This window comes from Proteus sp. G2609 (genome assembly GCF_963896135.1).
Classification (GTDB): domain Bacteria; phylum Pseudomonadota; class Gammaproteobacteria; order Enterobacterales; family Enterobacteriaceae; genus Proteus; species Proteus mirabilis.
On sequence record NZ_CAWQNB010000002.1, the window covers coordinates 1 to 57,671 of the forward strand.

The following is a 57,671-nucleotide window of genomic DNA, read 5'->3' on the forward strand; positions in this document are numbered from 1 at the left end:
ATTCAGACATCAGTCTGAACGCAGTAGGGATCCACGTCCTTTAGGGCGTGGAGGATGTCAATTTCCACCTTATTTAGATTTCAAAAAATATCTACTTATTCAACTAATTCTAAACCAGCCAGTTTACGCCAATAACCATTACAATCATGATGATGGATGGTGTTAATAGGGTGTGCGCCTTGTTCATTTTGGCGAAATTGTTTTAAGATAGTAAAAACTTCATCAGACTGCGGTGAAAGACGGACGATATCGACTAAACCTGCCATTGAAGTTAAATCATTACCTAAATTGTAACAGTAGCCACTTTGCGTTTGAATACCATTTAAAACAAACACCTGTTGGTTTTCTTGTGATAATACCTGACGGCCTTGTGGGTATTTTTGACAGCAGGTTTCACAATCATCTTTAGCACGATTTTCCGAGCGAGCAGTAAAACAACGCGCTGAATAAGCCAAAGGAAGATGACCATAAGCGAATACTTCTACTTCAAATTTATCTCTAATCGCTAATTCTTCACATTGAATTAAAAGATTATTTAACCACTCACGAGACAGTTCAACCGGCATACACCAACGTATCATGCCTTGTTTCTGTAATAAACGTAGTGCATAAGCGTTATAGCAGTTTAATCCATGGCCTGCTACAAAAGGTAAATGACGCTCATAAAGCATATTGATCACACCAAAATCATGAGCCTCAACTAAAAATTCACCGTTATCCACCAGCTTTGCTATCTCTTTTAGCTCAGAAGGCGCTTGTAGTAGTGCTAAGGTAGAAAGGATCACTTGTTTACCACTTTTAGCCACTTCTTTGGCCAGATTAATCCAATCTTGTGGTTTAGTCTCACGGCGCTTACTACAGACGGTTTCGCCTAAGTAGATAATATCAGCATCGCTCTGTTTTGCTTGCTGATAAAATGTCTCAAGTGTTTCTTTTTGCCAATAATAAAGTACAGAGCCTAATGCGTATTTCATATTATTATCCCTTATTATTGCCATTTCCGGTGGTAAGCACCTAATGTTGTTTGTGTTCCTTCAGATATTTTTCCTAATGCACTCATCCAACGCGGTTGGGTTTTAAAACCTTGAGGATCTTTTTTACATTGGTCAATAGCTGCACGCCATACTCTTGCAACTTCAGTAACATACGCGGGGCTACGTTGGCGACCTTCAATTTTGACAGAGGCAATATTCATAGCCATAAGTTCAGGTAGTAGCGCTAGCGTATTTAAGCTGGTTGGCTCTTCTAAGGCGTGATAGCAGTGTTTATCAACAAAATAACGTCCTTTACATAAAGTAGGATACCCTGCATTTTCATCAGGAGCATAACGGTCTATTAAGACATCATTGAGGCGAGATTCCATACCTTGTGGTGTTTGCTGCCAACGGACAAAACGAGCTGGGGAACAGGCTCCGACAGTGTTAGGCGATTCACCAGTTAGATAAGAGGAAAGATAACAGCGTCCTTCAGCCATGATGCACAAACTACCAAAGGCAAAGACTTCTAAAGGAACAGGACTACTTTGAGCCAATTGTTTGACTTGATGAATAGAAAGAACGCGTGGTAGTACAATACGTGCAACATCAAAATTGCGTTGATAAAATGCGATTGCCTGAGTATTAGTGGCCGACGCCTGTACCGATACATGACGCTCTATCTGTGGATAGCGTTCAGCTGCGTATTCTAGCATAGCAATATCGGCCAAAATTAATGCATCGGCACCTAAATGAGCCGCCATATCAATGGCTTTTTGCCAACGTTCAAATCCATCAGGATGAGCAAAAGTATTAATGGCAATATGCAGTTTTCGCTGGTGGCGATGTACGTAATTGACGGCTTCTTGCAATTTCTTTTCTGTGAAGTTTAAGCCAGCAAAATGGCGAGCATTGGTGTCATCTTTTAAGCCGATATAAACGGCATCTGCACCATTATCAACAGCGGCTTTTAATGCGGGTAAGTTACCTGCTGGGCACAACAATTCCATCTTCACTTCCCTTTAGAGATTAAAAATGATCAGAAATTGTAATAAGCAGGATAAAAAAAGGTTTTGATTTAGGGCAGAGAATATTGAGTTTTACTTAAGTAAAATTAAATAACTCAAAATATGAACAACCGATTAACGGAATATTGATGTAGGATCGCAGAATCGCTATCTATATCTGGCACAATAGCCGCAATTAAATGTTAAGGAGTCCGAAAGTGTTTAATAAAATTCGCACCCGCCTAGTTAAAGATGGCCCTCGTTTCTTGCGTTACCCTTTGCAAATCACACCATTTGCTTTGCAACGTGATATTTTAGAACAGTTTTTAAGTTGGCAATTCCGCGAAGCATTAGCTGAGGGGGATTTACACTTCTTAGAAGATAAATGGCTAAAGGTAGAAATTAAAGATTTACATTTGCAGTGGTTTATCAGTGTTTGTGATGATAAATTAATCGTAAGCCGTTCTGAAAAAGAAGATGTAAGTTTTAGTGGTAATGCTAACGATCTTATTTTAATTGCCGCGCGTAAAGAAGATCCGGACACCTTGTTTTTCCAACGACGCTTACAAATTGAGGGCGATACAGAACTTGGGTTATATGTTAAGAACCTAATGGATGCAATTGAGTTAGACTCTATGCCATCTGTATTGCGTTTTGGTTTACTACAATTGGCTGATTTTGTGAAAAGTGGCCTTCAAGATGAAGTTGAAGACACCGCACACAGCCATGAACTGAGCTCAACTTCATGCTAATACGTGTTGAAATTCCTGTTGATATTCCTGCTATTGATGATCTTTTACGCCAATCATTTCCAACAGGCGCAGAAGCCGATTTAGTTGGTCACTTACGTGAAGAGGGATTATTAACCTTAGGTATGGTGGCAATCAATGACGAAGGCCGGATTATTGGTTATATCGGTTTTACGCCTGTAGATATTGAGGGAAAAGATTGCCAATGGGTAGGACTTGCGCCATTAGCTGTGGCGCCACAATACCGTGGTCAGGGCATCGGTCGTCAATTGATTAATGAAGGGCTTGATAGCCTTAATGAGTTTGGTTATGGCGCTGTTGTGGTATTAGGTGAGCCAACTTATTATCAAAAATCAGGTTTTATACCGGCAAAATCACAAGGCTTGCATTGCAAATGGCCGAATACAGAAGAAGCATTTCAATTTTATGCTTTAGATAATGGCAATGTTGATGATATTCACGGCTTAGTGAACTTTTCGCCGTTATTTGATGAGGTTTGATAATCGCATCTTTTCATTATGCTAAATACTGTGCAACGTCTGAAGGCTGATCAATGATCAGCTTTTCTTTTTGTATTTTTTTTAACTGTTTTAAACGATATTCAAGTTGAGACGCTTGTTGCCTATCGCCAACTTGGCAATAAAACTCCAATGATAATGGGCCTTTCCCTCTTAGTGCTTTCGCGCCAGTTCCATTTTGATGCTGATTAAATCGTCGCTCAACATCCGTTGTTATTCCGGTATAAAGAGAGCCAAGACGATTTCTGACAATATAGATTGACCATTGAGTATCAGCCATCTTTTTTCCTTTTTGTGCTACTTATGATTTTAATAAACAAAATTTCTTAATTTCTAACGGTAGTTATTAACAAACAACTAAGTTTCAAATCTTGTAATTATATCAACACGTTGTGAAAAATTTATGACGTAAAAAACGTTTTTCTAAAAAAATACATTCAATTATTTTGAAAAAGAACAGCAATAATTGCTAATTTTAAAGTTAAATTAAAATGCATAATATGATCCACATCACAGAGACACACTCCGCGATAGATAACAAATTTAGAATTTAATTGGAGTTCATCATGAAAAAATCTACATTAATCGCTGCAACATTAGCTTTAAGTGCTATTTCATTCGGTTCAATCGCTGCTGACAGCGTAGCAACTAGCCATACCTCTACTGGTGAGTATATCACAATTACAGGTAACGATACTTTAGATGGCTTAACAACTAAAATTGCACAAATCGCAAAAGATGAAGGCGCAACTGGTTATAAAGTTATCGGTGCTACAGGTGACGATTATCTGACTGTAAATGCGGAAATTTATCGTTAATTTATAATTATTCTCGATAAGTTACCTGCACAAAGAGACACGCGGTAAGACGCTTGTTTTGGTGATATAATTATCACCTAAACAGCGTCTCTTTTAGTTTCTATGCAGGTAAATTATGTCTACGCCAGACTCGATCAAAATAATTAAACAATATATAGCCAGTCACCATGTGTTTACCTTATGTACAACTCGTGCATTAGGGGATATTTGGTGCGCGAATTGTTTCTATTGGTTCGATGAAAGCAACATGCGACTTGTTTTTCTCTCAGAAAAACATACACGACACGCACAAATGATGCAGGAAAATTTATTTGTTGCGGGCAGTATTAGTACTCAAGAGGTTTCTGTCGCCAATCTGCAAGGCGTTCAATTCACCGGTACAGTGTCTTTATTAACCGCTAATGACGACATCAGAGCAAGAAAACAGTATTGCTTACGTTTCCCTGTGGCGCTAGCCGCCATCCATGTGCCTTTATGGCAATTACAATTGCAAGAAATTAAAATGGTGAATAATCAGCTAGGCTTTGGTACTAAGCTCTTTTGGCAACGTCACTAAGTTACTGCTTATTGCCAAAAGTAGTAATTTTTTTGCTCCCAACCTTTTAAAGACATACATGAGGTATAGAATGTTTTTCTATCTTCTTGATTAATATCTGCTACATAGCTTTCTGTCATCGGAACACGTTCTGTATAGGTCTTTTTATCCCCACAACGCTCTTTGTCGTCTTTACGGCAGGTTTTTTCTACATCACGATAAACGGTGTGTTGTAGTACCTCTTTACGAATAGGGTAACGTGTATTCGCATCCAAATCACAAATTAACTTTGCTTCTTGTAATGTGTAATCGGGTACCCCTTTAGGCTCCCATTTACTACTACACCCAGTTATTAAAACGATTGAAATTAAAGGTAAAAAAACAAATTTCATATTAAATATTGTCATAAAAAGAAAAATTAAGAATACTAATCATAAAACAAAACTAATCACTTTGACTATTGTTTTTGAAAATGATTCGCATTTGATAACGGGGGTGACTAAATAGGAGCGCTTTATAATAGTGAAGTGATCCCCAGTAGTGAAGTGATTTATCACTGGGGATCATGGGATATTACTCAAATAATGAAAGATTTTTTTCTATCTCTGCATCTATTTCAGTATGTTGGAGATGTTTAACACCAAGTTTCTTTTTCAATTCACTGCCTAGCTTCACGAGTTGATCTCGATTGGCTTTCGATTGCTTTTTACCCCATTTTTTTAAATGGTAGTTCAGTTCATGATCTTCAGAAAAGCTTACATATTTATTATCACTTAAAGGCATATATCCTCCAGTTAATTCAATGTGTATTACTTCAATTTATGGATCACCTGATTACTACTACCGCGCCACAGTAATGCGGGATCATAAAGTTCTTGTACGAACTTGCCGTCAATCAGTACGTTAATATAGCTAACGACTTCTTGTTGCTCTGGGGTTAAGTCAGCCAATAAATAGCCTGTCCAAACCCAAATATCTTTCTCAGGGCATTGCGTTTTAACACGTTTTACCAATTTTAATATAGCAGAAAGATTTTGGGGGTGCAGGGGATCACCACCGGAAAGTGATAGTCCTTGTCGTTTAATACGAGTGTCTTGTAAATCAGCAATGATCTGATCTTCCACTTCTTGGGTAAACGGCTTGCCAGATGTTAGTGACCAAGTTGATTTATTATAGCAACCACGACATTGGTGTACGCACCCTGCAACAAACAGGGTGCAACGTGTTCCTGGGCCATTGACAACATCAACAGGGTAATATTGATGGTAATTCACAGTATTAACCTAACTGACCATTAGCCAGATGTTTAACTCGACGTTTAACTTCTTCTTGTTTACCGGCATTAAATGGACGCGAATCAGGACTGCCTAAATAGCCACATACACGGCGTATCACCGACACTCTTGCAGGGTTGTGATTACCGCATCGAGGGCAGGTAAAACCTTTACTGGTACAAGAAAATTCGCCGGTATAACCACAGTCATAACATTCATCAATAGGGGTGTTTGTGCCGTAGTAAGGGACACGGGTGTAGCTATAATCCCAAACGTCTTCTAATGCTTTTAGGTTATGTTGTAAGTTTGGATATTCGCCATAGCATATGAAACCACCATTGGCTAATGGCGGGTAAGGGGCTTCAAAATCCAACTTATCATATGGATTGACTTTTTTCTCTACATCTAAGTGGAAACTGTTGGTGTAATAACCTTTATCAGTCACCCCCGGTATAATACCGAATTCCGCTGCATCTAAACGGCAAAAACGGTCACATAAGTTTTCACTAGGTGTACTGTAAAGACTAAAACCATAGCCTGTTTCTGCTTTCCATTGATCTGTCGCTTCACGTAAACGCTGAATAATTGCTATTGCTTTAGCTCTCAATGTTTCATCATCAAAGACGTGTTTTTGCGTACCAAATAAGGCATTAATCGTTTCATGAACACCGATATAACCTAATGAAATGGAGGCCCGGCCATGTTTAAAAATTTCAGCAACACTGTCATCCGCTTTTAAACGTACGCCACAAGCACCTTCCATATAAAGAATAGGGGCAACACGTGCTTTGACGTTTTCTAAACGAGCAATTCGGGTCATTAAGGCTTTTTTAGCCAATTCAAGACGTTTATCAAGCAGCGACCAGAATGCGGCTTCATCACCTTTGGCCTCAATGGCAATACGTGGTAAGTTTAAACTGATCACCCCTAGATTATTGCGCCCTTCGTGGAGCATCTCGCCATTTTCTTCATAGACGCCTAAGAAGCTACGACAACCCATTGGGGTTTTAAACGAGCCGGTTACTTTTACCACTTGATCGTAATTTAAAATATCAGGGTACATCCGCTTGCTTGCACATTCTAAAGCAAGTTGTTTAATGTCGTAGTTAGGATCACCAAATTTATGGTTTAAGCCATCTTTAATAGCAAAAACCAGTTTGGGGAAAACCGCCGTTTTGCGGTTTTTACCTAAACCCGCCATGCGATTTTCAAGGATTGAGCGTTGAATTAAACGTGCTTCTTTTGATGTGCCTAGGCCAAAGCCAAAGGTCACAAAAGGCGTTTGACCATTAGCCGTATGTAGAGTGTTAACTTCATATTCTAAAGATTGAAAAGCGTCATAACACTCTTTTTCTGTACGTGCGTTGGCGTAAGCTTCTTTATCCGCTATTTGCCATTCTTGCGCCACTTTATAGTGTTTGTCGTAACTGGCTTTGACAAAAGGTGCAAGGACTTCATCAATACGGTTGATTGTCGTGCCACCATAAATATGACTAGCGACTTGAGCAATGATCTGTGCAGTCACCGCAGTGGCTGTTGAAATGGATTTTGGCTGTTCTATTTCTGCATTACCCATCTTGAAACCGTTGGTTAACATACCATTGAGATCAATCAGCATGCAGTTAAACATAGGGAAAAAGGGTGAGTAATCGAGATCATGATAATGAATTTCACCGCGCTCATGAGCGAGTACCACATCTCTTGGCAGGATATGTAATTTTGCGTAATGTTTAGCCACAATTCCCGCAAGTAAATCGCGTTGGGTTGGGATAACTTTACTGTCTTTATTCGCATTCTCGTGCAAGATAGAGACATCACTCTGTTCGATAAGACCGCGGATTTCCTGAGTTAATCGTCCTCGTTGCTCACGAGCAACATCTCGGTCATGACGGTATTCAATATAAGCTCTGGCAATATCTTTGTGCTCGCCAGCCATCAGCTGATTTTCAACGGCGTCTTGGATCTCACGGATATCGACATTCGAACGTCCTGCGAGAGATTGTGAAACAGATTGAGCGACAAACTCACAATAATCATCATCAGTGATCTGACAAGCTTCGGCTGCTCTTTTGATAGCATCGCTGATGCGGGTTTGGTCAAAAGAGACTTTACATCCGTCTCGTTTTATCACTATGGTTTTCACAATCTGGCTCCTTAACTATTTATCCACAGGCTCTAATCCCATAAAAACAGGTGATGGCGTAGCATTGAGACTAATTGTGGATAAGGTGTGTATAATTACTATATGTTGTATCTGTGTGTTTATTAAAGCACAATATATAGTAATTGGAAGCGAAATAATCTTGAGTAAAACTGATCTAAATCAAGGTATTTTTGCTACATCAGGCTTGGAGAGGGCTTGGCTGAATTGTAAATCTGAGATAAAAATGGCAGTAATAAATGATTGCTCATTTATTGAGAATATAAAAAAAGCAAAGTGCTCATAAAGAGTACTTTGCTTCTTTGATATGACAGGTAGAAAAATAAATTAGCGGATCGCGATAACTTCGATTTCTACTTTGGCATCTTTCGGTAAACGAGCAACTTCAACACAAGAGCGTGCTGGGAATGCTGCATTATGCTCTTTAAAGAAAGCTTCATAAGCTGCATTAATAGTACCGAAATCATTTAAATCTTTTACGAAAACAGTCGTTTTAATGATATTAGCAACGGTTAGACCTGCTTTTTCAATAATTGCTTTGACGTTTTCTAAAGATTGACGTGCTTGCTCTGCCGCATTGTCAGACACAAACTCACCCGTAGCAGGATCAACAGGTAATTGGCCTGATGTGATCACTAAATTACCTAAATCAACACCTTGTACATAAGGGCCGATTGCTGCAGGGGCTTTTTCGGTATTAATTTCGTAAGACATGTAGAACTCCTGTTTTTATAAGATTCATGCTAACGCTTGATTAGCTCAGCGCTATTATAGCCAGCGCAGAAGACGAGCAATATGATAGATATCAGGCTTTATCATAAAGTCTATAGGTATAAAAAGAAAATAATCCTAACGCTTTCTCGCCTTTTTATACGATATTTAGCCCATCTAAATCCCCCATTTATAGCAATTTTTTTTCTAAGATAGTGCTTATTAGCTATTTCTATTTTTTCATAAAAAGGGATCAACGCGATTGAGAGGGGATTATTCTATTTTTAGGGTAGGTGTTTACTATCTGCCCTATCAAGCAGGGCAGATAGCCAATAAGAAATCAACGAATAACGGCGTGGCGCTCAAATTCTTTTTCGCAATATTTGCAGGTTAATACCACGTCAGACGCGAATTTTTTTACGCGAAAGCTACTTTGTACCGGCTCATTATGGCTAATACAGTTGCTATTAGGGCAGGGTACAACATCTTCGAGTAATTCAGGTAAACTTAGTGCCATTTTATTGACGACTTGGTAGTCATCAATAATATTAACCGTCGCTTGAGGGGCATACATTGCTAAGCGATTTGCCTGCTCTGCGGTTAAAAAGACATTTTCAATTTTGATTAAATCTTTTTTACCTAGGTTTTCAGAAGGAAGATTAAAACCTACCGTTATTCTTTCGTCTGTTTCGGTTAAACGAAATAGAGATAGGATCTTAAAGCCCACCTGCGCCGGAATATGATCAATAACAGTCCCACGTTTGATAGCTTCAACTTTTAGTTTGTGATCATGAGTCATGGTGTGCTCCTTATTAAAGAACTAAGTTTTTATTCAGAACTAAGGCAAGTAGTGCCTGACGCGCGTAAATACCATTACCTGCTTGTTGGAAATAGTAAGCATAAGGGGTGTTATCAACATCGGTGGTAATTTCATCGATACGTGGCAGGGGGTGTAATATCTTAAGATTATCTTTTACATTCACCAGATCAGCACTGGTTAAGATAAATTGGGCTTTGACATTGGCATATTCAGAAGGATCAAGGCGCTCTTTTTGTACCCGAGTCATATACAGGATATCCAGCTCTGACATCACTTCATCTACAGTTTCATGCTGACTATATTCAACACCATGCTCTTCGAGTAAATGCAAGATATGCTCTGGCATGGCCAGCACTTTTGGGGCAATAAAATAGAGGTGATTTCCTGTAAATTTGGCTAATGCTTGGGCTAGTGAGTGTACTGTGCGACCATATTTTAAATCACCTACCATCGCTATATTGAGGTTATCTAATCGGCCTTGTGTTTCTTTAATGGTAAACAAGTCTAGTAACGTTTGGCTTGGGTGTTGGTTGGCACCGTCCCCAGCATTAATAACGGGGATATCCCCAGCAAATTCAGAGGCCAAACGTGCCGCACCTTCTTGAGGATGACGAATAACAATGGCATCAGCATAAGTACGTAGTACGGAAATAGTATCAGCTAAGGTTTCCCCTTTTTTACCTAAAGAGGTGTTACTACCATCTGCAAAGCCAACCACAGACGCCCCTAAACGATGGATTGCTGTTTCAAAAGATAAGCGAGTGCGGGTGGAGGCTTCAAAAAAACAACTGGCAATCACTTTGTCTTTTAATAATTGGCTATTGGGGTGCTGTTTTAATTTGTCAGCAACATGGAGAACAGACTCCAGATCGTCTCGGTTCAGATCATTGATGGAGATAATATGCTTATGATAGAGCGGATTAGTCATTAGAGTTCTCCTTTGATGATACGATAAATGGTGCGATATGTGTTTTTCTACAGACCAAAAAAAACCCCTCAATGAGAGGGGTTTTAAAAAATAGCTTTTTGGAAAAAAGAGAGCGCTTACGACCGGTTAGGGTACGTAATGTGACAACAAATTGGCATTGGCGCTGTTTCATCTTTCCTCCTGACAAATTGTGGCGCATTATACGCATCTTAATCTTACACGCAAGCGTTTGCTTTTAATTTTTTGCAAAAAAATTTTTTTAATTTAAAAATCAATTAGCTTAAAGAAAAGGCAAAAAAGCACCCTTTGTTTAATCATTAAAAAACGGTGCTTTTGCATGAATATGTATTTTTAAAAAGGATTTGCTAAGGTCGCCACCATAACCGCTTTAATCGTGTGTAGACGATTTTCTGCTTCATCAAATACAATACTGTGTTTTGATTCAAAAACCTCGTTAGTGACTTCAAAACCACCATATAAGCCAAATTCTTCCGCTAATGCTTGCCCCATTGTTGTCTCTTCATCATGAAAAGCCGGTAAACAATGCAGGAATTTAACGTCTGGATTACCCGTTAGTTTGATTACATCCATATTAACCTGATAAGGTTTGAGTAACGTAATACGCTCTTTCCAAACTTCTTTTGGCTCTCCCATAGATACCCACACATCCGTGTAGAGAAAATCGGCGTTTTTAACGCCTTCTGCGACATTTTCAGTTAAGGTAATTTTCCCCCCATTTTGCTGAGCGATATTTTGGCATTCAGCAACTAATTCTGCTTGTGGCCAACACGCTTTTGGTGCAACTAGGCGTAAATCCATTCCTGTTAAGGCAGCCGCTTCGAGTAGGGTATTGCCCATATTGTTACGAGCATCACCAAGATAAGCAAAAATGGTTTCTGATAATGGTTTTGTTTGGTGTTCAGTAATAGTGAGCAAATCCGCTAATAATTGTGTGGGGTGAAACTCATCGGTTAATCCATTCCAAACCGGTACATCAGCATATTTTGCCAGCATTTCTACTGTTTTTTGGCCATAACCACGATATTGAATACCATCATACATACGTCCTAACACGCGAGCGGTATCTTTTATCGATTCTTTATGACCGATTTGGCTTCCTCCGCCGAGATAGGTCACATTCGCACCTTGATCAAAGGCGGCCACTTCAAAGGCACAACGGGTACGGGTGGAATCTTTTTCAAAAATCAGCGCAATATTTTTTCCTGTGAGATACTGCTGTTCATGGCCTGATTTTTTTGCTTGTTTAAGTTCTAATGATAAAGCCAGTAATTGTTGTATTTCTGCTGATGAGAAGTCGAGTAAACGTAAAAATGATCTTTGGTAGAAAGGGTTCATAGATAAGCATCCTATAATTGAATTTATATTCAATTTAATACAATAAATATTCATCATCAACCCTTAAACGTCACTTTTGAATGAAAAACTCTGCGATATGAGCCTTATTTAACTATGGAGTGTTTATTCCCCCTGTGGGAGAATAACCAAGATATCTTTCAGACTATTGCGGAGCGGAATTATGGCGGACAGCAAAGAGCTAGCAGAACAACGTGAAGAAACACGTCTTATTATTGAAGAATTACTCGAAGATGGCAGTGATCCCGATGCACTGTACGCAATTGAACACCACATTTCATGTGAAAATTTTGAAACGTTAGAAAAAGCGGCTGTTGAAGTTTTTAAATTAGGTTATGAAGTCACCGAGCCTGAAGAAATTGAAATTGAATCAGGTGAGATCTTAGTCTGCTTTGATGCGGTTAGTGAAAGTGGTCTAAATGCTGAACTGATTGATGCGCAAGTAGAACAGTTAATGAATTTAGCGGAAAAAATGGGTGTCTATTACGACGGCTGGGGAACTTATTTTGAAGATCCCGACGCTGAGTACGATGACGAAGATGGCGAAAATGAAGATGACGAAAGCGAGTCTGATAAGTCATCACGCCTGCACTAATTGTTGGCGCTATATGTTGTCCCAATGTACCAGTCTTTAGGTGCAAAAAAGAACACCCGCCACAAATTCTTTTTGTGACGGGTATTTTTTAAATGGCTAATCCATCATACCAAACTTACCATTGTCATAGTCATCAAAAGCTTGTAATAACTCTTGTTGTGTATTCATGACAAAAGGCCCTTGTCCTACTACTGGCTCATTAATGGGCTCACCCGTTAATATTAATACGATAGCGTCTCCCATGGATCCTAATGTTAGGGTATCACCGTGGGTATCTAATATTGCGATTTCATGTTGACGTACAATATCACTGTTATTGAGATGTATCGCACCTTTAACGACAAATACCATCGCATTATGTCCCTCAGGGATAGCATAGTGTGAAGTACCCGCATGATTTAAGCGCACATCCCACAGGTTTAAAGGGGAATAGGTCATAGCAATACCAGATGTATTTGCATAGTCACCGGCAATGACTCGGACATAGCCCTGTGCATTAGGTAATTGCACATGAGGAATATCTTGCGCTTTTAGTGCTTGATAACGGGGTTGTGCCATTTTATACGCGCTTGGCAAATTAACCCACAGTTGTACGACTTCAAGCATACCTCCCTCTTTCGTCATTTTTTCAGAGTGATATTCTTTATGTAAAATACCTGAAGCGGCTGTCATCCACTGCACATCACCTTCAGCAATTGTACCGGCATGACCGGTAGAATCATGGTGAGATACTTCGCCTTGATAAGCTATAGTGACCGTTTCGAATCCACGGTGGGGATGAGTCCCAACACCACGCGCATTAGTAACAGGCTTAAATAATGTAGGCTCAGCATAATCCATTAATAAGAATGGGCTATATTGCTCTGCATTCTCTTTATAAGAGAATACTGTGCTCATAGAAAAGCCATTACCAACCCAATGTGGATTAGGTGCTGAATAAATTTGTTTTACCTGTCTCATTGTCATGATGTTTCTCCTGATTAAGGAAAGAAACCGCAATAACCCAGACACAGAAGGAGGTAATACAGGTTATCGCGATTTCTTAATGAGTACGATCATAAATTGTTCGCTCTATAAACAAAATAGGGGGAATTTGTTGATGGTATTCAAAAAAAATGAATGATCTTTTTAAGGTAAAAAAGTCAGGGATGATAAGTAGAAAAGCCTAACAGTAAAAATGATTTTAAAATTATTATTAATTATTTTCCAAAATAAAAACCACATTCTGCTTTATAAAAATAACTCAGAATGTAGTTTATTCATAAAACTATATATTATTTATTAGTATCGCCGCAACCGCCGATAATTTTAGAGATAGATACTGCTGGGTGTAATAAATAGTCGTAGTTACAATCTTTTTCTTTGTTGTAAACACTACCAGTACAACCAGTCATTACGGTAACAAAAGAAGCAATAAGTGCAATTTTGACAAAGTTTTTCATAAGAAATTCCTTTTTAATTTTAGAATGTTAAAAGCCACAGCATGACTTTCTGTGCATAAAGATATTAAATTATCTATAAATAGCAATATAAAAAAATAGGAATTTTAAAATAGAACAGAAACTAAAAAATATTTTATTTAAGATGTGAAATATGATTATCTAGAGTAAAATGAGAAATAAATTAAACTTGTGTTTTTTTATTAAATTTAAGATAAATATTTAATGTGAAATAGATTGCTAATAATTTAAATATAGATTAATCATTAAAAATAGCTGTAAAATATCGCTCTTTTATACCATTAAGATAAATTCATTTTATATTGATAAGTGCTATTGTGAGATAACAAAAAACCCGCATTAAATATGCGGGCGTTTATATCTATACAGCATGTAGATACATGGTTATAAGAAATATCAAAGTGATTTCAGCATACGAATTTCACAGTCGCTGTGGCCTGTATTACCTAATGCTTTATCAATAAACTCAAAGCCTAATTTTTCATATAGACCAATTGCTGCTTTTAAAATATCAGTAGTTTCTAAGTAGCAGCGACTAAAGCCTTGTTGCTTACCAAATTCAAGAGATTGCTGAACAATTTTTTTCGCAATTCCTTTTCCTCGTAACTTAGAAGAGAGATACATTTTCTGTAATTCACAAGTCTCCCCATCGCCACCTGCAAGAGGTGCGACACCACCACCACCAACAATTTCGCCATCCATTTCTACCACCCAGTAAGCGCTGCGAGGTTGATGATAAACTTCGAATAAGGTATCTAAAATCGGATCAGCTACTGCAAATCCTTTATCCGCTGTTAAGCCATGCTCGGCGGAAACTTCTCGAATAACGCGTGCAATGCCGGCGTTATCTCTTTTTTCAATGGCTCTGATAATAATATTTTGTGTTGCATTAGGGTTTGCAGTCATAGTTGCACTCATCGTTTTACTTATTAGTAGAATATTTTTTGATAATGTATTGAGAGAGCACCGGAAAGGAACTTCTTCATTGAAAGTAGCACTGAGGGCCACTGAAAACATCTTAATTGATTAAATAGGATTGTAAACTGTTATGCCTGTTTATTTATATGATTAGGGTATTTGTTGGTAGAGATATATTTCAAATATCTATTTCATTAGAGTGAGAATAATAGAGAAAAGGCATTATATAGCGCTATTTCACTGCAAAACGAGTCACAATATAGTGAAAAAATGTTTTATTTTTAGGTTTAGTGATAAACCTATTATCTTAAGTAGTAACGATATTAGATGTTAAAAATAAACTAAAACCCGCAATCAATACGGGTTTTAGTATTAATGGTGCAATAACTTATAACGCAGCAATAGAGACTTTTTGGGCAATCAGCTTCTCTTTAGCATTTAAACAAGATGCTAAACGCTCACGCTCTTTGGCGACAACAGCCTCAGGTGCGCGATTAACAAAGCCTTCGTTTGATAATTTGCTGTCTAATGTAGTGATATCTTTCTCTACTTTTTCAAGCTCTTTATCTAAACGGGCAAGCTCTGCATCTTTATCAATAAAGCCGGCCATTGGGATCAACAGCTCTGCACCGCTCACCAGTTTAGTTACCGATAATGGTGCTTCTTCACCTTCCGCTAATGGGCGAATATCCGCTAAGCGACCCATTGCTTTTAAGAAACCAATGTTATCACTGACGCGACGTTTAGCCGTTTCATCCGCACCACGTAAAATAACATCCAGTGGTTTACCTGGCGCAATATTCATTTCTGCACGGATATTACGAACTGCGACGATAACCTCTTTGATCCATTCCAGATCGTTAAGTGCTTGCTCGTCGACTAATGACGCATCAAATTCAGGGAAAGCTTGGAGCATGATGGTTTCGCCTTCAATGCCTTTCACCTCTTTAACGCGTTGCCAGATAGTTTCTGTAATAAATGGAATAATTGGATGAGCAAGACGTAACAGACCCTCTAATACTTCAATCAAGGTATGACGAGCAGCACGTTTTTGAGCATCATTACCTTTATGAACCGCCGGTTTTGATAACTCAAGATACCAGTCACAGAATTGGTTCCAAGTGAATTCGTATAAAATACCGGCAGCAATATCAAAGCGATAATTATCTAACGCTTCACGATAGGCTTTTATGGTGTTATTGAATTCAGCTAAGATCCAGCGATCAGCCAATGAGAATGTCATCTCACCACCGTGATAGCCACAGTCTTGATCTTCTGTATTCATCAGTACAAAACGACTGGCATTCCATAATTTGTTACAGAAATTACGGTAACCTGACAGACGTTTCATATCCCAGTTAATATCACGCCCTGTAGAAGCTAACGCCGCTAAAGTAAAGCGCAGAGCATCAGTACCATGTGCTTCAATACCTTCTGGGAACTCTTTTTTGGTGCGTTTAGCAATACGCTCAGCCATTTGTGGCTGCATCATATTACCAGTGCGTTTTTCTAACAGTTTATCTAATGTGATACCGTCAATCATATCTAAAGGATCAAGTACGTTACCTTTAGATTTTGACATTTTCTGACCTTCTTCATCACGGATAAGGCCTGTCATATAAACGGTTTTAAATGGAACCTGTGGTTTACCTTCATCATCTTTAATAAAGTGCATGGTCATCATGATCATGCGGGCAATCCAGAAGAAGATAATATCGAAACCGCTCACTAATACATTCGTTGGATGGAATGTTTTCAGTGCTTCGGTGTTTTCTGGCCAGCCTAAGGTTGAGAATGTCCACAGTGCAGAAGAGAACCACGTATCGAGTACGTCTTCATCTTGGCGTAATGCTACATCGGCAGCAATGTTATTTTCACGACGCACTTCTTCTTCGTCACGACCGACATAAACATTACCTTCGTTATCATACCAAGCCGGGATACGATGACCCCACCACAGTTGACGAGAAATACACCAATCTTGAATATCATTCATCCAAGAGAAGTACATGTTTTCGTACTGTTTAGGTACAAATTGAATATCACCATTTTTAACCGCTTCTACCGCAGGTTTCGCTAAAGGTGCTGCACGGACATACCATTGGTCAGTTAATAAAGGTTCAATAACCACACCACCACGATCACCGTAAGGTACCGTTAAATCGTGAGGTTTGATCTCTTCTAATAATCCTAAACGTTCAAATTCAGCAACAATAGCTTTACGTGCTGCAAAACGTTCCATACCTTGGTAGGCTTCTGGGATCTCTGTGCTATATACATCAGATTCAACACCGTTAGTGTCTAATACTTCTGCGCTAACACGAATGTTGCCATCAAAATCCATGATATTAATCATTGGTAGTTGATGGCGACGACCTACTTCATAGTCATTAAAGTCATGGGCAGGGGTGATTTTTACACAACCGGTGCCTTTTTCCATATCCGCGTGTTCATCCGCTAAAATAGGAATACGACGGTTCATTAAAGGTAGAATAACCTCTTTACCAATCAGATCTTTATAACGTGGATCTTCTGGGTTAACCGCAACGCCAGTATCACCTAACAGTGTTTCAGGACGAGTCGTGGCAACAATCAGATAATCTTTACCCTCTGCCGTTTTAACGCCATCAGCTAATGGATAACGCAGATGCCACATTGAGCCTTTTACTTCGCGGTTTTCAACTTCGAGATCGGAAATGGCTGTGTGTAATTTAGGATCCCAGTTAACAAGACGTTTGCCACGATAGATAAGATCTTCTTTGTGTAAACGAACGAAGGCTTCTTTTACTGCTTTAGATAAACCTTCATCCATGGTAAAGCGTTCGCGATCCCAATCTACGGAGTTGCCTAAACGGCGCATTTGGTTGGAGATATTACCGCCGGATTCTGCTTTCCACTCCCAAATTTTATCGATGAAAGCATCACGGCCATAATCATGGCGGTTTTTACCTTCTTCAGCAGCAATCTTACGCTCAACAACCATCTGTGTTGCGATACCTGCATGGTCAGTACCCGCTTGCCACAAGGTATTTTTACCCTGCATACGTTGATAGCGGATCATGGTGTCCATGATGGTTTGTTGGAAAGCATGACCCATGTGCAGGCTACCTGTCACATTAGGTGGTGGGATCACAATACAAAAGCTTTCTTTGGATGTATCACCATTGGCTTTAAAGTAGCCATTTTTTTCCCAATGTTGATACAGAGGTTGTTCAATCTCTGTCGGATTATAAGTTGTATCGAGCGATGGCTCTTTCGGTGCGGATTTATTTTCCATATTCTTTACGTATTCAATAGGTTGGCGGCGTAGCCATTGTCAAAGTAAAGCCGACGCTACGATAAATTTTATATCGTTCTCGCGCCAACTGTTTTAATTGTTCATCGATAGGTACGAAGTCTATCACTTCATGGAAAGCTGTGGCAAAGTCTGCAAATTGTGACTGCAAATTAATTAGGAGATCACGCGGGGCATTACCCCGTTTGCCCGGCCAACATAATTCAACAGGCGCACCATAACGAGGCCCTTCACCTGCTAGGTTATGAGGCACAAATTGATGTGGCTCTCTTGCCCATAGAGCTTCATCCAACAATTCAGCTTGTGGCTGTGAATCACAGACGAGCAAAACCCGTTTGCCTAAACGCCAATGTTCTGCGGCAAGTTGACAAGCAAGCCACTCATGGGCCTGTAAATCTTGATGTATTGATGGATGTTCCATTAAATAAAACGTGGCGTTTTTCATGATATCCCGATAATAGAAGGGTATTGCATTGCAATACCCTTCTATGAGTCTGCTCTATTTACCTTAATAATTATGCGGTATTACTCGTCGCTATTCAAACCTGCGCGGTTTAATAAGAACTGCGACAGTAAAGATACTGGGCGACCCGTAGCACCTTTCGCTTTACCAGAGCGCCATGCCGTACCTGCGATATCTAAATGTGCCCAGTTATATTTGCTTGCAAAGCGCGCTAAGAAACAACCTGCAGTAATGGCTCCCCCTAAACGTCCACCCGTATTGGCAAGATCGGCAAAATTAGATTCAATTTGCTCATAGAACTCTTCGCCTAAAGGTAAGCGCCATGCGCGATCGCCCGCTTGCTCTGAAGCATTCATTAATTCATGGGCTAATGGGTTATGGTTAGACATTAATCCACTATAATGATGACCTAATGCCACCATACAAGCCCCTGTTAATGTGGCGATATCAATAACTAACTCAGGCTCAAAGCGCTCAACGTAGGTTAATGTATCACACAGCACTAAGCGACCTTCAGCATCCGTATTTAATACCTCAACAGTCTGGCCTGACATAGTAGTAAGAATATCACCAGGACGATAGGCTTTACCACCCGGCATATTTTCACAGCCAGCCAATACACCGATGACATTAATAGGTAGTTGTAACTCAGCAACGACGCGCATCACACCATATACTGTTGCTGCACCACACATGTCGTATTTCATTTCATCCATGCCATCAGCAGGTTTAATTGAAATACCACCAGAATCAAAGGTGAGCCCTTTACCAACCAGTACGATTGGACGGGATTCAGGATCTTGATTACCTTTATATTCAATAATCGACATTAAAGATTCATTTTGTGAACCTTGACCGACCGCTAAATAGGCATTCATATTTAGCTCTTTCATCTGCTCTTCACCAATGACTCGGGTAGAGACATTCGCGGATGAGTCAGCGAGTTGGCGAGCTTGAGAGGCTAAGTATGCCGCATTACAGATATTAGGTGGCATATTAGCTAAATCTTTACAGGCTTTGATCCCTGATGCAATAGCTAAGCCGTGGGCAATAGCACGTTCACCACTTGGTAATTCACGTCGAGTAGGGACATTAAAGACCATTTTACGTAATGGACGACGTAATTCGGTTTTATTACTTTTCAGTTGATCAAAGGTATAGAGGCAGTCTTTTGCAGTCTCAACCGCTTGACGTACTTTCCAGTAATTATTACGGCCTTTAACATGTAGCTCAGTCAGAAAACAAACTGCTTCCATTGACCCTGTTTCATTGAGCGTGTTAATTGTTTTCTGAATAATTTGTTTGTACTGACGTTCATCCAATTCACGCTCTTTACCACAACCAATCAGCAAAACGCGCTCAGAGAGAACATTTGGCACATGGTGCAGCAGCAATGACTGGCCGACTTTACCTTCCAGTTCACCACGGCGTAATAAGGCGCTGATGTAACCATCGCTGATTTTATCAAGTTGCTCCGCTATCGGAGATAAACGACGAGGCTCAAACACCCCCACGATAATACAAGCGCTGCGTTGTTTCTCTGGGCTGCCGCTTTTTACATTAAACTCCATGCGTTCTCCTGAATATTAAAGACAAAAACGGAAAGTATCGTTTAGAATAGTGATCCGCATTAATCTACCCCATAGAAAGTTTACTTTTTATGTTAAGCTAAATGCATTAATTGAACACAACTAATTTAGCTAACTTATAAGCTTGTTCTGATTGGGAACCTGTTTATAGCATGTTTTGATATCATTTGGGCTGCAAGAATGTCTAACTGAGATGCACAAATGATAGATATACAACGAAGTTAGCGATTTTCCTGCAAAAAGACAAGTTTTCACAGGCATAACTAGCGTGATTATAATTCGATATTTAGCTCGGGAAACCCTTAAAAGTCAGATAGCCATCTTATTTATCTTGATGCTTATCTTCTTTAGCCAAAAGCTGGTTGAAATTTTAGGGGCTGCTGTAGAAGGTAATATTCCTACAAACCTTGTGGTTTCTCTGCTGTGGCTGGGGATCCCCGAGATGGCACAGCTTATTCTACCATTAAGCCTTTTTCTTGGTCTTCTGATGACTTACAGCAAACTTTATGTTGAAAGTGAGATAACCGTCATGAATGCCTGTGGAATAGGTAAAAAAGCATTAGTGCAAGCAGCACTATTGTTGTCATTACTTACTAGCGTCTTGGCGGCAGGGAATGTGGTGTGGTTGATACCATGGTCGTCTGTACATCAAGAGCAAGTGCTGGAAGATGCAAAAGCCAATCCAAGCTTAGCGGCATTAATGGAAGGGCAATTTAAAATGTCCAGTGACCGTAATATGGTGCTTTATCTCGGTAGCGTAAAGGGCAACCAATTCCAAGATGTTTTCTTGGCTCAATTGCGTCCAACACAAAACCAACGCCCATCTGTTGTGGTGGCGGATAAAGGGTATACCAAAGAGCTACCAAACGGTAACCAAGTCGTGGTACTTAGCGAGGGTACGCGGTATGAAGGTACGGCGGTACTACGCGATTTTCGTATTACTGATTTTACCGATTACCAAGCGGTGATAGGCCATCGAGAGTCTACTATTAGCCGTAATCGCGTCGAACAAAAAACCATGAATGAGTTGTGGCATTCAACAGAGCCTGAGTCTATCGCTGAATTTCATTGGCGTTTAACCTTAATTTTCTCTGTGGTGATCATGGCGTTAATGGTTGTGCCGTTAAGTGAAGTCAACCCACGTCAAGGGCGAGTATTAAGTATGTTGCCGGCGATGTTACTTTATTTGGTGTTTTTCCTATTACAAAGCTCCTTGCGTTCAAGCGGTGAAAAAGGAAAAGTTGACCCACTTATTGCTATGTGGACAGTGAATGGGATTTATTTTGCTTTAGCGCTGTTATTGAATGCGTGGGATACCTTACCAATGCGCAAACTACGTGCTCGCTTTAAGAAAGGAGTTGCCTGATGTTTGGTGTATTAGATAAATATATCGGGCGTACGATTTTGCAATCGATTTTGATGACGCTATTTTTACTGGTATCACTGTCTGGCATTATCAAATTCGTCGATCAGCTGCGCAAAGTAGGGCAAGGTGATTTTACGACCTTAGATGCGGGGATTTATGCGGTTTTAAATATCCTCAAAGATGTGCAAATCTTCTTTCCGATGGCGGCCTTATTAGGGGCTTTATTAGGGTTAGGGGCATTAGCGACACGTAGTGAGCTGGTGGTGATGCAGGCATCGGGTTTTACTCGTTTGCAAATTGCCGGCTCCGTGATGAAAACCGCGATCCCATTAGTACTGTTAACGGTATTAATTGGCGAGTGGGGGGCACCGCAAGGTGAACAATATGCACGTAATTACCGTGCAGAAAAGATCATGGGTAACTCTTTAGTGTCCACTAACCGTGGAATGTGGGCTAAAGATGGTAATCAATTTATCTATATTAACCGTATTAAAAGCCAAAATGAGATGCAAGGCATTACGCTGTATAATTTCGATAATAATCGAAAACTTGAAACTGTGCGTTATGCATCCAGTGCCACTTATGATCCAGATAAAAAAGTGTGGTTACTAAAACAAGTTGAGCAATCTGATCTTACTTCGCCACAAAAAATCACGGGTAAAAAACAGGTATCTTTAGAGTGGCAGACTCGCCTAACACCTGAAAAACTGAGTGTTGTGGCATTAGATCCAGATGCCTTATCCATAAGTGGCTTATATCAATATGTAAAATACCTCAAACAGAGTGGGCAAGAATCAGCCAACTATGAGCTGAACTTCTGGAAAAAAATCTTTGCGCCTATTTCTGTTGCGGTGATGATGCTAATGGCGCTGTCATTTATTTTTGGCCCATTACGTACTGTACCTATGGGGCTGCGTGTGGTAACAGGAATAGCCTTTGGTTTTCTGTTCTATATAGTGAATGAAGTTTCAGGCCGATTAAGTTTGGTATATGGCATTCCTGCCGTAGTGGCAGCCTTAGTTCCTGGTATGCTCTTTTTAGTATTAAGTTTATGGTTATTAATGAGGCGTAATCGCTAAGTAGTATTAACGATTAACAATGCTTAAAGAAAAAGCGCCTTCAACAATCAAGGCGCTTTTTTATCTGTCTGTAAGTTGATTATTTCGTTTAAAAACTTTGTGCTAAAGAACGCACAAGGGCATTTGTACCTCGAGTCACTTCACTAAACTTGGTGCCATTAGCTTTACGGGTGATGACAACAAAAACACCGATATTTAATTCAGGAATGGTTGCCATATAGGTATTAAAACCACCGCCACCACCGGTTTTTTGGTAAATAGCAGGCACACCATTGGCAGGCGCCATATAAACCCATCCTAAGCCAATGCCATCCGCTCGCCCTGCAACATCCATCCCTTCAATAGAAGATAGTCGTTGGCGCGGAAAATAAATAGACTGCTCTTTACTGGCCGTCGCTTTTCTCATCGTATTATTTGAGTTTAAAAAGCCTTGCATCCAACGTTGCATATCTGCAGGCGTAGAATAAACACCCCCACTTCCGGCGGCGGCGATAGTTTCAGAACAAGGGCTGGGTCTATAACCAATTAATAATCGCTGACATTGTGTGCTACTTGGCGTTAACGTGGTATCACGCATTCCCGCAGGTTGTGTCACATACTGTTTTAATAGTTGAGGATAGTTTTTACCAGAGGCTTTCACTAATGCATCTGCTAATAAATCATAAGCCAGATTAGAATAAGAGGCAGATTGTCCCGCCGGTGTTGTTAAAGAGGCTTTTTTTAGCCAGTTCCAGCGATCGCCATGGGTTGGCCAAATAAAAACCGGTCTACCCCATTTTCCGCCGGGTTGTTCACGAGGAAAACCACTGGTATGGGTAGCTAAATGATAAAGACGAATAGGAGATTGATTGTTCACTAATGGAATATCGACACCATAATAACTATATTTTTGCAGAGGATCAGTAACCAACAACTTGCCATCATCTTGTAATTTTAACATCACTTCACTCGTCATTAATTTAGTAATAGAAGCAATACGTATTAATGAGTTCATTGACGGGGTTTGACGGCTATCGGGGCTTGTAGTACCAAAAGCACGATTAAGAGATTGCGTATTGTTAATCATGACAATCACCATCCCTTGAGGGTTACTCTTTTGATAAATCTGCTGAGCATACTTATCAAAAATCTCCCGACTATTATTCGCCTTTGGTGATAAGGTGGTTGGCCATTGTGACAATTCAGGCACATTATGTTGATTAAACTTAGCGGGTAACGTTGGCGTTACCGTTGCTCGTTGACTACAGGCATTGAGCGTAAGTAGTGCAACAGGAATGAGGAGATATTTTAGGAGATGTTTTTTCATTTTATGATCAACATAACGAGTAAGGTGAAAGAAAAGAGAACAAAATAAATCAGCCATAACATAAATGGATGATTGTTTTATCGCGTTACTTTTTGTTTTTATTTATCATTTTTAGTACAGCACCTAAAACAAGCCCAATAAAAATACCGGCCATGATCCAGCTAACAATACCCATACCATCCCCTTTATAGCAGATTTAAACCAAATTTTGATTATATTATCAGAAATAAGAATGTCTATCAGAGCAATAGTGGGTTAATGAAAAGTTGATGTAAAATAGGCTGAAGGACTTCTACAAAGAGATTTTTTGTGAAGTACATCATAAAAATCTTATTATTGGTTGTTTTTTGCACATAAAAAGGGTGAAAAAAACAGGAAAGTATTACAAAGGTGTTACAATCCCCCCTAAATTTTGCCTATTTTTACTTTATTATTAGCTTTTCTTTATTATTCGGTTAACAGTTGTTTATCAAATAAATGTTAATTAATGAATTTATATGCTTTAAATTGATTAATTTCTGGTTTTATATTCTAGATATATATTTAAATTATCCATTTTCAAGGTTTTTGTAAAGATACTCACTCTACGTGTTATACTTTGTAATACTTTAATTGTTGTGAAACATACAAATAAAACTTAATATAATCTCATCAAATCGACAGCTAAACACTAAATGCGAGTAAAGACATATTAACAAAATTAACAAGGGAAAATGGTCAAAGAGAAATAAAACATAACAAGATGAAAGGAAAGCGTATAAATAAAAAGAGAGTAAAACGTCGCCGTAATAAAATAATAATGAATTAATCATCAGTATAAATAAATCTATTTTAATAGAGGGCTTTTTATTTAAAGATAAGACTTTTATTTAACTAAGTATTATTATCTTAAAAAATAAAAATAGTTTAAATAACAGTAAGTAAATCAATAGATAGGCAAATAAAGCTATTTATTAACTATATAGTAAAGAAATAGTTAGAGGCTATCTATTTTAAATAACAATATATATTAAATATAACACTCTATTTAAAATAAAAATTCTTCCTTACACCAGGGAAGAAAAGGGCAGTGACATTAAAAAAATAACGATAGTCATAAAAATAAAATTAAGCCCTTAAATTGCAGTACCGTCGGATCAAAACACTAACCCAGTTTTGATCCTTTTTTTATATCTCGTTATATATAATTTAATATATCGATTTTATCTACTGCTCAGCTATAACGATGACAACAGAAGATAATCCATTATGCACAAATAAATGAAGTCAGTGTGCTAAGAGACTTAGGGATTGAGACTTGTTAAATTCAATGTTGCTTATCGATAGATGAATGTTACAAGTTTGCCCCATTCATAGAAGAACGATAAGATAAATGCACTTTTTTTCGCCAATCAAACTGAAAACCAACAATAATTGTTGCGAGGGTTCCTCACGCAAGTATAATGAGCCTGTTTTCCAAACACACTTCAGTGCCGGAGTGGCGGAATTGGTAGACGCAGTTGATTCAAAATCAACCGCCTTCGGGTGTGCCGGTTCGAGTCCGGCCTTCGGCACCATAAGAACATCAAGAGACGTCAACCGACGTCTTTTTTTGTATCTAAAATCCCAGTTTTACAAGGCTTTTCCCCACTTTTTAGTCTTCCCAAGTATACTAAGGTCAACCCACATCAAGTACCTGCTGTTGGTATATGTGTTGGTATCTCTCGATTCGATAATAGTTTGTACCAACAGAAGGAGATAAATCATGGCTCTTACTGATGCTAAAGTCAGGGCTGCAAAGCCTTTGGATAAATCGTATAAATTGACCGATGGTGATGGTATGCACTTGATGGTACATACCAACGGCTCAAAATATTGGCGTTTACAGTATCGCTTTGGCGGTAAGCAAAAAATGTTAGCTCTGGGGATCTATCCTGAAATCTCACTCGCAGAGGCCAGAGAGAAAAGAGATGCCGCCAGAAAGTTAATTGCTAATGGATTTGATCCAAGCGAGAAACGCAAAGAAGTGAAAGAAGAGCAACAAAAGGAATTTAATACATTCGAGAAAGTTGCTCGCGATTGGCACGCGACCAATAAGAAATGGTCAGAGGGTCATAGTAACCGAGTCCTCAAAAGCCTTGAGGACAATATCTTTGCGGCTATTCCACAATGGTTAAAAATAGAATCCGTTATCTTTCACACCCTCGACCAATTATGTCCTGACTATCACGGGGTTTTTGGTCGTTTTGTACTTTATCAAATCAAGGGGCTTACCTTTACCCTGATTTATCGGAAGAGCACATACTTTTAATCAACTCTCATAATAGGCATGAAGCGCAGGTTTCTCCTCAAGTGATGGGTATTGTCGTGTGTTTATTGGTTTCTAGTGTGTGGTCATTTAAAACAGAAAGAGAGGTGATGTGCGAACGTTTTTATCAACTACAGGATTTTGCTTCACAGCACCCTGAAGCAGAGGCCATCTTCTACCTGTTTGATTAATCTATTCTAAGTATTTTACACTTTCCTCTCACCCCTATATTCACCTCGTTTTTCTTATCTCTATCAACATTATTTCACTGTATTTAACGTATTTATCTAACTAATAAATTATTTAAGGAATTGATGATGAGGCGATTAGCCTCACGCTTTGGGCGTGCCAACAGTATTCGTCGTGACCGCCCATTAACGATTGAAGAATTATTTTGTACTGTACCCAGTGTTTTCTCTGAAGAAAAACATGAGTCGAGAAGTGACTGTTATACCTATATTCCCACTATTACCTTACTGGATAGTTTACAAAAAGAAGGATTCTATCCGTTCTTTGCTTGTCAAACACGAGTAAGAGACAGCAGTAGAAAGATGCACACCAAACACATGCTACGCCTTAGGCGCCATGACTAAATTACAGGTAGTCAAGTGCCTGAAATTATTTTACTTAACAGTCATGATGGCTCAAGCAGTTATCAAATGTTACCGAGCTTATTTAGAGCGGTGTGTCAAAATGGGTTAGTGTGCGGTGATACCTTCGGCGAAGTGTGTGTACCCCACAAAGGTGATGTTGTAGAAAAAGTAATTGAAGGAGCCTATGAGGTATTGGAAACCTTTGATTCGGTGGCAGAAAAGCGCGAACAGATGCTGTCACTATTGTTACCGCCACCAGCACAACAAGCCCTGGCACAAGCAGCTTTAACTTATCACTTTGGTGAAGAGCACCAACCTATTACCGAGGAACAAGTACTACAACCGCGTCGCTGGGAGGATAAGAAAGATGATCTGTGGACTGTGTACCAACGTTTGCAGGAGAATTTAATCAAGGGGGGATTGTCTGGGAGAAATGCAAAAGGCAAACGTGTTCGTACTCGTTCGGTGAATGATATTGATGGTGATATCAAATTTAATAAGGCACTGTGGGTGATGACAGAAAAGATGTATGAGTGTTTCTCTGGTAGAGAAATAATATAGCAATAGAATAGTAGTACATTGTTTTCACAAAACAATGTACTACTATCTATTTTATAACAATTTTATTTATTGGGTATCAAAGGGAAAACGAGATTGTTCCATAAAGTTGATCCGACTGGCATACATACCGAATTTTTTGTATTTATAACGGAAATATGCTGACATACGATCTTCATGCGTTGACATAATGATCTGGCGATCTTGGAATTCAGTACGCAGTAACTCTATAAATCCTGCTACATTAATTTCATCTAGCGTTTGGACAGGATCGTCTACAAGTAATAGAGAGTGTTTTGCGTACCGTTGGTTCAGCGCGAGCGTAAATGATAGCACTAGTGCTGAAAGCTGTCCTGAACTCATGGAAAATACCGCATCATGAACATGACCTGGTGTTTCATTGAAAGCAATTGAATTACCGTCATTTTCTATAAAAATACCTAGCCCTTGCTGATAATTTTGCATAAGTCGGCCAGAGTAGATATGAAAAAGAATCTCAATTTCTTTAACGATGGATTCAAGATATAATCTTTTCTCATTTTCATAGATTTCTTTTAGCTTACGTAGATGTGCTTTAAGCTTAGTAGATTTTTTAAATAGAAGCTCCGCTTTTTTGTACTCTTGTTCACGCTCTAAGATAAATTTAGAAGATGCAATTGCATGCTGTTGTCCCAGATAGATTTTTTTTGATTCAAGTCGTTGCGGGGTAACTTGTTTAACAGCTTGTGGATCGTTTTTAAAGATTTCACGATAAATCCTCTCGTAGTCATCAAAAATGCAGCTATCGTCTAAGGGTTTAAATTTTTTCCGAACCTGACGTTCTAGTTCGTCTGTTGCCTGCTGTGTTACAAGCTCGAAATTTTCAGATAGAAGATCCTGAATACTGATACCTGCGGTCTGAAGTTGTTGATAATAATTTTTCAGCCAATGGATTTGTACTTCAGTGAAGCTTGCGAGTTGACGCTTACGCTCAATGATCTCTTTATTTTGCTCCAGATAGAACTGCAGAGCAAGTTCGATGGGCTCCTGCCAGTTGTATCGGAAGCTTGCTAGCGCTTGTGTGAATTGATTATTTTGTTGAGCAGCTAAAGCTTCAAGTAATTTGCTCTGGCTTTCAATTCCTTCAATAAGTGTTGCTACAGTCGGCCAAGAATGCCCGCATGTCGGACAAATATTTGTAGGATCGCAATGCGATTGATGCTCCTTGAATGCATTTAATAATTGTTCACGTGTCTGTATCAGTTTTGCATGGCATTCCTGAACTTTATCTGTGGTGGTTAACAGCTGTTTAAGTCCTACGACCTGTTGCTGAAACTCCTCTGCCGTGATATTGGGTGGAAGGAGCAGCGCCAATGGAGCTGTAATCGATAGGCGATCCTCACTAATGGCCTTTATTATATCTTTGAAGGCATTACTTATTGCTAGTGCGGCATCAAAGCAAGCGACCTCTGCTACCCACTTTTCTATGTGTGCAAGAGGACGATAAAACATTAAAAGACGCTGTTGTAGTTCCTTTTTCGGTAGGAGTTTATTCACCAAGTCATTATTATAGAGTTGGTTTTTGTAATGTTCGAAATTACTTACAAATCGTCCTACTCGAAATAATTCTCCATCTACTGATAGCCACTGTTCAAATTGTTGGACATCAAACGCTACTATATCACGGTCCCATGGTTGATCCGTAACTTCAATAATTCTTTCATATGTGACAGAACTACCTGCAGGTAACAACTGGTGCTTAGCTGTTTCCCATTTATTCAGAAGTTGTTTCAGCTCATTTTTTTTCTGTTGATTACACAAATTTCCTATTTTGGCCGATGCTTGTTCAATGTTATCAATTTTGTCCTGAATTTCTCCAATATCAAAAAGATGTGCAATTTGACCCTGCCTGTCTTTTTCTTTTTGTTTTAATAACCGAGTATTTTCTTCTTGCTCGACATAATGAAATAATTCAAAATCACGCTTATATTGCTCACCAAGTAAGGCCGAAAGATAACTTTCCTCCTGTACAATGGCTTCACCCCGTTCGGCATTGAAGCTTACTAGTCTATAAAGGGATAAACTCAGATCAGCGATACCTTTATGTTCGTCTAGTGCGGCTTTACTGGCTGCTCTCTCAAGAAAATGACTCTGACCATCTACTACAATCTCTGCACGGATTGAAAGCCAGTCATTGTCGTTAGCTTGTTTAAATAACCAAGGACAGCCTGTTTTCAGGCGGCGTCGATCTACAGTTAGTTCTTCAAGCTCGATATAGCGACGGATTTTTCCTGTTAGCAAGAGCTCTATGGCATCAAAAAAAGATGACTTACCGAAACCGTTAGGGCCATCAAGAACGATGAGATGGTCACTTTCAAGCGTTAACTCAAGCCTTTCAAAAACTTTGAAGTTACGTACTTCTAGGCGTTTAATAATCACTTTCATAGCCGGCCTCAGATAATTTTTCATCCATTAAAGTTAATAAATCTTCTGGCAGCATATTCGGCGAGGAGATCTGATTTGCTAGAGAGTCAATAGCCGAATCTGTTGCAACCAGTATATTAGGATTAGTTGTCCGCAGGATCTTTTCTCGAATATTGCGTTCGAGGCTGGTTAGATCGGAAGTACCCGAGCTATTAATGGAGATAAAGGGAAGCTTTATTGCAATTCTGTATAATAGACTTTGCCAGCCTCCTTCTAGGTAGCGCATTTTATACTCAGTAAAGGTATCTGTGGCAGTAATTGATTCTTGAAAAATGGTTGTAAAGCCCTGAAGATCAATCTGCTCACGTAGTGCTTCGAATTCTTTGGTCGTGTAAGGAAGTACATGCTTTTTAAAGAAGTAGTAATCTTCTTCTATATGGTGAGCTTGCTTACTGGCGAGCACTTTGCTGCTGCTAGTGTTCCATACAATCAATAAGTTAATATTTTTTTCAATAGCAGGATCGACAGTAGCATTTTTGCATTTATGTAACCACTCAGCTTGACTTTCAGGGGTGATTGTTGGTTCATCATGGATTATTAGCCAATAATTTGTCTTTTTAGTACAATTATATTGGTATAGTGGTAAGTCTGTGGAGAGATTACGAGTCAAGCCTCTTGACTCAAATAGCTGTTCAATCAAGTTCTGCATCTTTCAAACTCTCAGGTACATTGTTTAAAGAAATCATAGCTATCTTCTTATAATTCCCTATGCGGTTTTCCTTTAGTAATTCGCGTTCAGGAGTATCAACTCCCTCCGCCGAGTCAATACCTACGATCACATTTGAGATTGAAGGTCTATCTATGGCGCTAGTGATAAGTGCACCAGATTCAAATAAGCACTCCACATCTTCGTTAATAGCCTGTTCCATGATGTCACGACAGATACTATCCTGATGTTCTGTAGCATGGTAAATACCTGTTGGATAATAAAAAACTCCTTCATTCAACCACGAAAATGTAACGGCAGAACTATCATTACGTGCAGCTTGAACTAGTTTCCAGAAAATCGTAAACATCCCAAGTCGCATTGCATCGCGATCGAGTGATTGGTCTTTAAATTCAAACAGTGTTTTAAAACGTCCCTTTTTATGCGGCATAGTTGCTCGTAGAAATGTCTTCATTCCCTCAGCATTCAGTGTAGTAATAGTAGCCAGATAGTCATCTAATTTTTGACATGCTGCCTGAGAGAGGCCGTCTTGGCGTTCGCAAAATTCTTGGTAGTACGTACCAATATCAATCTGTAGACGGCTAAGGAAGAATGCTTCATTCTCATACGGGGCATAATCATCAGCTTCGATTACGCGATACAGTTCTGAAAACTCGATGAACTCGCTGGCAGCGATTACAGTTTGATGACGAGTGGACTCGTGTATCTTGCTATGGGTCATAATGACCTTCGTATTTATCATTGCTTCCAGCGTGTTCTGAATATTGACAACAATATTATTTTTCCAGGAGGGTTGTCTTGCAATATTAATAAGTAGGTTGGAGAGTTCATTTCGAATAAATATGTCAACTTGGTTCAGCGGGCAAAATGATTGGGTGACATTACCGGCTTCATCGGGCGGAATGGGATAAGCATAAAATCTCACTGGTGTATAGTCAGCATCAAATGTTGCTGGGATATTTGTTACTGAGCGGGCAACATGAAAATAAGCGAGTGGCACTCTCCGCTGCCTCGCATTATCCCGTTGAGTCGTAATTCCATCACTGTAGGCAGAAAAATGCGTATCCTTGTACGCTTTGACCTGATGCATTGACAGGCATTGCTGGTGACGAAAAATCGCGAAGTCATCCTGACTTTCCAACTGCAGCTTCAAATCCCGATTCGCTTCATAGTCTGAGGACATCATCTTCAGACAATGGTACAGCGCCAACTTGCCCTGATAGACAAATCCACTCCACGTAGAAATAGCTGTGTGTGGAAAAACTTGAGGAGCTACTGCCATGGGATCCCTTATAAACATAATTAAACATTAGCTAAGATTCTATCTATATAGAGATTTATTTACTTTAAGTATATAACCTATTTATAAATATGACACTACAAAGTGTTGAGTTTAGGTTAGAACGCTAAAACTAGAAGATTATATATAAAATTTATTTACGTTTTAATCATTGTAAATTTAGTCACATAAATGCTTAAAGAAGTAAGATATAATTCGAAAAAGTGGTACTTTTGATATGTGATATGTACTCTCGAAGGTTTTAGCTAACTATGGGTATTTATGATTAATAGAGAAAGAAGTCATCGACAGAACTCAGCATTATCTGCTCGAAGAAATTTAGGATTAGAGAGTGTAGTTAAAGCAACCCCTGGTTTTTCATGCCAAGGAAAGGTTGGTGAATTTATTGACTTTTATCTTCGTTGTGAAGTTTTTGCTACAAAATTGCAATCTTTTTATCAAAAAGATAAAAATTTAAATAATAAAAGTGCATTAAATATAGGTACTTTAAGAAATGCTTTGGAACATTTTAACTTATATTTTAAATATGAGTCTTTAGATTTAATTTATAAGGGGGGGACTGGAAATAGAGGGAGCAAGAGTGCCAGACAACTTAGGAATGGTTATCTACATGGGTTGTCAGAAGCTGATAAAAATGAGATTGAGCAGAGATCTTCTGAATATGTAGAATTAATGAAGCTTTTTTTGCAACTTAGGTTAACGTCCTAGCAGATAATAAGAAGTATATTCAATCCTTATTCTGCATTCAAAAAATCTAGGGGTGTTAATGGAATGGCTACTATTCATTCAACTAAATGATACTATTTAGTGTTAAAACTATTATTTAGCAAATATACTCCTTGGTATCACCTATTTTATATTATTGATGAGTGCTACTTTGAATATTGAAAGCGATTAAATAATTTTAGGGTACGTAGTTGATTATAACGAATCTCCATTTTTTTAAAATGGTATGCTACAAGCATCGAGGAAAGCTTACAGTTCATAATTGGAAAGCAATCTATTACAAGTTCCGTATTTGATTTATCACAGTTATTAAGTAGCTTTCGAAATTTTAGTGCTTCTTTTCTGATCTCATTTATTGTTTTCATGGTTTTGACTTATTGGCATATATTAGGCTGATAAAGTATAAACCAAGTGCCGCCTTAATTTTTATATCTATCAATGCAATGTTTTCTATATGAGTACATTTACGGGTATAAAAATAAATACTAAAAATATATTATTTAAATTTCATGTTGTTAGCGTTGTTCTGCGAGTCCGGCCTTCGCACCATAAGAACATCCATGGATGTCAACAGACGTCTTTTTTATATCTGAAATCTTAAGTTTACAAGGCTTTTCCCCATTTTTCAGTCTTCCCAAGTATACTAAGGTCAAACCTACGTCCCTTTAAGCCGACAAACCATTGATATCTTAAAACAGATCTATCAATTCTGTGGTAATCATTCGCTAGTCTTTATCGATAATGACAATCCGAGAGAAAACACGGTAAACAATGCATTACGTGTAATGGGCTATGATACTAAGACAGAAGTCTGTGAACATGGTTTTAGAACAATGGCCTGTAGTTCGTTGATTGAGTCAGGCTTGTAGTCGAAAGATACAGTAGAAAGGCAAATGCGTCATTGCCCACTCCCCAAAAATGACACAGCTATAATTAAATTTTGCCCCAAAATTTCAGAGACCATAATGAAAAAAGTTCGTTTTGCTAAAACTCAAATTGTGAATATCTTAAAGCTCGCAGATTCAGGTATGATAGTTGACGATATTTGCTACCAAAATAGGATCAGCAATGGCATATACTAAAATTGAAAATAAAACTATGGCGCTATGTAATTCATTGAGGTTAACCATTAAAATTGCTTGAAGAGAAAATAATAATCTTAAAAATATTTGTAGAAGTCAGCCTCTAACACCATGCAATAAAAGAGTCTTTTGCAAAAAAGGTTGATATGGTCATTAGATTTTATATATCACTGTTTGTATTGTAATAACCGAGCCAAGATACAGTCTCTTTCTTGATAAGAGACTTATAAATATTGAGTGATATTGGTAAACACTTAACATCAACCCGCTAATTTTATAGCTTAAACACTTGCTCACGATGCCAATGGATAAATGTATCCTTCGGATGTTCTTTTGTGTTTTTAGGTAGGCCAATTACCTTATTTGAAAATTGCCAAAATAATTGCTCTACCATTTGATTACCATTCATACCGTTAGAAACTAATAATTTCATATTATCATCAATACTGATTGCGCCCATATCAAAGGCAGAGTGGTGTAATGCACACAATGCCAACCCATTATTGATAGTACATGGGCCGCCGAATTGCTTCCATTTTATCCAAAGCACCGTAAAACCCCGTCCTTCAGGTCGGGGATATAAGGCGCGGTTTTTTAACTAACATTTTAGCGGCAGGACATGCCGTGCTTGCCAGTGGAGGGAGGGTGCAGTCAGACCGCCCGTCGAAGCAGGAACCCGCCGAGGTGATTTAGACATCAGTCTGAACGCAGTAGGGATCCACGTCCTTTAGGGCGTGGAGGATGTCAAATGAGCGGCTTCTAGGCCAACCACGGCGCTATCATAACGTAGATTATAACCGCATATAGCACACTGATAATTGTAAGCACGTAAGATATTTTTTCTAAAAGTGGGATCTCGGTTTTGGCGAATTTCTTGTAGGGGAAAATCAAGACGGTTAGCAATAACTTCTTGTACATTATCAGGGAAGTGTTCACTTAAAATCTGTTGTGCTAGCTTATTGATTAAACTTGGCTTTTTTATAAGAAGCTGATAGCTTTCTTGGTCAAATCCACCTAACACATTTTGCTGAATTAATTTATTTTTCGATGGTTGTTTATTATCTTTTGATAGATCGCTCTCTTTTGGTAGTTGCAACTCCCAAAAACCATCGCGAACTAATCGCCAGAAAGGCAGATTTGGATAATGCTCACGGCGAGATGGGCCAAAATTCATCAATAATTCTAATAACTGTTGATGAATTTCATTACCATAATTAAATAGTCGTGGATGGCCTTTGCGGTACTCGGAAAGCGCTAATAAGAGTAACAGTGGTTTATGGGGCGCTCTGTTATCACCTTTACGCCAGATCGTGATATTAGATATTTTCTGTTGTAGGATTTTTTGAGTATACATGGGTATTTTAGATAATAAGTGAATGGCTGAATGATAGCGAATGCGAAAGTTTATTAATATAGTTACATAAAATCTTATTTTATAGAAGAAGTACAGAAATATGTTTAATTATTCATATCTGTTATAATAACATTGTTTTTTAATTTCTTTGCAACATCTTGATACTTAACGTAACAATAGTGATTTTAATGTCTCAAACATCTTCCTCACTCTATTAAATACAATATAAAAATAAAATGGTAAAGCTTCCTCTAATCGCTCATTTTTTTATTTTACTATTAAAAATGGTTTTATCTTTATTTTAAAGATTCTAATAGGTAAATCTGTTTTATTATAGAATAACAACCATTCTTACATTTTGTACTATTTTTAGTCGTATTTAAAAAAAAGCAAATCATAGACTCAAAATATCTATAAGTAAAAATAGCTAATTATTCTATTCTTTGAAATGCTTATAAGAAAGCATTTTTATGCTATGGTAATATTATAAGTAATATCATATTTGATATATTTTTATAAATATAGTTATTGGTGGAGATTATTTTTATCTTTAAATTTAAAATATATTTTTATTTATACATACAAGTATTAATTTTTTAACATTATATTAACTGTAAATTAGGCTTTTGTTTAGATAATAATCCTTATTAAGGTAAATTATTAAAATTTAATACTTAAAAAACGCATTTATAGGTATATCTATCTAAGTATTGTTACTACCGATCAATGCTTGTTTTTTGATAGCTGTTGGCTATCGTAATCTTTTTATTGATCGTTTTTATCAATTTGTACTAGAATCATCATTAAGGTTACCTGTCATTGAGGGGCGTATATGATGATCAATACAGTGGTAGGGAAAAGAATACAAAATAGAAGAAAAGAATTAAATATATCAAGTTCGAAAATTGCATTACAGTTAGGGATGACAGAGCAATATTATCTAAAATTAGAAAATGGTTATACTAAGATAACCGTTGATGAATTAATATGTATTGCGATTATTTTGAAAGTGTCACCACAAAGTTTATTACTAAAATCAACTGTTAGTCAGCAAAATAGGGATAGCCAATTAAATAATTATTATCACTAATAATATTATCACAATAGCGCTTTGTTAAAAAATACTCATATAGTAGTAGTTTATTGAGTAATATAGTAATGATAAGAAATTACTTTTAGGCATCTTTGATATTAAAATATAAGTATATATCTTTATTGAACGTCATAAATCAATAATTGATGATGCATATTTGATCGTTTTAAAATGTTTTCTATTACTACTCTATAGTGTTAATGCTTTGTTTTTATAGTATAAAATCAGGTCTAATGTTAAATGAAATAGTAATTAAAAGTCGTGATAGATGGCTAATCGTCACTAAAGTGAATTAATAATAACCCTCTATCTTATACTGATAGCATTTAACATCGCTGATGCGTTTTTATTTTCGCTATCTACTAAGATGTATAACCGATTTTATTATTTAGGATCACAGTGATGGTTTAATTATTAGATTTATTAGTCAGTTAAGCCACGATTTAATAACGTGGCTTTAGTTTTATATGAGTTATTTCGTTATTGGTAAAAACTCACGTCCATAAAAACAATGAGTTGCATTACCACGGATCACTCGGTGATGAGCTAGGTGTCTCTGGTTATTAAATGAAGCTTGCTGTTGGGATAGATAATGAGTTAGATGCCAAGCAATAAGCTGTTTCGCTAATTTTTTATTAGCATGTTGGCTTCGCTGAGACTGGATCTTGACGCTAATGCCTGTTGCAATATGCGTCGCTCTGACAGCTGAACTCGTTTTATTAACATGTTGTCCTCCGGGGCCATTGGCACGCATGGTTTCAAATAAAATTTCGGTGTCTTGGATTTCTTGTGGTGGGTCAAAATAAGCGATACCGATAAACCAATTTTTGCGTTTATGTTTAGGTCTTAAAGTACTTATACATTGCCATTGCACAGTGCCTGACCATTGTTGTGCGATAGCTTTAGCCTCTGCACCTTTAAGCGATACTAATACTGACTTTAAACCATAACGAGATGGCTCTTGCTCAAGAATTATCACATCAACTTGCCGTTGCTCTGTGACGGTTAGAAAATAATTCAATGTTTTTTCTACCGCTATACAGCATTCTTCGGGGCCTTGTGCTGAAGAAAATTGTAATAACATTATGCTATCTCCCCACTGGTTTTATAAGTAATAACCGGTTTTAAGCGGGCGATAACCTCAATTAAACCAAGACTCCTCATACTTTCTATAACAGTTTCAATTGATTTATACGATTGAGGCGCTTCCTCATAAATTAATTGTTTATTAGCACAAATAATACGGCTACCTAGTGCTGTGCGTGAGAGCTGTAATGGCGTAAATCGATGTGATAAACGGCCTTTACACTCAGTTCGCATCCACTTTCTACCCGCACCATGTGGTAGAGAATGAAGGCTTAATTCAGAGATAATAGGTTTAACGAGATAACTGTGATCACCACGTGAACCAGGAATAACCACAATATCGTGATGAGCGGGAGTCGCCCCTTTGCGATGTAACCATCCCTGTTGATTATATAATTCGCAAGGCTCTACCAGATTATGGTTAACATCAGTAATAACCGTTCCTTGTGTATGAATTTGTTCCATCATTCTATGGCCAATCAAGTGGCGATTGAGCTTAGCATAATTAAGAGCATGGTCATGGGCTTGTAAGTAGTCATTGGCAGCGTCTGTATTCGCGACCAATCCTTGATGGCCAAATTGCTCTGTGTGAGCACGTAAAATAGATTGCCCTAAACCACGTGAACCACTATGCACCAATAGCAATAATTGTTTTTTATTAATACCACTGTTTGTAAACAATGCTTGATTAATAACTTGGTCAATTTGTTGGAATTCAGCAAAGTGATTTCCACCACCAATAGAGCCTAATGAGTGAGCAAATGGATGATTTTGCATATCTGCAGGTAAATTATCTATCAACCATTCGATGGGCGCGATATCACTCATTTCGCTCAATTTTTTTTCTATTTTATCTAAATTGAGTTTGCTATGGTTAAATTCTGTTTGAAACAGTGTCATACCACAGCCAATGTCATTACCGACTAAAGCAGGGTAAAAACGGTTAACAGAAAAAAAAGCCGCTCCAATGGGATAACCACGACCGGGATGTAAGTCTGGCATGCCAGTGACATAAGCCATTTCAGGAAGTTGAGCGGTTGTTACTAGTTGTTGGATTGCTTTACTTTCAATCCAAGTTTTATCTGAGGCGATATAACAAACGCGATCAGATAAATGATGAACACACTTGTCCATATTCCAATCCATATATTGTAAAGGATAAAAAATAACGTGATTGGCGGACAGTAAAAAGAAAGGATTACTTTTGAGATTGTCCGCAAAGAGTATTCATATTTGTTGTTGTCATGGGATACCTCCTTGCAGTTCTGTGAAATGGAAAATAATAAATCAGGCGAATAGTAATCACTTTTTTTTACTTTAGCAATTAAAAAAGTAGCGTGATTTTTCTTTCTGTTTACCAAAAAAAGTAAATTAGGGAACAGTGAGATTTTTCTTTTGGGTTAATAAATAATTTTAACTGAGCTTTTTCGGCAATAGGCTTCGTAATCATCTGTTAATTTTCTATCGGTGATCACGACATCAAATTGCGCTAAATCGCCCATATTGCCTGTGGCAGTTTCATCGAAGGCATGGTATTTGGTGAGTAAGATCTTGCGAATCGATTTATCCATCGCTTTTCTCTTCATATGAAGATCATCGATGTTGTAGCAAGAAACACCAAAATCGAGGTGGACACCCTCTGCGGAAATAAAGGCTTTTTTCGGATTTATGTTATCAAGGTAACAAGGCTGGAGGGGATTATAAAATGAGTCGCTTTTAGGGCGATATTCGCCACCACACAGTAGTACGGTCGCATTTTTCTTTCGGCTTAATGCCAGGAAAACGCGGTGCGAATAACAAATACCAGTAAAGTGTAAACTCTCAGGAATAAGCTCAATTAATGTCGGAATAAGTTGGCCATTATCAAAAAATAGTACATCACCTTCAGACACCATGCCCGCAGCAAGATTAGGAATATGTAATTCTTGGGTTTGATCCGGAGTGATAATATCACTAGTCGATGTGATTAGGTTGCTATGAGGTTGTGCCAACGCGACAATATAGCCACCAAGCAGTGACATCGGATAGGGGTTTTCAACATCTGAACTGAGATCACGACGAATGGTCATTTCAGATACTTCAAGGATCCTCGCGGCATCTTTGAGATGGATGCGGCCTGAGCGTTTTATGCATTCGCTAAGGCGACGCAAACGTTCATGCTGTTTGGTCTCTATCACCTAAGGATCCTTCTATTATCGAATAGCGTATCCCATATAACGATACGCTAGGCTATTAGTAATTTGATTCTGGTGCATCTGAATCTGTTACAATCGCAACACTGGCACTTGCACCAATACGTGTTGCCCCCGCTTTGATCATCTTTAAGGCTGTTTGGCGATCACGTACACCACCAGACGCTTTTACGCCCATTTTGTCACCGACAGTTTGACGCATTAAAGCGACATGGTGTTCTGTGGCACCCATTGTACTGTATCCAGTTGATGTTTTAACAAAATCAACACCGACTTCGCAACACATTTCACAAACTAAACGTACTTCGTCGTCAGTTAATAGGCATGTTTCTAGAATAACTTTTAGTGTTGTATTTCCGCAAGCGGCTTTTACCGCGGCAATATCTTGTTTTACAAAATCAAAACGGCCACTTTTTAACATGCCAATGTTGATAACCATATCGACTTCTTGAGCACCTTGGCGAATAGCTTCTGCCGCTTCAAATGCTTTGGTTGCTGTTAAGCCTGCACCAAATGGGAAGTCGATAACACAACATACTTTAACATCACTTCCGGTTAGGCAAGTTCTTGCTAAAGGGATATAAGAAGTGTTAATACACACAGAGAAGAAACCGTGCTCAACAGCTTCAGCACATAATTGTTTGATTTGTGCTTCAGTTGTATCTGCAGCAAGTAGAGTATGATCGATATAATTAGCTAATGGACGCATAATCGTTTCCTTAAGAGAAGATTGTTATTTATCACTCATGTTAGTTTGGCAACATAATAGTGAGCTTTTAACGGGATAACAATCACAAATGATATTTAAATAACATGATATTGTTATATATCTATCTAAATGTAACTATTCTAACATTTTAACTTTTTCATTAGGGTGAGAGGGGCACTATGGATATCGCAGTGATTGGTTCAAATATGGTGGATTTGATCACCTATATAGATAGGATGCCAAAAGAGGGAGAAACCCTTGAGGCGCCAGCATTTAAGATTGGTTGCGGCGGGAAAGGGGCAAATCAAGCGGTTGCCGCTGCAAAATTAAATTCTAAGGTGATGATGTTAACCAAAGTGGGGGATGATATTTTCGCAGATAACACCATCATGAATTTAGAGTCTTATGGTATTAATACTCGTTATGTTGAAAAAGTGCCCGGAACCACCAGCGGTGTTGCACCTATTTTTGTTACCTCTCAATCATCCAATAGTATTTTGATCGTAAAAGGCGCGAATCAGCATCTATCTGCTGAAGATATCGATAGAGCCGCGGTGAGTTTAAAAAAATGTCGTATGATTGTGCTGCAATTAGAAATCCCGCTTGAAACGGTCTATCACGCGATTGAGTTCGGTAATAAACATCATATTCCAGTATTGTTTAACCCTGCACCAGCATCGAAAGCTTTAGATCTCACTATCGCCGCACAATGTGATTTTTTTGTCCCCAATGAGACAGAGCTGGAAATTTTAACGGGTATGCCAATTAATACGTTGGATGAAATTCGAGAAGCAGCCTACTTTTTACTCGAAAAAGGGTTTAAAAATATCATTGTTACATTAGGTGAAAAAGGGGCGTTATGGGTGAATGGGGAAATTGAGAAATATATCCCCGCCATTGAAGTTAATGCCGTTGACACCAGCGGTGCTGGAGATGCTTTTATTGGCTGTTTTTCTCATTACTATGTGCATACCGGCAATATTGAAGAAGCGTTAAATAAAGCGGTTATGTTTTCGGGTTTAAGTGTCACAGGAAAAGGCACTCAATCTTCTTATCCTAGTATTGAAGAATTTAGCGAATTTTTAAGCTCAGCAAAATAGCCATCAATGAGCCATACCTCTCACAGCTCTCCTGTTTAAAATCAGGAGAGCTTTATTATCAATAAGTTATCTTTTTTACATCGCGTTAAGTTTGTTTTTAGTTGAATGTTTTTACGGTATTGTGATTTTGTTCACAAAATAGTCATCAATAAGATTGAATTAAAATTTCATCAGATGTAATTTTAATTGAAATACTATTTCATTAAGGTTATTACAATGAAAGATGATGCATTGAGTTTATGTCTTCAAAATGAAAGTAACCAAGAGACCACACAATTTTCTGAGCTAAGTACCTTAGCGTTAGTTTCGTTAATTAATAGTGCCGATATCACCGTGGCCTATGCCGTAAAGAAAGAATTACCCGCAATCGCGAAAGCCGTAGACAAAATTTGTGAACGTCTACGTCAAGGGGGACGCATTTTTTATGTCGGCGCAGGAACAAGTGGCCGATTAGCGGTATTAGATAGCGCGGAATGTCCGCCTACTTTTGGCGTTTCTCCCTCACTGGTACAAGCCATTATTGCTGGTGGGCATGATGCTATGCTCCAAGCCGTTGAGAATATTGAAGATAATCAACAAGCTGCTATCGAAGAGTTGCAACGCCGTGAGGTAAATTCTAACGATGTCGTTATTGGTATCGCTGCCAGTGGTCGCACGCCATTTACAGTGGCTGCATTACAGTATGCAAAGCAGATCAATGCATTAACGCTCTCAATTACTACCCGCGGTAAAGGTATGATGAGTGAAATAGCCGATTTATCCATCGCGCCAGATGTCGGCGCCGAAGTGTTAACAGGCTCGACAAGAATGAAAAGTGGCACGGCTCAAAAAATGATCTTAGGCATGCTAAGTACCAGTGTGATGACACGTTTAGGTAAGGTGCATAAAAACCTGATGGTCGATGTGGTGGCCAGTAATGAAAAATTACAGCGACGTGCTGAAGGTATTGTGAGTGAAGTGTGTGGGATCACAACACAAAAAGCGGCGGAGTTATTAAAAATGGTGAATTATCATCCGCGAAAAGCCATTTTAATGTATGAGCTTCATCTGAGTGTAGAGAAGGTTGAGCAAATGACACAACGCTATCCTTACCACTCTTTACAACAACAGTTAGCCCTATTTAATGAATAACAATATCAGTCAATCCTCTGAACTCTAGCAGGCACAATTATGGCTAATAAAATAGAACATCTCGACACCTTAGCATCAGAAATAGAAAAACAGGCTGGTGGGTTTAGCAATATCGCAACCTTAACACATTGCATGACCCGTATTCGTTTGATCTTAAAAGATAGTTCGCTATTTAATACCGAAGCATTAAAACAAGTCGACGGTGTCAAAGGCGTGGTATTTAATGGCGAGCAACATCAAGTCATAGTAGGAATGGGAACGGCCGCCAAAGTTTATTCAATCATGAATAAACGTATGCAAAAAAACACAGATAATAGCGAAGAAACCCCTGCGTCAACACCAGTGAAAAAAGGGTTTTCCATTCGTCGTATGCTAAATACGTTGGCGGCTATTTTTGTTCCTACTATCCCAGCATTAATTGGCTGTGGCTTAATTATGGGGCTAATTAATATTATCCGTTTAGTGGCTCCCGGATTAGTTGATCAGTTTCCTGAACTCTTTAAGCTATTTAAACTGATCGGAAGCACCGTATTTGCTTATCTCTCTATTATGATAGGTATAAATACGGCTAAAGAGTTAGGGGCTTCAACCTCCATAGGTGCTGTTATGGCGGGATTATTAGCTATGCCGGGACTGGCTGATATCACATTATTTGGTGAGAAATTACAGCCTAATAGTGGTGGGATCTTCGCGGTCTTAATGGTGGTGGTATTTTCTTCAAAATTAGAACTATGGTTTCGCAGTATTGTAAAAGAGAGTCTTGATCTTATTTTAACCCCCTTTGTCACTATTTTAGTTTCTGCGTTAGTGGCAATTATGGTATTCCAACCTATTGGTCATTATCTGAATCAACTATTAGCGCAAGGCGTATCCTTATCACTATTAAATCATGGTGGCGGTGCGGTTGTGACAGGCGCAGCGTTAGGGGGCAGTTTTTTATTCTTATTACTAACCGGTCTACACCAAGGTTTAATACCGATCCACACTGAAATTTTAAATACCTTTGGGTTAAATTACCTATTCCCTATTTTAGCAATGGGCGGAATGGGGCAAGTAGGCTCTTGTTTCTGGGTTTATTTACGTACTAAAAACCAACGCTTAAAGAAAACGTTAATGGGTGCGTTGCCTGTCGGCATTTTCGGCGTGGGTGAGCCTTTATTATTTGGTGTCTCTTTACCTTTAGGTAAGCCCTTTATTGCAGGTTGTATTGGCGGGGCTGCGGGTGGTGCATTAATGGCTTATTTTCAGGTTGGGATCATTATTCCATTTGGTACTGCTGGGTTATCATTAATTCCACTGGTGGGGGATGGGCAGATCATCAAATTCCTTATCGCAGTATTGGGGGCTTGGGTTGTCGGTTTTATTGCCAGTATATTAATCGGATTTACCGATCCAGAAAAATAAGTCAGAAGAAGAAAAGAAAAAGGATAATAGAATGTCAACACTGACTAAGAAACTTGAAAATTTGCGCTTACAAGGCAAAGGGACAGAGCAACGTCTCGCCCACTATTTATTAGAAAATAGCGATAATATTGCCAGTATGAATGCCGCAGAATTGGCACAAAAAGCCGGTGTCAGTAGTGCTTCTGTTATCCGTTTTTCCCGTCAAATGGGGTATGGCGGTTATCCTGAATTTAAAATTGATTATCTCTCAGAGGAAAAACAACAAAAAAGCAGTAGTGATATTCTTTATGCCAATTTAGCCAAAACAGACTCGACTGAGCAGATTATTGCTAAAACAGGACATCTATTTACTACCGCCATTCAGGATTCGATAGCGTTACTGGATGCAGCGACGATAGATCTACTCGCTGAGAAAATGATCAGCGCTAAACGGATCGTTTTATTTGGTGTGGGCGCATCTGCGATCGTTGCGAGCGATATCTTCCATAAACTGATCCGAGTGAATAAAAACACCTTATTTAGTGCAGATCTCCATGCGCAACTTGCTTATTCAGCGAATTTATCCGCGGATGATTTGGCGATTGCTGTTACTGCAAGAGGTAATACTGCGGATATTAATCGAATGCTGAAAGCGGCAAAACAAGAAGGCTGTATCACAGTGGCTTTAACACGTTTTGGGCAAGATGAAGCTACGCGCTTAGCGAATTACACATTACCTTATTTTTATGATGAGCAACATTCACAATTGGGAGTGATCACACCGCAAGTATTGCAAATGGTCGCTTTTGATGTGCTGTTTTTTAAATATATGACACTGGCAAAAGGCTCAGCGGAAAAAGCGCTATTAAAAGGGCGACAAGCTGTAATGCAAGGAAATCAATAATGTTATTTATCACCATATTAGCTGTTGGTGCGGCGATTGGCTTAATTATTAGCACAACGGGGGTAGGTGGTGGTGTTATTGTTTTACCTATATTAACGTATTTCTTTGGTATGAATGCATTAATGGCGGTGGCAACCGCAAATTTACTTTCAATGTTGATGAAAGTGACATCCTCATATATGCATTTCCGTTTGGGGAATATTCCCTTTAAACGAGCCATGATAGTCCTTGCCATTATGTTGCCAAGTACTTTTTTAGCGAGTTTACTCGTCAATTATTTAGGTTCATTAGCGCAATATCAGCAGCAAGTTGAGTGGGGGATTAATGCGCTGGTGGTGGCTGCCATTATTTTTTCTCTCTTTTTGTTTATTCAAAGAATGTTTTTCTCTTCACCTGTGATAGCTAAACAGATAACCCCATTAGCGCCTCTTAATATTAAGGCACTGTTATTGCCGGCGATTGCAGCAGGTGTTGTTTTAGGTGCCACAGGGGTCGGTGGTGGTGTGGTGGTGTTACCTTTATTATTGCGTTACGCCAATCTATCGATAAAACAAGCGATAGGTACTTCGATTTTTACGACCACCCTATTATCAGGCTCTTCTGCATTAGCTTATATGCAAGATGGTCATACCGATATTCATTTAGCATTGCTGCTGTTTCTTGGCTCTTTGATCTCCATTCCTTTATCAAAATGGCTATTAATTAAAATGCCGGATAGGGTATTTCAGTATGCAACGTTGTTTTTAATTTTATGCAGCGCTTTCATGATGTTGGCGAGATTGTTTTAACTGATAACCATACTATGGCATTGCGTCGATTCTTTATTCTTTGTTGGTGTTTTTTTCTGGTTTTTTATGCTGTTACAACACGGAGTTACTACTTGGATTAACAAGTGATCTAGCTCTCGTTTTGAGCGGTGATAAAAAATAAACTGAAAAAAAAGGTTGTTAATTTATAGAAGTTATGTTTTTTTAGATACAGATAACAGACAAACACATCATTACATTAATTGATAGGTAACCCATGATCATCACTACTCTACTACAAACTCTACGACTAACAGCGCATATCGCGGCTGTGGTTGTTGTGCGTGTGGTGGTGGTCGTCGGCAAAGCGCCGTAACGGGTCCGAATCAACACAGTTTCGCAACCCCGCCGGCGTATTAACCGGGCGGGGTTTTTCATATCTACCGCCCATAAAGTCCGGCTTAGTAAAAAGGACACAGAACAATGGGTGCTCAACAAGATAATGCCACAGGAAAAACCTTCACTGGTGCGCAATTAATTGTTTATTTACTGGAACGGCAAGGTATCACTACGGTTGCGGGGATCCCCGGCGGAGCCGCTCTTCCTTTGTATGATGCATTAAGCCAAAGTCAGTCTATTCGCCATATTTTGACACGTCATGAACAAGGGGCGGGTTTTATTGCCCAAGGTATGGCTAGAGCAAATGGTCAGCCTGCGGTGTGTATTGCCTCAAGTGGACCGGGGGCGACAAACTTAGTTACAGCCATTGCTGATGCAAAATTAGACTCAATTCCTTTGGTTTGCATTACGGGGCAAGTCTCTTCTGCCATGATTGGGACTGATGCGTTTCAAGAAGTTGATACCTATGGGATGTCTATTCCTATTACCAAACACAACTATTTAGTACGCGATATCGCACAGTTGCCGGAAATTATCTGTGATGCGTTTCGTTTGGCAATGTCAGGTCGCCCTGGACCTGTATGGGTTGATGTACCTAAAGATATTCAACAAGCGACTATCACCTTAGATAAATTGCCACCGATACCACAAAAAGATGCAGCTCCAGCCTTTAATACCGATTTGGTGATCCAAGCCGCGCAAATGATTAACCAAGCGAAAAATCCTGTGCTTTATTTAGGGGGCGGTATTATTAGCTCTGAAGCGTGTAAAGAAGCGATTGAGTTGGCGGAGAAAAATAGCCTACCCACCACGATGACGTTAATGGGATTAGGTTTAATGCCACCAACACACCCGCTATATTTAGGGATGTTAGGTATGCATGCGGCACGGAGTACCAACTTTATTTTAGAAGAAGCCGATTTGCTGATCGTATTGGGGGCGCGATTTGATGATAGGGCAATTGGTAAAGCAGAAAAATTTTGCCCCAATGCGAAGATCATTCATGTTGATATTGATAGGGCAGAGATAAGTAAGATCAAACGTCCTGATATTGCCATTCATGCAGATGCTAAAGCGGTGCTGTCGCTGTTATTACCTTTAATTAATATCAATCAGCGCAACGAATGGATAGATAGAGTTAATACCTTAAAACAAGAATATCCCTTAGAAATGAAAAACTCACACAATATTCTTAGCGGTTACGGCATCGTACTTGCCGCGGCAAATTGTGTTGATGATGAAGCGATTATTACCACCGATGTAGGGCAGCACCAAATGTGGGTTGCTCAAGCTTATCCACTGAATCGACCGCGCCAATGGTTAACATCAGGAGGCTTGGGGACGATGGGATTTGGGTTGCCGGCAGCGATAGGGGCCGCATTGGCAGAGCCAAATAAAAAGATCCTCTGTTTTTCAGGGGATGGTAGCATCATGATGAATATTCAGGAGCTAGCAACAGCCGCTGAGCATCAGTTAGATGTAAAGATTATTTTGATAAATAATCAAGCATTAGGGTTAGTACACCAACAACAAACACTCTTTTTTGATGAGCGTATTTATGCCGCAGCCTACCCTTATCAAACGGATTTTATTCGTATTGCTCAAGGATTTGGGTTGGATACTTGTGATTTAAATCAAGAAGCAGAGCCTCAGGCAGCGTTACAAGCGGCAATTGCTAAACCTGGGCCTTGTTTAATTCATGCCATGATTGATATTAACGAAAAAGTATTTCCAATGGTTCCGCCGGGGGCGGCAAATATCGAGATGATAGGAGCTTAATTTATGTCACTACAATCACAACCTATCGCACTAGAACTTATTGTTCGTAACCATCCCGGTGTGATGACCCATATTTGTGGGCTATTTGCGCGTCGTGCATTTAACGTCGATGGTATTTTATGTTTACCAATGAAAAACAGCGATAAAAGTCGTATTTGGTTATTAGTACAAAAAGATGAACGCTTAATGCAGATGGTGAGTCAAGTGGAAAAACTTGAGGACGTAAAAGAAGTGCGTTTTAGTGATGATCTTCGCGTTTTTGAACAGATGGAAAGTTATTTAAATTAATTGCACTGTTTGTTCTGGCTCTTTTTAGGTACGAGAGAGCCAGAACCTAAATATCTAATGATGATTATCTTCCAGATGTTGTTTATCCTCACTTTCCATCTGTAAGGTAATATGATTGATATGAAATTGTTCACGTAGTTGCTTATCAATAGTAAGGCGTAATGCTTCACTATCTACATTGGGTTGATAGACAATATGACCACTGAGGATCAACTTGCTTTGCGTCAGTGCCCATAAATGCAAATCATGGGAGCTAGCCACCCCTGCGGTATTATTAATGGTGTCTGTTACCTCAGTTAAATTAATGCCTTTAGGCACGCCTTCTAATAAAATATTCAGGCACTCTTTTAATAAGATCCACGTGCGCGGAAAGACCATAAAGCCGATTAATACCGCAATAATAGAATCAACTAATTGCCAACCGGTTAGCCAAATAATTACCGCCCCAATAATGACGCCCACTGAGCCTAACATATCCGCCCACACTTCAAGATAAGCCCCTTTAACGTTTAAGCTTTCATCTTTTGCACTGGTGAGCATTTTCATTGAGATAAAATTAATGATAAGCCCTGCGATTGCCACAACAAGCATACCCATAGACTGAATGTCAGGAGGGGAAGAAAGTCTTTGATAAGCCTCATAAAGAATATAAAAAGCCACCGCCATTAAGATCAGTGCATTCATCGCAGCAGCCAATATTTCAAAACGAGCATAGCCATAAGTCCTGAATAGATCTGCTGCTTTTCTACCTGCGTGGATCGCGATAAGAGCAAGTAAGAGTGCAAATGCATCTGTCATCATATGCATTGCATCAGAAATCAAGGCTAAACTTTCTGTTAAGTAGCCACCAATAAACTCAATCACCATAAAAGAGCCTGTTAATGCAAAAGCAATTAACAGACGTGATTCAGGTAGCGTTTTGACATCACCGTGCTCGTGGCCTGCACCCATGCTATTTATCCCCGCCATTATTAATAATACTTAGAATAATAGTTTAAATGGCGGTGAAATATAATGGGTATTTGTCTTAAGGGCGATGATGATAGTGTTGTTGATTGGGGCTAGACATGATAACTGATGCACGCATATGGCCTTCCACACAAATATAAGAGTGTGGCGCATTACCATGAAAGGCGTAAAAATCGCCGGTTTCTAATAATACGGTTTCATCGTTAGCAAAACGCATCATCAGTTTGCCAGAATAGACCATAATATGCTCTTGGGTGCCGTCGGCATGGGCTGGGCTATTAATAATTGCCCCGTGCTTCATCTCAATATGCCAAATTTCAGTAATATTGCCGATGCCAATACGGAATTTAAATTCTTGTGCATAGTCGCCAACGATAGGCTTATGTCGCTCTAAGCGAGGATATTCCTCGCGGGTAAAACTAAATAAATCACCTAATGGAAATCCAAGGGCTATCGCGATAGCTTCTAAGGTATCGATGCGAGGATTAGAATCGCCAGACTCTAATTTGGACAATGCCGCTTTAGATATGCCTGATTTTCTTGATAACTCATTAAGTGACAAGTTTCGAGATTGTCTTAACTGCTTAACCTTATTACCAAGGTATTCGTTTGTCTTTTTCGGTGATTGTGGGTTCATTGCCAATTCAAAATATTGTCAGTTTAAAAGTATAATTTCCTGTAGATGATAACATCAATTCTTCACAGACGGGAAAAGCACAGACTATTTAGACAATATTTTGTGAACAGGGTGCGCGTATCAGGCGATATTTTAAAGCATGTTTATCTATTTCTTATCCCCTATAATAAGGCAATATTTTCCATTCATTCAATATTTACTATGATGAGGTTTCTACAGCGTGTAGAAACAAAATAATATGTTGCAACAAAATTATCGTCAGTCCGAGCTTTTTGCTATTACTACTATTACAGTCAGTATTGCGGTGATAGGGATTGTTATTGGATTAACTATTCCGATGGTGGCTTTACGGCTAAACTTGGCGGGGATCAGTGAATCTATTATTGGTCTGATTTCAGCCGCACCTGCAATGGGAATGTTAATCATCTCACCCTTTGCACGCTATATTGTGCAATGGCTTGGTAAACGTTTAGCGATGTTATTAGCAACGATTATATCAGCCATTAGTCTATTGCCTTTAATGGGGAGTTTGCCATTAGAATTCCTGTTCCCATTACGACTAATCACCGGGATTGCCAGTGGTGTGATGATCTGTTTGGGGGAGACATGGATCAATGAACTTGTACCGGATAATAAGCGAGGTCGTATTTTAGCGATTTATACGACCGTGTTTACTATCAGCCAGTTGCTAGGCCCTTCAATTATTGCGTTATATGGCGTTGCTGATAAAACACCGATCTTAATTAGCGTACTGCTTCATATTATCTCTATCGTGCTATTTTTAATGATGGATCAGAAAGTGGGCGATAAATTAGCTAAAGACTCAGAAGAGTCGCACTTTTCTATTCTTCGTTTTATTAAAGTGGCGCCTGCGATATGTGGTGGCATTATCTTTTTTGCATTTTTTGATGGCACAGTGTTGTCTATGTTCCCTATTTATGGGCTAAGTGTTGGTCATAGTGAAGCGATTGCCGCCATGATGATCAGTGCTATTTTGGCGGGAGATGCAATAATGCAAATGCCATTTGGTTGGCTTGCTGATCATATGAATAGAACACGGCTATACCGAATTTGTGGAGTCATTACATTATTAGCAAGCTTATTATTACCCATTGCTATGCCACATACTTTAGTTATTTGGCCACTATTATTAGTGCTTGGTGCAACGGCGGGAGCCATTTATACCATTGCATTGGTACAAATTGGGCAATACTTTTCAGGAAATGATCTGATGATAGCAAATGCTTCAGCGGCGATGTTATGGGGCATTGGTAATCTTTCCGGTCCCATTTTAGCCGGTGCTATGTCTGAAATCTCCCCATCTGCGTTACCTTTTTTATTGGTGGTTATGACGGGATTATTTTTAGTTTCGACGATGGATCGCTTTAACTTGCATGTCGACGCACTAAATCGTCATACATCATAATTGCATGCTCTTTTTTACCTTATTGTAGGTAAAAGAGGGCGCTATTTTCATTAAATTAGACAATAATTTCCTGCTGTTTTATCACTCATTCAATTATTTTTTCTTTTATTATCTTTATTTTAATAATCAATGCGATACATACTATTCAAAGGTTTTTATTGGTGATTTATTAAGAATAATCCAGAAATAATAAAATGAAATAAGAAAGATTTGCCAAATGGCACTATTTTCATCTAGTTTTATCACAAGGAGGTGTATGTTTTTCAAGCAGAGTGTGATGAATACTGAGTCAATATTATCGCCAAACAAGGGAAGATGCTGTTAAAACAGTAAGTTCAAAAATGATAAAAACATAAGAAATATTTAATTAATATTTATAGTATCAAACCAAGCATTATTAATATAAACATCAATGATATTAATAAAAACAGTTGATTATAAGTACGCTTCACCTTTTAGGGTGATTGCGTTGCTAAAACAGTTTAACCAGAGGAGAAATATATCACTATTCTCCTCTTTTCTTTTTTCTGCGAACACTAGAATGTCTTTTTATGACATTTTTGCTAAAAAAGTATTTTTTTTCTTGATTCTTACCCTAAAAGCACCAGATAATCGTTTGCGTCAAATTCTCTCACTCTATCCACATTAATAAACAAACGTTTGCTTTTTTACTCCTCTGATGGTTTTTTTACCATTGGAGGTGATAATAATTTTAGACGTAATCGTTTTCGTTGGGGGAGGGTGAACTGTTTTTATGTCAGAGGAATGTAATGTCTGCTAATCAATCAGCAACCACAGGTAAACTGGATAATTATTTTAAGCTTACCGCCCGAGGTACTACGGTTCGTAAAGAGATGATCGCCGGTTTAACAACCTTTTTGGCGATGGTCTATTCCGTTATTGTCGTACCCAGTATGCTAGGGCAAGCGGGGTTCCCCCACACGGCGGTATTTATCGCAACCTGTTTAGTGGCAGGATTTGGTTCTCTGTTAATGGGATTGTGGGCAAATCTACCTATGGCGATTGGTTGTGCCATTTCATTAACGGCATTTACCGCCTTTAGTTTGGTACTTGGTCAACATATCTCTGTACCTGTTGCTTTGGGGGCGGTGTTTTTGATGGGGTGCCTATTTACCCTATTTTCTTTAACAGGGATCAGAACGTGGATCTTAAAAAATATTCCGATTGGTATCGCTCATGGCGCCGGTATTGGTATCGGGCTATTTTTACTTTTGATCGCAGCCAATAGTGTTGGGTTAGTGGTGAAAAATCCATTAGCCGGATTACCTGTTGCGATGGGAGAATTTACTTCTTTTTCAGTATTAATGTCATTGGCTGGTCTTGCTGCTATTTTTGGTCTAGAAAAACGTAAAGTCCCCGGTGGTGTGTTATTAGTCATTATTGCGATTTCGATTATTGGATTGATTTTTGATCCTAACGTGAAATACCAAGGGTTCTTTAAAATGCCACAATTAGGCGAAGAGGGCCTTGCACTATTATTTGCCATGGATATTAAAGGCGCATTACAACCACTTGTTTTACCTAGTGTATTAGCTTTAGTGATGACGGCTATTTTTGATGCGACAGGAACCATTCGCGCAGTGGCGGGACAAGCTAATTTACTTGATAAACGAGGACAAATTATCAATGGTGGTAAAGCGTTAACTTCTGATTCCGTGAGCAGTATATTTGCTGGGGCAATTGGTGCAGCACCTGCAGCAGTATATGTTGAGTCCGCAGCGGGCACTGCAGCTGGTGGTAAAACAGGGCTCACTGCAACTGTGGTCGGTATTCTCTTTTTGTTAATCCTCTTTTTATCACCGCTATCTTATTTAGTTCCCCCCTATGCGACAGCCCCTGCATTAATGTATGTGGGTTTATTGATGTTAGGTAATGTCACTAAGTTAGATTTTAGTGATTTTGTCGATGCGATGTCAGGTATGGTGTGCGCGGTATTTATCGTATTAACGTGTAATATTGTTACAGGCATTATGTTGGGTTTTGGCTGTTTAGTGATTGGACGTATTTTTGCCGGTGAGTGGCGTAAACTTAATATTGGTACAGTTCTAATTGCTATTGCTTTAGTGGCATTTTATGCCGGACACTGGGCAATTTAATTAAAATCATCAGGTTTAAACATAAAAAGCGGAATATATTTTTATTCCGCTTTTTTGCTATTTATTTATCTAGTTTTATTCGCTATTGTCGAGGTTAAGACTCATTGTTAATTTTTTGGTAAAATAAATGCATCAGATAGAAATACGACATGGTGAGCCTGAAGATGCTATAGCAATACAGCAATTGTATACACATCCAGACTTATATATTTGTACTTGTCAGTTCCCTTATCCATCAGTCACTATGTGGAAAAAAAGGCTAATTGAATTTTCTGAACAAAATATTCCACATTTTGTTGCTTCTTTTGACGGTCAAATCGCAGGTCATTTAGCGTTGATCATCGACAATCATCCTCGTCGTCGGCATATCGTCAGCTTTGGTATTGGTGTTGGTGCTGAGTTTTCAGGAAAAGGTATAGGTAAAGCACTCATTAATACGGCAATTGATTATGCTTTTAATTGGTTGGCTGCAACACGTATCGAGCTAGAAGTTTATGCTGATAATGAAAGAGGCCTTCATTTGTATAAAAAATTAGGTTTTGAAGTGGAAGGCATTCGTCGTAATGCAGCCTTTAGAGAAGGTAAATATTGTGATGTTGTGATGATGGCTCAGCTAAAAAGTATCGAATAACTCTGTGGGGGCTTGACGCTGTTTTCATTTTTCAATGATAGAGCCTATTTTACTTTTTGATCCTCTTAATAGTATGACTAGAACAGAAAACAGCAATAACAGCATACTTTTTCTCTTTCTGATGCCGTTAATAGATAACACTATGCATTAATATGTTAGCTTTTTTGTAAGATACGATTAATCTTAATTTTATATCATTCTTCATTAGTCGATGTGGGTTCAGTTTAAAATAGGAAAGGTAAAGATAGGCATGGTAGATAAACTTTTATGATGCGTTTCTTTATCATTCAGCAAGGGTTCTTTTCATATCAGGAAAGATGGCAGATTCTTAGATAAAAATAAGCATGTAAGGGTAGCATGGAAATTTTCTTTACTATTTTAATTTTAATATTGGTAGTTTCTGTTTCAGGTGTCATTACCAAAGTTATTCCTTTTCGCATTCCATTACCATTAATCCAGATTGTGATCGGGGCACTTTTGGCTTGGCCTCAGTTTGGTTTACATGTCACCTTTGATCCTGAACTCTTCTTAGTTTTACTGATCCCTCCTTTACTTTTTGTTGATGGATGGAAAACCCCCACACGTGAATTTATCCAAAATGGTCGAGAGATCTTTATCCTTGTGCTGGTTTTGGTGATGGTGACAGTAGTAGGTATTGGTTACCTTATTTACTGGATAATGCCTAGTATTCCACTTATTTCTGCTTTCGCGCTCGCCGCGGTTCTCTCGCCAACTGATGCGGTGGCATTATCCTCGATTGTCGGTAAGGGGCGAATACCGAAGCGGATCATGGGGGTTTTAGAAGGCGAAGCCTTAATGAATGATGCTTCGGGTCTGGTGGCGCTGAAATTTGCCGTTGCTGTGGCTATGGGCACGATGATATTTACCGTGGGTGGCGCAACCTTTGAGTTTTTTAAAGTGGCAATAGGCGGTTTATTAGCGGGTATTGCGGTAACGTTAGTCTATAGTAAATCTCTGCGATTGATGAGCCGTTGGAGTGGTGATGATCCTGCCACTCAAATTGTCTTTATGTTGCTGTTGCCTTTTGCTTCTTATTTGATTGCTGAACATATTGGCTTTTCCGGGATCCTTGCTGCCGTGGCCGCAGGTATGACTATCAGTAAATCAGGTGTGATCCGCAATGCACCATTGGCGATGCGCTTGCGTGCAGATAGTGTCTGGTCAATGTTAGAGTTTGTCTTTAACGGACTGGTCTTTATTATGCTGGGTTTACAGCTTCCTGTTATTTGGACAAGCTCGGTTATTCAAGCTGATCTTGATCCTGAAGTTGAAGTATGGATGCTGTTTGCCGCCGTCTTTGTTATCTATTTTGCGTTACTGATTTTACGTTTTACATGGTTATGGCTAATGAAGAAAATCAGCCATCTCTTTATGAAAAAACATCCCCTTGATTTCGCCACTTATACGACGAGAGAATTATGGCTGTCTTCTTTTGCCGGGGTTCGTGGTGCTATCACCTTAGCCGGTGCGCTCTCTATACCGCTATTTTTAACTGATGGCAGTACTTTCCCTGGGCGCTACCAGATAATCTTTATCGCGGCAGGGGTGATCCTGTTATCCATTTTGGTCGGTATTATTTCATTACCTTTCTTACTAAAAGGGATTAAAGCTACCGATAAAGAAGCGGATAAAAATGAAGTACGTTATGCCAAGAAAGTCATGGCAGAAGTCGCTATTGTTAGCCTCAATAAAATGGAAGAGCGTTTAGCTGCAAGTACAGAAGAGCAACTAGATGCGGAAGAAATTAATGAAGTAGCTTCTCGAGTTGCCGGTTATTTAAGACGACGTACCGCGGATCAGGACGAGATGATGCACAATATGTTGGTAGAAGATCTGGAAAGACGTTTTCGCCTAACGGCATTGCGTGCAGAGCGTGGTGAGCTTTATCACTTACGTGCAACGCGTAAAATTAGTAACGAAACACTACAACTTTTGCTTCATGAATTAGATTTAATGGAAGCGCTGTTAGTTGAGAAAGACAGTTAATTATGTGGCTACTGGTTATTACAACGTTGTTATGGGCGGCTTCTTTTAGTCTGATTGGTGAATATCTCGCAGGTCAGGTTGATAGTTGGATCTCAGTATTGATTAGAGTGGTGTTAGCTGCCATTGTCTTTTTGCCTTTCCTACGTTGGAAAGGCATTCGCCTTAAAGTGATTTTATTGTATATGGGAGTAGGCGCATGCCAATTGGGTATTATGTACCTGTTTGTGTTCCACGCTTATAACTATTTAACCGTAGCTGAGTTTTTACTCTTTACTGTATTAACACCACTTTATGTCACCTTAATTTATGATCTACTTGAAAGACAACGTTTACGTTGGGGCTATGTCTTTAGCGCACTACTGGCGGTATTAGGGGCGGCCATTATTCGTTATGATCATCTTAGTGATGACTTCTGGCTGGGATTATTATTGGTTCAGTTAGCCAATATTTTCTTCGCCATAGGACAGGTAGGCTATAAACGATTAATGGAAATGCATCCACTTCCTCAACACCACGCATTCTCTTGGTTTTATATCGGGGCGGTGGTGGTTGTGTTAGTCGGCTCGTTATGTTTTGCCGATTGGCAAAAAATGCCAACCACATCGTTACAGTGGGGGGTATTGCTTTGGTTAGGTATTGGCGCTTCTGGAATAGGCTATTTTATGTGGAACTATGGGGCGACACAGGTAGATGCTGGAACCCTTGCGATTATGAATAATATGATGGTTCCAGCGGGATTATTAGTGAACTTCTCTATTTGGCAACAGCATCCTAATTGGCCAAGTTTCATCATAGGCGCGAGCCTGATTGTTGCATCACTTTGGTTCCATCGGCGTTGGATACACCAACCTGTTTTACAAAAGGCAGATGATTAACGGCATGTTGACCTGCTAAGCGTATAAACTCTCGTATTGCCGGTTGATGTTGCTCACCTGTACGGTTAGCTGCATATAACCGGCTCCATAATCCTTCTCCTAAGGTCTTTGTGACCACTAATCCTTGTTTTTCAAAATTCTCTACGGCCCAGTGCGGCAGTGCCGCTATACCCATTCCTGCTGCCACCATTTGAATAAGAAGTAAGGTGTTATCTACATGTTTAAAATGTGGTGTGATCCCTGCGGGCTGTAAAAAATGACGCCAAATATCAAAACGCTCTCTTTGGACGGGATAGATAAACAGTGTTTCTGAGATCAAATCTTGTGGTTGAATATGTAAGCGATTAGCCAGCGGGTGATCCGGAGATAACACAAGCTTAACTTCATAATCAAACAACGCGGTATAGTGCAGGCGTTGGTTATCCAAGATATCAGAAGTGAGTACGACATCTAATTCTCGTTGTAATAAAGCCGGTTGTGGATCAAAAGTGACACCTGAATGGAAGTCGACATTCACATCCGGCCATGTTTGGCGATATTGCTGTAATGCGGGTGTTAACCATTGAATACAGCTATGGCATTCAATAGCAATATTTAAATGAGCATTACCCGGCTCATTACACTCTTCTATCGCTCGGCGCACAATGGGTAGGACTTCTTGCGCTAATCTTAATAACACTTCGCCTTGTGGTGTAAATCGTAGTGGTTGGCTTTTACGGACAAAAATACGATAACCAAGACGATGCTCTAATTCACTAAACTGGTGAGAGAGCGCGGATTGTGTTTGATGTAACTGATTTGCCGCATTGGCAAGAGAGCCTGTTTGCTTAAGTGCCAATATCGTTTTTAAGTGTTTTATTTCTATCATGAGAAACCTTCAGGTTGTGAATGAAAAATTTGCGCTTGTGGTTTATACACTACCTGTAGATTATGGATGTGTAAACATCTAGACGGCTAAAAACAGGATTTTTTATTATGACAATTCGCAATCACACATTAGGTTTCCCACGTATTGGTTTAAATAGAGAGCTAAAAAAGGCACAAGAGAGCTATTGGGCTGGTGATCTTTCTCAGGCAGAACTTCTGGAAGTTGGTAAAGAATTACGCGCTCGTCATTGGCAACAGCAAGCTAATGCAGGAGTCGAATTATTACCCGTTGGCGATTTTGCTTGGTACGACCAAGTCTTGGGTACTAGTCTCCTATTAGGCAATATACCGCCACGCCATCG

52 protein-coding genes, 1 tRNA gene and 7 pseudogenes (1 of these 60 running past the window's edge) are annotated in these 57,671 nt (G+C 39.0%); 29 read left to right on the forward strand and 31 right to left on the reverse strand.

From position 1 onward, the window contains the following. Window positions 1–95 precede the first annotated feature (95 nt). Window positions 96–974: a U32 family peptidase gene (locus AACV01_RS00020; protein ID WP_049257551.1), complete on the reverse strand. Its 879-nt coding sequence runs from the start codon at window positions 972–974 to the stop codon at window positions 96–98. 14 nt (window positions 975–988) lie between these two features. Continuing rightward, window positions 989–1,984: a ubiquinone anaerobic biosynthesis protein UbiU gene (gene ubiU, locus AACV01_RS00025; RefSeq protein ID WP_004246211.1), complete on the reverse strand. Its 996-nt coding sequence runs from the start codon at window positions 1,982–1,984 to the stop codon at window positions 989–991. 215 nt (window positions 1,985–2,199) lie between these two features. On the opposite strand from ubiU, the gene ubiT reads away from it, so the two are divergent. Together ubiT and AACV01_RS00035 are read left to right on the forward strand one after the other, a co-directional pair. Then, entirely contained in the window at window positions 2,200–2,733 is a 534-nt protein-coding gene (gene ubiT, locus AACV01_RS00030) for a ubiquinone anaerobic biosynthesis accessory factor UbiT (protein WP_004249588.1), read from the forward strand. Next, a complete protein-coding gene (locus AACV01_RS00035) occupies window positions 2,727–3,230 on the forward strand; it encodes a GNAT family N-acetyltransferase (RefSeq protein ID WP_020946636.1) in 504 nt (167 codons plus the stop codon). Before ubiT ends, AACV01_RS00035 begins: the two co-directional genes overlap by 7 nt. A 16-nt stretch (window positions 3,231–3,246) precedes the next feature. Here the strand turns inward: AACV01_RS00035 and AACV01_RS00040 are convergent, their stop codons facing one another. Then, window positions 3,247–3,528 (reverse strand): GIY-YIG nuclease family protein, encoded by a 282-nt coding sequence (locus AACV01_RS00040; RefSeq protein ID WP_004246208.1) that lies wholly within the window; start codon window positions 3,526–3,528, stop codon window positions 3,247–3,249. Window positions 3,529–3,814: 286 nt separating this feature from the next. On the opposite strand from AACV01_RS00040, the gene AACV01_RS00045 reads away from it, so the two are divergent. Both AACV01_RS00045 and AACV01_RS00050 read left to right on the forward strand, forming a co-directional pair. Next, window positions 3,815–4,066, forward strand: coding sequence for a YdgH/BhsA/McbA-like domain containing protein (locus AACV01_RS00045; protein WP_004246207.1), 252 nt, complete (start codon window positions 3,815–3,817; stop codon window positions 4,064–4,066). Window positions 4,067–4,181: 115 nt separating this feature from the next. Next, window positions 4,182–4,622: a YhbP family protein gene (locus AACV01_RS00050; protein WP_004246206.1), complete on the forward strand. Its 441-nt coding sequence runs from the start codon at window positions 4,182–4,184 to the stop codon at window positions 4,620–4,622. An 8-nt stretch (window positions 4,623–4,630) separates the two neighbouring features. Here the strand turns inward: AACV01_RS00050 and AACV01_RS00055 are convergent, their stop codons facing one another. The 9 genes from AACV01_RS00055 to argF form a co-directional block, all read right to left on the reverse strand. Next, on the reverse strand, window positions 4,631–4,993 hold the full coding sequence (locus tag AACV01_RS00055) for a hypothetical protein (RefSeq protein WP_012368742.1): 363 nt from the start codon (window positions 4,991–4,993) through the stop codon (window positions 4,631–4,633). Window positions 4,994–5,174: 181 nt separating this feature from the next. Beyond that, a complete protein-coding gene (locus AACV01_RS00060; protein ID WP_004246204.1) occupies window positions 5,175–5,384 on the reverse strand; it encodes a hypothetical protein in 210 nt (69 codons plus the stop codon). Window positions 5,385–5,410: 26 nt separating this feature from the next. Then, complete coding sequence (gene nrdG / locus AACV01_RS00065) at window positions 5,411–5,875, reverse strand: anaerobic ribonucleoside-triphosphate reductase-activating protein (protein ID WP_004246203.1); 465 nt, start codon at window positions 5,873–5,875, stop codon at window positions 5,411–5,413. Window positions 5,876–5,879: 4 nt separating this feature from the next. Then, window positions 5,880–8,018: an anaerobic ribonucleoside-triphosphate reductase gene (gene nrdD / locus AACV01_RS00070; RefSeq protein ID WP_004246202.1), complete on the reverse strand. Its 2,139-nt coding sequence runs from the start codon at window positions 8,016–8,018 to the stop codon at window positions 5,880–5,882. A gap of 345 nt (window positions 8,019–8,363) precedes the next feature. Beyond that, complete coding sequence (locus AACV01_RS00075) at window positions 8,364–8,750, reverse strand: RidA family protein (protein ID WP_004246200.1); 387 nt, start codon at window positions 8,748–8,750, stop codon at window positions 8,364–8,366. A gap of 337 nt (window positions 8,751–9,087) precedes the next feature. Then, window positions 9,088–9,546 carry an aspartate carbamoyltransferase regulatory subunit gene (pyrI, locus tag AACV01_RS00080; protein WP_004246198.1) on the reverse strand — a complete coding sequence of 153 codons (459 nt, stop codon included), beginning with the start codon at window positions 9,544–9,546 and terminating at the stop codon, window positions 9,088–9,090. 13 nt (window positions 9,547–9,559) lie between these two features. Continuing rightward, window positions 9,560–10,495, reverse strand: coding sequence for an aspartate carbamoyltransferase (gene pyrB / locus AACV01_RS00085; protein ID WP_004246197.1), 936 nt, complete (start codon window positions 10,493–10,495; stop codon window positions 9,560–9,562). Further along, window positions 10,488–10,667: a hypothetical protein gene (locus AACV01_RS00090; RefSeq protein ID WP_004252960.1), complete on the reverse strand. Its 180-nt coding sequence runs from the start codon at window positions 10,665–10,667 to the stop codon at window positions 10,488–10,490. The genes pyrB and AACV01_RS00090 overlap by 8 nt, the downstream gene beginning before the upstream one ends. 179 nt (window positions 10,668–10,846) lie before the next feature. Next, a complete protein-coding gene (gene argF / locus AACV01_RS00095) occupies window positions 10,847–11,851 on the reverse strand; it encodes an ornithine carbamoyltransferase (protein ID WP_004246195.1) in 1,005 nt (334 codons plus the stop codon). Window positions 11,852–12,032: 181 nt separating this feature from the next. Here argF and rraB point away from each other — a divergent pair, with 181 nt between their 5' ends. Then, window positions 12,033–12,464: a ribonuclease E inhibitor RraB gene (rraB, locus tag AACV01_RS00100; RefSeq protein ID WP_004246194.1), complete on the forward strand. Its 432-nt coding sequence runs from the start codon at window positions 12,033–12,035 to the stop codon at window positions 12,462–12,464. 96 nt (window positions 12,465–12,560) lie between these two features. On the opposite strand, the gene AACV01_RS00105 is transcribed toward rraB, so the two are convergent. The 6 genes from AACV01_RS00105 to pepA all read right to left on the reverse strand — a co-directional run bounded on the left by AACV01_RS00105 (window position 12,561) and on the right by pepA (window position 20,171). Next, window positions 12,561–13,430, reverse strand: coding sequence for a pirin family protein (locus tag AACV01_RS00105; protein WP_126656758.1), 870 nt, complete (start codon window positions 13,428–13,430; stop codon window positions 12,561–12,563). 308 nt (window positions 13,431–13,738) lie between these two features. Further along, a complete protein-coding gene (locus AACV01_RS00110; RefSeq protein WP_004246189.1) occupies window positions 13,739–13,906 on the reverse strand; it encodes a YhfL family protein in 168 nt (55 codons plus the stop codon). A 414-nt stretch (window positions 13,907–14,320) separates the two neighbouring features. Next, window positions 14,321–14,830 carry a GNAT family N-acetyltransferase gene (locus AACV01_RS00115; protein WP_004249583.1) on the reverse strand — a complete coding sequence of 170 codons (510 nt, stop codon included), beginning with the start codon at window positions 14,828–14,830 and terminating at the stop codon, window positions 14,321–14,323. A 400-nt stretch (window positions 14,831–15,230) separates the two neighbouring features. Further along, window positions 15,231–18,119 carry a valine--tRNA ligase gene (locus tag AACV01_RS00120; RefSeq protein ID WP_060555014.1) on the reverse strand — a complete coding sequence of 963 codons (2,889 nt, stop codon included), beginning with the start codon at window positions 18,117–18,119 and terminating at the stop codon, window positions 15,231–15,233. Between the two features lie 13 nt (window positions 18,120–18,132). After that, on the reverse strand, window positions 18,133–18,582 hold the full coding sequence (locus AACV01_RS00125; RefSeq protein ID WP_004246185.1) for a DNA polymerase III subunit chi: 450 nt from the start codon (window positions 18,580–18,582) through the stop codon (window positions 18,133–18,135). Window positions 18,583–18,662: 80 nt separating this feature from the next. Then, complete coding sequence (gene pepA / locus AACV01_RS00130) at window positions 18,663–20,171, reverse strand: leucyl aminopeptidase (RefSeq protein WP_004246183.1); 1,509 nt, start codon at window positions 20,169–20,171, stop codon at window positions 18,663–18,665. A gap of 286 nt (window positions 20,172–20,457) precedes the next feature. Here pepA and lptF point away from each other — a divergent pair, with 286 nt between their 5' ends. After that, window positions 20,458–21,555 (forward strand): LPS export ABC transporter permease LptF, encoded by a 1,098-nt coding sequence (gene lptF / locus AACV01_RS00135; RefSeq protein WP_004249580.1) that lies wholly within the window; start codon window positions 20,458–20,460, stop codon window positions 21,553–21,555. After that, entirely contained in the window at window positions 21,555–22,634 is a 1,080-nt protein-coding gene (gene lptG / locus AACV01_RS00140) for an LPS export ABC transporter permease LptG (protein ID WP_004246180.1), read from the forward strand. Before lptF ends, lptG begins: the two co-directional genes overlap by 1 nt. A gap of 88 nt (window positions 22,635–22,722) precedes the next feature. Here the strand turns inward: lptG and ampH are convergent, their stop codons facing one another. Then, on the reverse strand, window positions 22,723–23,940 hold the full coding sequence (gene ampH / locus AACV01_RS00145; RefSeq protein WP_202611842.1) for a D-alanyl-D-alanine-carboxypeptidase/endopeptidase AmpH: 1,218 nt from the start codon (window positions 23,938–23,940) through the stop codon (window positions 22,723–22,725). 1,471 nt (window positions 23,941–25,411) lie between these two features. Here ampH and AACV01_RS00150 point away from each other — a divergent pair. The 4 genes and pseudogenes from AACV01_RS00150 (at window position 25,412) to AACV01_RS00165 (ending at window position 27,381) form a co-directional block, all read left to right on the forward strand. Further along, window positions 25,412–25,496: transfer RNA gene (locus AACV01_RS00150), tRNA-Leu, on the forward strand. Between the two features lie 188 nt (window positions 25,497–25,684). Next, window positions 25,685–26,083 (forward strand): annotated as a pseudogene (locus AACV01_RS00155) (Arm DNA-binding domain-containing protein); the annotation flags it as partial. Between the two features lie 122 nt (window positions 26,084–26,205). Further along, window positions 26,206–26,418: pseudogene (locus AACV01_RS00160) on the forward strand (antirestriction protein); the annotation flags it as partial. 126 nt (window positions 26,419–26,544) lie between these two features. Beyond that, window positions 26,545–27,381: pseudogene (locus tag AACV01_RS00165) on the forward strand (DUF932 domain-containing protein). A 66-nt stretch (window positions 27,382–27,447) separates the two neighbouring features. Here AACV01_RS00165 and AACV01_RS00170 read toward each other — a convergent pair. Genes AACV01_RS00170 through AACV01_RS00180 form a run of 3 tightly spaced genes read right to left on the reverse strand, consistent with a single transcriptional unit; the run spans window position 27,448 to window position 31,790 of the window. Then, window positions 27,448–29,802 carry an AAA family ATPase gene (locus tag AACV01_RS00170; protein ID WP_161682267.1) on the reverse strand — a complete coding sequence of 785 codons (2,355 nt, stop codon included), beginning with the start codon at window positions 29,800–29,802 and terminating at the stop codon, window positions 27,448–27,450. Next, window positions 29,786–30,490, reverse strand: a complete 705-nt coding sequence (locus AACV01_RS00175) for an ABC-three component system middle component 1 (RefSeq protein WP_161682269.1) — start codon at window positions 30,488–30,490, stop codon at window positions 29,786–29,788. Before AACV01_RS00175 ends, AACV01_RS00170 begins: the two co-directional genes overlap by 17 nt. Beyond that, window positions 30,474–31,790, reverse strand: a complete 1,317-nt coding sequence (locus AACV01_RS00180) for an ABC-three component system protein (protein ID WP_161682271.1) — start codon at window positions 31,788–31,790, stop codon at window positions 30,474–30,476. Before AACV01_RS00180 ends, AACV01_RS00175 begins: the two co-directional genes overlap by 17 nt. A 279-nt stretch (window positions 31,791–32,069) precedes the next feature. Between AACV01_RS00180 and AACV01_RS00185 the strand changes: the two genes are divergently transcribed. Both AACV01_RS00185 and AACV01_RS00190 read left to right on the forward strand, forming a co-directional pair. Continuing rightward, complete coding sequence (locus AACV01_RS00185; protein ID WP_161682273.1) at window positions 32,070–32,516, forward strand: hypothetical protein; 447 nt, start codon at window positions 32,070–32,072, stop codon at window positions 32,514–32,516. A 677-nt stretch (window positions 32,517–33,193) separates the two neighbouring features. Beyond that, window positions 33,194–33,400: pseudogene (locus tag AACV01_RS00190) on the forward strand (integrase); the annotation flags it as partial. 490 nt (window positions 33,401–33,890) lie between these two features. Here the strand turns inward: AACV01_RS00190 and AACV01_RS00195 are convergent. Then, window positions 33,891–34,157: pseudogene (locus tag AACV01_RS00195) on the reverse strand (HNH endonuclease); the annotation flags it as partial. A 59-nt stretch (window positions 34,158–34,216) separates the two neighbouring features. Between AACV01_RS00195 and AACV01_RS00200 the strand changes: the two are divergent. Beyond that, window positions 34,217–34,309: pseudogene (locus AACV01_RS00200) on the forward strand (hypothetical protein); the annotation flags it as partial. 52 nt (window positions 34,310–34,361) lie between these two features. Here the strand turns inward: AACV01_RS00200 and AACV01_RS00205 are convergent. Continuing rightward, window positions 34,362–34,970, reverse strand: a pseudogene (locus tag AACV01_RS00205) (phosphorothioated DNA-binding restriction endonuclease); the annotation flags it as partial. Window positions 34,971–35,802: 832 nt separating this feature from the next. On the opposite strand from AACV01_RS00205, the gene AACV01_RS00210 reads away from it, so the two are divergent. Then, complete coding sequence (locus tag AACV01_RS00210) at window positions 35,803–36,060, forward strand: helix-turn-helix domain-containing protein (RefSeq protein WP_012368780.1); 258 nt, start codon at window positions 35,803–35,805, stop codon at window positions 36,058–36,060. 475 nt (window positions 36,061–36,535) lie between these two features. Here the strand turns inward: AACV01_RS00210 and prfH are convergent, their stop codons facing one another. The 4 genes from prfH to deoC all read right to left on the reverse strand — a co-directional run bounded on the left by prfH (window position 36,536) and on the right by deoC (window position 40,050). Next, window positions 36,536–37,147, reverse strand: coding sequence for a peptide chain release factor H (prfH, locus tag AACV01_RS00215; protein ID WP_049217882.1), 612 nt, complete (start codon window positions 37,145–37,147; stop codon window positions 36,536–36,538). Then, window positions 37,147–38,283: an RNA ligase RtcB family protein gene (locus tag AACV01_RS00220; protein ID WP_049217883.1), complete on the reverse strand. Its 1,137-nt coding sequence runs from the start codon at window positions 38,281–38,283 to the stop codon at window positions 37,147–37,149. Before AACV01_RS00220 ends, prfH begins: the two co-directional genes overlap by 1 nt. 266 nt (window positions 38,284–38,549) lie before the next feature. Beyond that, window positions 38,550–39,326, reverse strand: coding sequence for a DeoR family transcriptional regulator (locus AACV01_RS00225; RefSeq protein ID WP_004246149.1), 777 nt, complete (start codon window positions 39,324–39,326; stop codon window positions 38,550–38,552). Window positions 39,327–39,381: 55 nt separating this feature from the next. Then, on the reverse strand, window positions 39,382–40,050 hold the full coding sequence (gene deoC / locus AACV01_RS00230) for a deoxyribose-phosphate aldolase (protein WP_004246148.1): 669 nt from the start codon (window positions 40,048–40,050) through the stop codon (window positions 39,382–39,384). A gap of 179 nt (window positions 40,051–40,229) precedes the next feature. On the opposite strand from deoC, the gene rbsK reads away from it, so the two are divergent. The 8 genes from rbsK to ilvN all read left to right on the forward strand — a co-directional run bounded on the left by rbsK (window position 40,230) and on the right by ilvN (window position 47,780). After that, window positions 40,230–41,150, forward strand: coding sequence for a ribokinase (rbsK, locus tag AACV01_RS00235; protein ID WP_004249546.1), 921 nt, complete (start codon window positions 40,230–40,232; stop codon window positions 41,148–41,150). 216 nt (window positions 41,151–41,366) lie between these two features. Next, window positions 41,367–42,281: an N-acetylmuramic acid 6-phosphate etherase gene (gene murQ, locus AACV01_RS00240; protein ID WP_004249544.1), complete on the forward strand. Its 915-nt coding sequence runs from the start codon at window positions 41,367–41,369 to the stop codon at window positions 42,279–42,281. A gap of 39 nt (window positions 42,282–42,320) precedes the next feature. After that, window positions 42,321–43,685 carry a PTS transporter subunit EIIC gene (locus tag AACV01_RS00245; protein WP_046335042.1) on the forward strand — a complete coding sequence of 455 codons (1,365 nt, stop codon included), beginning with the start codon at window positions 42,321–42,323 and terminating at the stop codon, window positions 43,683–43,685. Between the two features lie 31 nt (window positions 43,686–43,716). Beyond that, window positions 43,717–44,568 (forward strand): MurR/RpiR family transcriptional regulator, encoded by an 852-nt coding sequence (locus AACV01_RS00250; protein ID WP_004246144.1) that lies wholly within the window; start codon window positions 43,717–43,719, stop codon window positions 44,566–44,568. Then, window positions 44,568–45,356, forward strand: a complete 789-nt coding sequence (locus AACV01_RS00255; RefSeq protein ID WP_004249542.1) for a sulfite exporter TauE/SafE family protein — start codon at window positions 44,568–44,570, stop codon at window positions 45,354–45,356. Before AACV01_RS00250 ends, AACV01_RS00255 begins: the two co-directional genes overlap by 1 nt. 235 nt (window positions 45,357–45,591) lie before the next feature. Then, the gene (ivbL, locus tag AACV01_RS00260; RefSeq protein WP_004249539.1) at window positions 45,592–45,690 is read left to right on the forward strand and encodes an ilvB operon leader peptide IvbL; all 99 of its coding nucleotides are present in this window, start codon (window positions 45,592–45,594) and stop codon (window positions 45,688–45,690) included. A gap of 107 nt (window positions 45,691–45,797) precedes the next feature. Then, entirely contained in the window at window positions 45,798–47,492 is a 1,695-nt protein-coding gene (gene ilvB / locus AACV01_RS00265; protein ID WP_161682277.1) for an acetolactate synthase large subunit, read from the forward strand. 3 nt (window positions 47,493–47,495) lie between these two features. Then, a complete protein-coding gene (gene ilvN, locus AACV01_RS00270) occupies window positions 47,496–47,780 on the forward strand; it encodes an acetolactate synthase small subunit (protein ID WP_004246140.1) in 285 nt (94 codons plus the stop codon). 54 nt (window positions 47,781–47,834) lie between these two features. Here the strand turns inward: ilvN and AACV01_RS00275 are convergent, their stop codons facing one another. Both AACV01_RS00275 and AACV01_RS00280 read right to left on the reverse strand, forming a co-directional pair. Continuing rightward, window positions 47,835–48,731, reverse strand: a complete 897-nt coding sequence (locus tag AACV01_RS00275) for a cation diffusion facilitator family transporter (RefSeq protein WP_161682279.1) — start codon at window positions 48,729–48,731, stop codon at window positions 47,835–47,837. 76 nt (window positions 48,732–48,807) lie between these two features. Beyond that, window positions 48,808–49,386: a helix-turn-helix domain-containing protein gene (locus tag AACV01_RS00280; RefSeq protein WP_004246138.1), complete on the reverse strand. Its 579-nt coding sequence runs from the start codon at window positions 49,384–49,386 to the stop codon at window positions 48,808–48,810. A gap of 238 nt (window positions 49,387–49,624) precedes the next feature. Between AACV01_RS00280 and AACV01_RS00285 the strand changes: the two genes are divergently transcribed. From AACV01_RS00285 to AACV01_RS00305, 5 genes are all read left to right on the forward strand, one after another. After that, entirely contained in the window at window positions 49,625–50,812 is a 1,188-nt protein-coding gene (locus tag AACV01_RS00285; RefSeq protein WP_036919674.1) for an MFS transporter, read from the forward strand. Window positions 50,813–51,582: 770 nt separating this feature from the next. Next, window positions 51,583–52,929: an NCS2 family permease gene (locus AACV01_RS00290; RefSeq protein WP_004246136.1), complete on the forward strand. Its 1,347-nt coding sequence runs from the start codon at window positions 51,583–51,585 to the stop codon at window positions 52,927–52,929. Window positions 52,930–53,056: 127 nt separating this feature from the next. After that, on the forward strand, window positions 53,057–53,560 hold the full coding sequence (locus tag AACV01_RS00295) for a GNAT family N-acetyltransferase (protein ID WP_004249533.1): 504 nt from the start codon (window positions 53,057–53,059) through the stop codon (window positions 53,558–53,560). 357 nt (window positions 53,561–53,917) lie between these two features. Beyond that, the gene (locus AACV01_RS00300; protein WP_004246134.1) at window positions 53,918–55,567 is read left to right on the forward strand and encodes a Na+/H+ antiporter; all 1,650 of its coding nucleotides are present in this window, start codon (window positions 53,918–53,920) and stop codon (window positions 55,565–55,567) included. Between the two features lie 2 nt (window positions 55,568–55,569). Next, entirely contained in the window at window positions 55,570–56,442 is an 873-nt protein-coding gene (locus AACV01_RS00305; protein ID WP_046335046.1) for a carboxylate/amino acid/amine transporter, read from the forward strand. On the opposite strand, the gene metR is transcribed toward AACV01_RS00305, so the two are convergent. Further along, window positions 56,357–57,310 carry an HTH-type transcriptional regulator MetR gene (metR, locus tag AACV01_RS00310; protein ID WP_004246132.1) on the reverse strand — a complete coding sequence of 318 codons (954 nt, stop codon included), beginning with the start codon at window positions 57,308–57,310 and terminating at the stop codon, window positions 56,357–56,359. The two genes, AACV01_RS00305 and metR, sit on opposite strands and share 86 nt — an antisense overlap. A 107-nt stretch (window positions 57,311–57,417) precedes the next feature. Here metR and metE point away from each other — a divergent pair, with 107 nt between their 5' ends. Continuing rightward, window positions 57,418–57,671 carry the start of a 5-methyltetrahydropteroyltriglutamate--homocysteine S-methyltransferase gene (metE, locus tag AACV01_RS00315; protein WP_046335047.1) on the forward strand. The gene runs 2,020 nt beyond the window's last position, so 254 of the gene's 2,274 nt are visible here — the first part of the coding sequence; it begins with the start codon at window positions 57,418–57,420; the stop codon falls past the right edge of the window.

Coding starts and splice junctions, on each gene's coding strand:
- deoC (WP_004246148.1), bottom strand. CDS start 40,050: ATGCGTCCATTAGCTAATTATATCGATCATACTCTACTTGCTGCAGAT.
- ivbL (WP_004249539.1), top strand. CDS start 45,592: ATGATCATCACTACTCTACTACAAACTCTACGACTAACAGCGCATATC.
- AACV01_RS00170 (WP_161682267.1), bottom strand. CDS start 29,802: ATGAAAGTGATTATTAAACGCCTAGAAGTACGTAACTTCAAAGTTTTT.
- pyrI (WP_004246198.1), bottom strand. CDS start 9,546: ATGACTCATGATCACAAACTAAAAGTTGAAGCTATCAAACGTGGGACT.
- AACV01_RS00305 (WP_046335046.1), top strand. CDS start 55,570: ATGTGGCTACTGGTTATTACAACGTTGTTATGGGCGGCTTCTTTTAGT.
- AACV01_RS00040 (WP_004246208.1), bottom strand. CDS start 3,528: ATGGCTGATACTCAATGGTCAATCTATATTGTCAGAAATCGTCTTGGC.
- AACV01_RS00280 (WP_004246138.1), bottom strand. CDS start 49,386: ATGAACCCACAATCACCGAAAAAGACAAACGAATACCTTGGTAATAAG.
- AACV01_RS00275 (WP_161682279.1), bottom strand. CDS start 48,731: ATGGGTGCAGGCCACGAGCACGGTGATGTCAAAACGCTACCTGAATCA.
- AACV01_RS00185 (WP_161682273.1), top strand. CDS start 32,070: ATGATTAATAGAGAAAGAAGTCATCGACAGAACTCAGCATTATCTGCT.
- AACV01_RS00020 (WP_049257551.1), bottom strand. CDS start 974: ATGAAATACGCATTAGGCTCTGTACTTTATTATTGGCAAAAAGAAACA.
- AACV01_RS00220 (WP_049217883.1), bottom strand. CDS start 38,283: ATGGACAAGTGTGTTCATCATTTATCTGATCGCGTTTGTTATATCGCC.
- AACV01_RS00290 (WP_004246136.1), top strand. CDS start 51,583: ATGTCTGCTAATCAATCAGCAACCACAGGTAAACTGGATAATTATTTT.
- AACV01_RS00110 (WP_004246189.1), bottom strand. CDS start 13,906: ATGAAAAACTTTGTCAAAATTGCACTTATTGCTTCTTTTGTTACCGTA.
- AACV01_RS00050 (WP_004246206.1), top strand. CDS start 4,182: ATGTCTACGCCAGACTCGATCAAAATAATTAAACAATATATAGCCAGT.
- AACV01_RS00250 (WP_004246144.1), top strand. CDS start 43,717: ATGTCAACACTGACTAAGAAACTTGAAAATTTGCGCTTACAAGGCAAA.
- AACV01_RS00055 (WP_012368742.1), bottom strand. CDS start 4,993: ATGAAATTTGTTTTTTTACCTTTAATTTCAATCGTTTTAATAACTGGG.
- ubiU (WP_004246211.1), bottom strand. CDS start 1,984: ATGGAATTGTTGTGCCCAGCAGGTAACTTACCCGCATTAAAAGCCGCT.
- lptG (WP_004246180.1), top strand. CDS start 21,555: ATGTTTGGTGTATTAGATAAATATATCGGGCGTACGATTTTGCAATCG.
- AACV01_RS00295 (WP_004249533.1), top strand. CDS start 53,057: ATGCATCAGATAGAAATACGACATGGTGAGCCTGAAGATGCTATAGCA.
- AACV01_RS00285 (WP_036919674.1), top strand. CDS start 49,625: ATGTTGCAACAAAATTATCGTCAGTCCGAGCTTTTTGCTATTACTACT.
- AACV01_RS00075 (WP_004246200.1), bottom strand. CDS start 8,750: ATGTCTTACGAAATTAATACCGAAAAAGCCCCTGCAGCAATCGGCCCT.
- AACV01_RS00115 (WP_004249583.1), bottom strand. CDS start 14,830: ATGACTGCAAACCCTAATGCAACACAAAATATTATTATCAGAGCCATT.
- ilvB (WP_161682277.1), top strand. CDS start 45,798: ATGGGTGCTCAACAAGATAATGCCACAGGAAAAACCTTCACTGGTGCG.
- argF (WP_004246195.1), bottom strand. CDS start 11,851: ATGAACCCTTTCTACCAAAGATCATTTTTACGTTTACTCGACTTCTCA.
- AACV01_RS00175 (WP_161682269.1), bottom strand. CDS start 30,490: ATGCAGAACTTGATTGAACAGCTATTTGAGTCAAGAGGCTTGACTCGT.
- AACV01_RS00210 (WP_012368780.1), top strand. CDS start 35,803: ATGATGATCAATACAGTGGTAGGGAAAAGAATACAAAATAGAAGAAAA.
- metR (WP_004246132.1), bottom strand. CDS start 57,310: ATGATAGAAATAAAACACTTAAAAACGATATTGGCACTTAAGCAAACA.
- AACV01_RS00300 (WP_004246134.1), top strand. CDS start 53,918: ATGGAAATTTTCTTTACTATTTTAATTTTAATATTGGTAGTTTCTGTT.
- pyrB (WP_004246197.1), bottom strand. CDS start 10,495: ATGACTAATCCGCTCTATCATAAGCATATTATCTCCATCAATGATCTG.
- AACV01_RS00060 (WP_004246204.1), bottom strand. CDS start 5,384: ATGCCTTTAAGTGATAATAAATATGTAAGCTTTTCTGAAGATCATGAA.
- murQ (WP_004249544.1), top strand. CDS start 41,367: ATGAAAGATGATGCATTGAGTTTATGTCTTCAAAATGAAAGTAACCAA.
- rraB (WP_004246194.1), top strand. CDS start 12,033: ATGGCGGACAGCAAAGAGCTAGCAGAACAACGTGAAGAAACACGTCTT.
- ampH (WP_202611842.1), bottom strand. CDS start 23,940: ATGAAAAAACATCTCCTAAAATATCTCCTCATTCCTGTTGCACTACTT.
- AACV01_RS00090 (WP_004252960.1), bottom strand. CDS start 10,667: ATGAAACAGCGCCAATGCCAATTTGTTGTCACATTACGTACCCTAACC.
- AACV01_RS00125 (WP_004246185.1), bottom strand. CDS start 18,582: ATGAAAAACGCCACGTTTTATTTAATGGAACATCCATCAATACATCAA.
- pepA (WP_004246183.1), bottom strand. CDS start 20,171: ATGGAGTTTAATGTAAAAAGCGGCAGCCCAGAGAAACAACGCAGCGCT.
- ilvN (WP_004246140.1), top strand. CDS start 47,496: ATGTCACTACAATCACAACCTATCGCACTAGAACTTATTGTTCGTAAC.
- prfH (WP_049217882.1), bottom strand. CDS start 37,147: ATGTTATTACAATTTTCTTCAGCACAAGGCCCCGAAGAATGCTGTATA.
- AACV01_RS00035 (WP_020946636.1), top strand. CDS start 2,727: ATGCTAATACGTGTTGAAATTCCTGTTGATATTCCTGCTATTGATGAT.
- AACV01_RS00245 (WP_046335042.1), top strand. CDS start 42,321: ATGGCTAATAAAATAGAACATCTCGACACCTTAGCATCAGAAATAGAA.
- rbsK (WP_004249546.1), top strand. CDS start 40,230: ATGGATATCGCAGTGATTGGTTCAAATATGGTGGATTTGATCACCTAT.
- AACV01_RS00180 (WP_161682271.1), bottom strand. CDS start 31,790: ATGGCAGTAGCTCCTCAAGTTTTTCCACACACAGCTATTTCTACGTGG.
- AACV01_RS00120 (WP_060555014.1), bottom strand. CDS start 18,119: ATGGAAAATAAATCCGCACCGAAAGAGCCATCGCTCGATACAACTTAT.
- AACV01_RS00105 (WP_126656758.1), bottom strand. CDS start 13,430: ATGACAATGAGACAGGTAAAACAAATTTATTCAGCACCTAATCCACAT.
- AACV01_RS00255 (WP_004249542.1), top strand. CDS start 44,568: ATGTTATTTATCACCATATTAGCTGTTGGTGCGGCGATTGGCTTAATT.
- AACV01_RS00045 (WP_004246207.1), top strand. CDS start 3,815: ATGAAAAAATCTACATTAATCGCTGCAACATTAGCTTTAAGTGCTATT.